Here is a 57,671-nt window from a genome sequence, read left to right on the forward strand (position 1 = left end):
GCGTTCACGGCCCGCCAATTGAGCGGTGCAGAGAACACGCTCACCCGCGCCTACCGCCGGCTATCGTCTGGGTTGCGTATCAATTCGGCTGCTGACGATGCCGCGGGGCTGGCGATTTCAGAACGCATGACCGGGCAAATACGTGGTTCGCGCCAGGCGGCCCGCAATGCCAACGACGGTATCTCGTTACTGCAGACGGCCGACGGTTCCCTCTCATCCGTCTCTGATGCGTTGCAGCGCATCCGCGAACTGTCGGTCCAGGCTGCCAACGACACCAACTCCTCCAGTGACCGCCAAGCGCTCCAGGATGAAGCCCGCCAACTAGTCCAGGAAATTTCCCGCATGGGGGAAACCGCCGAATTCAACGGCGAAAAAATTTTCTCCCAGAGCCATTCCAGTATCGGCGGCGACCCGAACAAACGGGCCGTGCTCGACGGCATGCGTATCGGCTGGCTGTCCAGTTCGGAAACGCGGATCGCCCAGTATTACGGTATCCAGGGCGGTGGCGAAAAGATGTACATCGGCGTTTCCAGCTTCACCGACGGCCCTGGCAATATCGCCGCCTTTGTCGGTCCACCGAGCCAGCCCGGCTATTTCCAAGACCTGCAGGTGGACATGGCCGATGCCACTCCGGCCAACTTGCCCAACGGCGGCACCTATCCCTTCTACACAGACCGCACGGTCATGCACGAAATGGTGCACGCGGTCATGAACAGCGCCATCACCCAGAGCGTCCCGACCTGGTTCAAGGAGGGCTCGGCCGAATTCATCCACGGTGCCGACGAACGCCTGAAGATCGACATTGCCGCCGCAGGCGGGGGCGCTGCCGGCATGGCCGCCGTCGTCGGTTCGGTCAATGGCGCAGGCTGGGCCAGCGACTCCCAGCACTACTCCGGGGCTTACGTAAAAGTGCGTTATCTGCACGACCAGCTCAAGGCGGCCGGCGCGGGCGGCATCAAGGGCTTGATGCAGTACCTGAACAAGAACCCTGGCAGCGATCTGGATACGGCACTACAGAGTCTCATCGGCAAAAACCTCGCCACCTTCGAAAGCGACTTCCAGGCCAATGGTGTGGCCTATATCCAGAATCGCATCAACCTGACCAATGCCGACACCGGCGCAGTGGGTGGCCTGGATGCTGACGGAGGCCCTGAGCAGACTGCCGATTCGATCGTGCCCTTTGGCGGCGGCAAGGGCTACGACCCCAACGATGTGCTCTCGGGCTTCAAGGAAACCTTCGAGAACCTCGGTGGCGGAGCCGGATCGCGCCAGGTGAGCTTTCAGATCGGCGCCAAGGCAGGGGAAAATCTGCAGGTCGAATTGGGCGCCGTGAATGCCTTTGCCCTGGGCATCGACGATACCGATCTGAGCACCGGGGCCGGCGCCAGCGTTTCCATCGTCCATGTCGATGAAGCCCTGGCCTACGTGAACAAACAGCGCGCCCGCATCGGCGCCCAGCTTTCCCGACTGGAAACCGCGGTTACAAACCTGCAGAGCAGCGAGCAGAACCTGATCGCCAGCCGTTCGCGCATCCAGGACACCGACTACGCCGCCGAGACCGCAGGACTGGCGCGTTCGCAGATCCTCCAGCAAGCCGCCGGCGGCCTCATCGCCCAGACCAAAGTCACCGGTCAACTCGTGCTCGGACTGCTGCGCGCCTGATCTTGCCCATGCCCCAAGCAAAAGCCCGGGAGAAGAACCCCGGGCTTTTTTCATTGGAAAAAGCAGGGAACCCTAGCAAGCCACGAATCTATCAGGGCGATCGGGGATCTCGGGGATCTCGGGGATCTCGGGGATCTCGGGGATCTCGGGGATCTCGGGGATCTCGGGGATCTCGGGGGTCGCGGGGGTCACAGGGGTCACAGGGATCGCGCCATCCATATTTCGGTTGCCAGCCCCGCCCTTCCCAGAGGCAAATATAGCGATACCCCCTACGCCTATAGGAAAAAGTACCTATCAGAATCGCCTGAACTCGCTATTCCCCTACTCAAGGCAAGGGAATAGGCTGGAGATGTTTTCACTACTGGAATGACGTCCATGAACACCCCACGTAACCTGCGCAACCCCCGCCCCCTGGGGTTGAGGGAGGCCGCCCTGGCATTCCTCGCCGTGGGCCTGGGCAGCCTGCTGGCCCCCCAGGCCATTGCTGCTCCCTCTTCCACCCCGGATGCTGAAATCCTCAAGCGCGGCGAATACGTCGCCCGCTTGGGCGATTGCGTGGCCTGCCATACCGCCCCCGGGGGCAAGCCGATGGCCGGCGGGTTGGAACTGAAGACGCCCTTCGGCGCCATCTACTCCACCAACATCACCCCGGATGCCAAAACCGGCCTCGGCAGCTACACCTTCGCCCAGTTCGATCGCGCCATGCGCAAGGGCGTCGCCGCCGACGGACACAACCTCTACCCGGCCATGCCCTACCCCTCCTACGCCAAGACCAGCGAAGAGGACATGCGGGCCCTCTATGCCTATCTGCAGCACGGCGTCCCGGCTGTAGACCAGGCCAATAAGAAGAGCGAAATGAAGTGGCCCTTCAGCATGCGCTGGGGGCTGTCGCTGTGGAACTGGGCCTTCATCGATGCCAAACCCTTCCAGCCCGATCCGCAGAAGGACGCCGTCTGGAACCGGGGCGCCTATCTGGTCCAGGGCCTGGGGCACTGCGGCTCCTGTCACACCCCTCGGGGCATCGCCTTCCAGGAGAAGGCCATGAGCGACGCTGGCAGCAAGGGCAAGCACTACCTGGTCGGCGAGACGGTCGAATCCTGGCGCGCCCTGAGCCTGCGCGGCCTGTGGACCGTGGAAGACACCACCCTCTTCCTCAAGACCGGGCAAAACCGCTTCGCCACTGCCTCCGGCAACATGGCCGACGTGATTCACCACAGCACCCAGCACGTCAAGGACGATGACCTGGTGGCCATCGCCACCTACCTCAAGTCCCTGCCCCCGGGCGAGCACGAGCTGCCGGCACCAAGCACACCCCGCACCACCGTGGCGGGCAAGGTGCCGGACAACCTGTTCACCTCCCGGGGCGGCTTGGCCTACGTGCAGTTCTGCGTCGACTGCCACCGCCAGGACGGCGGCGGCGTGAGCAAGATCTTCCCGCCCCTGGCCGGCAACCCGGCGGTGACGGCGAAGGAGCCGGCCACTCTGCTGCACATCACCCTGACCGGCTGGAAAACCGCCTCCACAGCGGCCCATCCCCGGGTGTTCACCATGCCCGGCTTCGCCCGCCTCAATGACCAGGAACTGGCGGAATTGCTCACCTTCGTCCGCGCCAGCTGGGGTAACGGCTCCTCCGCGGTAAGCGCTGCCGAAGTGAAGAAGATGCGCGCCGAGGTCGTCAAGGAAGATCCCAAGGCCATCGACAACAGCAAGTTCGAGACGCCGCGCCTGGCCGACATGCTGAGCAAGCCTAACGCCACTCAACTGGTGCGCGGCATGCGCCTGCACCTGGAAACCAAGGATCTGCTGCCGAACAACGTGGGCAATCAGCTCAACTGCACCAGTTGCCACCTGAACTCCGGCACCGTGGCCGACGGCTCCCCCTTCGTCGGTGTCTCCGCCATGTTCCCCAGCTACGCCCCCCGGGCCGGCCGCACCATCACCCTGGAGGACCGCATTAACGGCTGCTTCAAGCGTTCCATGAACGGCAAGCCCCTGCCCGTGGAATCGCCCGACATGAAGGCCATGGTCGCCTACTTCGACTGGATGAAAGGCGCCACCAAGCCGGAAGACAAGGTGCCCGGCCGCGGTGTGGGCAAGATCGACCGTTCCCTGAAGCCCGACCCCGACAATGGCAAGAAGATCTACGCCGCCCAGTGCGCCATCTGCCACGGTGAGAACGGCGAAGGGCTCAAGTCGGCCGACTGCAAGATGGTCTATCCGCCGCTGTGGGGCGACCAGTCCTTCAACATCGGCGCCGGCATGGCCCGCACCTACACCGCCGCCGCCTTCGTAAAGCGCAACATGCCGATCGGCTTCCACGCCAAGTTCCCCTTGGGCCAGGGCGGTTTGTCGGACCAGGAGGCGCTGGATGTGGCGGAGTACTTCAGCCACCAGCCCCGCCCGGACTTCCCCGAAAAGGTGAAGGACTGGCCGAAGGACAAGAAGCCGGAGGATGCACGCTACTGAGTCCGCCACACAACGGTGCCGGTACCACTCCGGCACCGGTTCTTCTTGATGTGGCAAAGCAAAAAGCCCAGGAGGAGACTCCCGGGCTTTTTCATGGCATTGCCTAACAGCGACAGCAGGTAGGCGACAAGCGTCGTCGCTAGGAGCTTAGCCCACCCACTTGCGCGCGTTGCGGAACATGCGCATCCAGGGCGCATCCTCGCCGAGACCGGCCGGCGCCCAGGACATCTGCACGGTGCGGAAGACCCGCTCCGGGTGCGGCATCATGATCGAGAAGCGGCCGTCCGCCGTGGTCACCCCGGTGATGCCGGCGGGTGAGCCGTTAGGGTTGAACGGGTAGGTCTCGGTGACCTGGCCGCGGCTGTCCACATAGCGCATGGCGGTAAGCACCTTGGCCTGGTCGTCGGCTTGCTCGAACACCGCCCGGCCTTCGCCGTGGGACACCACCACCGGGGCCACGGTGCCGGCCATACCGGCGAAGAAGATCGAGGGGGACTCGGGAATTTCCACGGTGACGAAGCGGGCCTCGAACTGCTCCACCCGGTTGCGGTGGAAGAGGGGCCAGTGCTCGGCGCCCGGGATCAGGCCCTTCAGGCCGCTCATCATCTGGCAGCCGTTGCACACGCCCAGGGCGAAGGTGTCGTCGCGGTGGAAGAAGGCGGCAAACTCGTCGCGGCAGCGCTCGTTGAACAGGATGGTCTTGGCCCAGCCCTGCCCCGCCCCCAGCACGTCGCCGTAGGAGAAGCCGCCGCAGGCCGCCAGGCCTTTGAAGTCGGCCAGATTGACGCGGCCGGCGACGATATCGCTCATGTGCACGTCCACCGCGGCAAAACCGGCACGGTCGAAGGCGGCGGCCATTTCCACCTGGCCGTTCACCCCCTGCTCGCGCAGAACGGCGATCTGGGGCCGGGCACCAGTGGCAATGTACGGGGCCGCCACGTCCTCGTTGGTATCGAAGGGCAGCTTCACGAACAGGCCGGTGTCTTCCTTGTCGAGAATACGGTCGTACTCGGACTGGGCGCATTCCGGGTTGTCGCGCAGGCTTTGCAGGCGGTAGCTGGTCTCGGACCAGGCCCGGTGCAGATCCACCCGGTTTTCCGAGAAGATCGGCTTGGCGTTGCGCACCACCCGGACCTGATCCCGGTCATTGGGGTAGCCGATCAGCATGTAGCACTTGCCCAGGCCGGCCTCACGCAGGCGGGCGGTGACCTTCTCCCGGTCGGCACGGCGGATCTGCACCACGGCGCCCAGTTCTTCGGCGAACAGGGCACGCATCTGCATTTCCATGGAGCGGCCGTCCATCAACTGAGGCTTGCGCTCGTTGCCGTCCACGTCGTGCATCAGCGGGTCGTAGGCCAGCAGGTCGGTGTTGAGCGTCACACCGCAGCGGGAGGCGAAGGCCATTTCCGCCACAGTGGCGAACAGGCCGCCGTCGCCGCGGTCATGGTAGGCCAGCAGCAGACCGTCCCGGTTGAGGGACTGGATGGTGTTGAAGAAATCCAGCAGCCGCTTCGGATCGTCCACATCCGGGGCTTCGCTGGCGGTGGCGTTGTACACCTGGGCCAGGGCCGAGCCGCCCAGGCGGTTCTTGCCGGCGGACAGGTCGAGCAGCAGCAGTTCGGTCTCGCCCTGGTCGAGCTTCAACTGGGGCGTCAGGGTGCGGCGCACGTCGTCCACCCGGGCGAACGCGGTAACGATCAGGGACAGGGGGGACACCACCTGCTTCTTCTCGCCCTGGTCGTCCCAGGCGGTGCGCATGGACAGGGAATCCTTGCCCACCGGAATCGACACGCCCACCGACTGGCACAGCTGGGAGACGGCCTGGACGGTGTCGAACAGGCGGGCGTCCTCGCCGGCCACGCCGCAGGCGGCCATCCAGTTGGCGGACAGCTTGACCCGCTTCAGCTCGCCCACATCGGCGGCGGCCAGGTTGGTCAGGGCCTCGCCGATGGCCATGCGGCCCGAGGCGGGAGCGTCGAGCACCGCCACCGGGGTGCGCTCGCCCATGGCGAAGGCTTCGCCGGTGTAGCCCTGGAAGCCCATCAGGGTAACGGCCACGTCGGCCACCGGCACCTGCCAGGGGCCGACCATCTGGTCGCGGGCAGTCAGGCCGCCCACGGTGCGGTCACCGATGGAGATGAGGAAGGTCTTGTCGGCCACCGCCGGCAGGCGCAGCACCCGGTAGGCGGCATCCTTGAGGTCGATGGCGGTGGGGTCGAAAGGCGTGACGGCGGCATCGGCGTGGGCCACGTCCCGGGTCATGCGCGGCGGCTTGCCGAGCAGCGCCTCCATGTCCATGTCCACCGGATTGTTGCCGAAGTGGCTGTCCACCACTTTCAGCTGGCCGTCCCCGGTGGCCTCGCCGACCACGGCGTAGGGGCAGCGCTCGCGCTCGCACAGGGCGGCGAAGTCATTCAGCCGCTCGGGCGGAATGGCCAGCACATAGCGTTCCTGGGATTCGTTGCTCCAGATTTCCGCCGGGCTCATGCCCGGTTCCTCGATCTGCACCTTGCGCAGCTGGAAGGTGGCGCCGACCCCGCCGGAATGGGCCAGTTCGGGGAAGGCGTTGGACAGGCCGCCGGCACCCACGTCGTGGATCGACAGGATCGGGTTGTTACCACCCATCTGCCAGCAGCGGTCGATGACCTCCTGGGCGCGGCGCTGGATTTCCGGGTTGCCGCGCTGCACCGAGGCGAAGTCCAGGTCTTCGGTGTTGGTGCCGGCGCTCATCGAGCTGGCGGCGCCGCCGCCCAGGCCGATCAGCATGCCCGGCCCGCCCAGCTGGACGAACAGGGTGCCCACCGGGAAGGTCTCGGCCTTGAACGACTGCTCGGCCTGGATGCTGCCCAGGCCGCCGGCGATCATGATCGGCTTGTGGTAACCCTTGACCTCGCCGCCCACCTTCTCTTCATAGGTGCGGAAGTAGCCGGTCAGGTTGGGGCGGCCGAATTCGTTGTTGAAGGCAGCGGCACCGATCGGGCCCTCGATCATGATGTCCAGGGCGCTGGCGATGCGGCCGGGACGGCCGTAGGTGCTGGTGGCCGCTTCCCAGGGCTGCTCGGCGCCGGGAATGTTCAGGTTGGACACGGTGAAACCGCACAGGCCGGCCTTGGGCTTGGAGCCCCGGCCGGTGGCGCCCTCGTCGCGGATTTCCCCGCCGGAGCCGGTGGCGGCGCCGGGGAAAGGGGAAATGGCGGTGGGGTGGTTGTGGGTCTCGACCTTGGTCAGGATATGGGTCGTTTCCTCGGAATAGGCGTAGGCGCCGCCTTCCCGGGGATAGAAGCGGGGAATGGTGGCCCCCTCGATGATCGAGGCGTTGTCGGCGTAAGCCATCACCGTGCCTTCCGGCGCGGCCTTGTGGGTGGCCTTGATCATGCCGAACAGGGTTTCGTCGCGCTGTTCGCCGTCGATCACCCAGGCGGCGTTGAAGATCTTGTGCCGGCAGTGTTCCGAGTTGGCCTGGGCGAACATCATCAGCTCCACGTCGGTCGGGTTGCGCCCGGCCTTGGTGAAGATGTCCAGCAGGTAATCGACCTCGTCTTCCGACAGGGCCAGGCCCAGGCTGGCGTTGGCCGCCACCAGGGCGGGCCGGCCGCCGGCCAGCACATCCACCGTGGCCAGGGGCTTGGGCGCCACGTGGGCGAACAGGGCGGCGACGTGATCGAAGCCTTCCAGCACCGATTCGGTCATGCGGTCGTGCAACAGGGCCTCGACGTGCCCGCGGGCGGCATCGTCCAGGTTGCCCCGGCTCATGACCCGGTAGGCGATGCCGCGCTCGATGCGCTTCACGCCGGCAATGCCGGTGTTGCGGGCGATGTCGGTGGCCTTGGACGACCAGGGCGAAATGGTGCCGATGCGCGGCGTGACCAGGATCAACTCCCGTTCCGGCAGCTCATCCGCCGCCACTTCGCCGAGCAACTGAGCCAGGCGCTCCCGGTCATCGTCGGCCAGGGGGCCTTCGAGCTCGACGAAATGCCAGAAGTCGGCGGTCAGGCCGGTGACGCTGGGCACGGCGGCGGCCAGGCGGTCCTTGAGGCGTTGCAGGCGGAAGGCGGAAAAGGCGGGGGCGCCCCGCAGGAGGAGAAGATCGGCCATCGGAGATGTCACAGAAAGGCGGTAGGACGTCGGCCAAGCGGCCCCGGGAGGGACCCGCCACGCGTCACAAAGGGAAAAACAGGATTATACCGGAGTCAGGCCCGACCCTTGCCCCGCTCCTGCACCTCGACCGATCACTCAGTCATCGCCCCGGGAACGCAGGGGAAAGAGCAGCACCCCGTCGGACAATGCCACCCGGTTGCGGCCGGCGAACACCGCCGCCCCCAAGGCCACCTTGGCCCGGCGCAGCAGGGCCTGGCCGTCTCGATCGGGCTTCTCGGCGTGGGCCACGCCGACACTGACGGTAAAGTGCAGATCGCCCAGATCGCTGGGCAGGCTCAGTCGGGCCGCCCCCTCGCAGATCCGGCTGGCCGGCTGGCTGGCCCCCTCCGAATCGACTCCGGGCAGCAGGGCAGCGAATTCGGCCTCGCCCAGGCGGCCGATCAAGTCGCTGTCACGGACTTCGGCAGCCATCAGGCTGGCCAGACGCATCAGCAATTGATCCGCCACGTCGTCGCCATAGGCGTCGCTCAGGCGGTTGAAGAAATCCACGTTGAGGCGGATCACGGCCAGGGGATGGCCGTAACGGCGAAAACGGACGAATTCCCGCTCGCACGCCTCGGAAAAGTTCGCCCGCCCGGCAATGCCGGTAAGCAGGTCAACGCCGCCCTGTTCGCGCATCCGCTCGGTCAATTGCCGATTTTCCCGGCTCAGGCGCAGCACCACCGCCGCCAGCAGCCCCAGGCTGACCGTCGGCAGGGTCACGGCCACGGCCAGCGCCATTCGCCCGGCCATGCCAGTCAGCAAGGTGTCCTGCACCAGCAGCACGCCCACGCCGATCATGGCCAGCAGCCACACCCCCGCAGCCGCCAGCCCCAACCGGATCAACCAGCGGGGCAACTCCAGCACCTGATCGACCAGACCGAGGAGATACGCCTGCCAGAGTCCTTGCCTCGTGCCCTGCCCGGCATCCCGGGCGCTGTTTTGCCCACCTTGGCCAAGGGTCATCGTCCCCGACCCGAGATTTTCCCGCGCCATGTCCTGCTCCCGCCGCACCATCCAAACCTCAGCCGGAACCCCGTCCACTTGGGACCACGGTCCCCTCACCGCCCGCTTCCCGTTCATGCAAAGCGGATCGTTGGGGATTGGAACAGCATGGCGCAGCAAAATTCACTTTGCCGGACACTTCCCCACAGCGGGGCCGGCCGGCGACAATACGCCCCCCGGCGGCGCCCCCGCGCCGCTCTTTTTTTATCCGGAGTTCCGGTGCAACAGATCACCCCCAGTCAACTCGATGCCCTGTCGGCCCAGGCCCAGGCCTCGCCCCGTCGCCGCGCCAACCTCAACCTCCACCCCCAGCTGGACGACCCGATCCAGCGCCTAGCCATCGCCATGGAGCCGGACACCTACGTCCGCCCCCACCGCCATCCGCACACCTGGGAACTGCTCTACCCGCTGCGCGGCCGCTTCGTGGTGCTGCATTTCGACGAGGCCGGCACGGTGACGCAGCGCACCGTCCTGGGCGAGGACGCCCTGACCCTGGAAACGCCGGCCGGCGGCTGGCACGCCGTGTTGTCCCTGGATGAAGGCGGCGTGATTTTCGAGGTCAAGCACGGCCCCTACCAGCCCATCACCGAGGCCGACTACGCCCCCTGGTCGCCCGCGGCCGACGCACCGGCCGGCGCGGTGAACGCCACCCTGGCCTGGTACGCCACGGCCCGGGTGGGGGACACCCTGCCCCGGGGCTGACCGGCCCGCCCCAGGAGCGGGGGCGCAACCGCAAAAAAAAACGGAAAGCCCCGGGCACGGGGCGGAAGGCGCCGCCCCCGGCCGGCTCACTCCGCCGGCGCCTGGCAGACCCGGTTGCGGCCCTGCTGCTTGGCGGCGTAGAGGGCCGCGTCGGCCCGGTTGATCAGGTACTGGTAGTCGGGGTGGCCGTCGAACTGGGCCACGCCAATGCTGACGGTGACGTGGAGCGCCCGGCCGTCGCTGATGAGGAATTCGCCGGAGTCGAACTTCTGCCGGATGCTCTCGGCGATTCGCTGGGTGGCATCCGCATTGACCTCCACCAGGATCACCAGGATTTCCTCGCCGCCGTAGCGGAAGACGAAATCGCCGCTGCGCACGGCATTGAGCACCAGGGCCGAGGCCTGCTGCAGCACAGCGTCGCCCGAATCGTGGCCGTAGCTGTCGTTGATGTTCTTGAAGTGGTCGATGTCGAGCAGCAACAGGGCAAAGCCCTGGCTCTCGCCGCGGTACAGGGCGATCTCCCGGCTCAGCACCGAGGGCAGGAAGCGCCGGTTGAGCAGCCGGGTCAGGGCGTCCCGGCCGTTTTCCACTTCCAGGTAGCGCTCGAACAGGGACGACAGCAGGAATTTCAGGCTGTCGAGCTCACCGTAGAACTCGCCCACCAGCGTATTCAACTGGGGTGCCGCTGGGTCGGCCACCCGCAGCTGGGGCAGCAAGGCGCTATCGACGCGCTCGACGATGTCCTGGATCTGGCCCAGTTCCTCCGAGCCCTCGAACATCATGCGTGCCTTGTGGTTGAGCCACAGGCCGAACTCGGAATGGGCCAGGTTGGGCAACACCGCCCGGCTGCTCGGCCGGTGCAGCATGAACAGTACCTCCTGCCCCCATTCAAGCAGCACCGAGCGTTGCCGCTCCCGCTCCACCGACATGTTCTGCCCCAGGGAAAACAGCCGGTAGGCCTCGTCGGCCCGGGCGCTGCGCTCCGAATTGCGCACGAAGGCCGCGCTCATCAGCTCCAGGGCCAGGTCCATCACCTGTCCCACGTAGGGCATGGCGCGCAGGTGCTGCTCCGGCGGCAGGTTCTGTTCCGCCAGCAGGCGAAAGATCGCCGCCTTCAATACGCGGGCGCCCCGGGCCACCAGGTAGATGGGCAGGCGGATACGGGCGTGGACCTCGCCGACGTGGCGCTGATGAGCCACCACGGCAGCGGCCTGGGCCTCGTCATGGAGCTCCTGGATGAAAATTTCCTCCAACCAACGGGCCATGGAGCCGCGCAGGCGCTCGTTGACGATGGTGTGGTCGAGGAAATTGGCGGCGTCGTGATCCGCCATCATGGCCCCGTAGAAATGAGCCGCCAGTTCCGGCCCATGGATCCGCACCACCGCCGCCACCGCTGCCCGGCAAGGCTCCGGCGTGGTCGCCACCAAGGCCAGCCACTCCGCCTCCGGAGCCATCGGCCGATGGGTTGCGGATGGCTGGGCGGACAAAGGGGAAGACGGCTGGGACATGGCGGACTCGGCTGGAGGAAAATAAGCAAAAGCTAATTAGTCTACCTGCCGCGACGACACGCTTCCAAACATTCGCGGTGACGCTCTCCACGGCAGGATTGCATCGCCCACCCGTGCCACGGGAATCGGCAAAGAATCGGCAAACCGGCGGAGACGCTTGAAGCCAGCCTCAGTCCCTCTGCCCATGCGCTTCCGTCGCCAGCCGGCATCCCGGCCGCCATCTCCGGCCAGCCTGGCGGATTCCCGATTGCCAGAAGGTTTCATGGCCTTTTCCCCACCGACTAGAATGCGGATCGGCCTGATCCCGGACTCCGCCACGCGAGCGACCTAAAACCATTGGCACCACCGCAACGATGAAAAGCCCGTTTGCCCTGATCGCCCTCGCCCTTTTCCTCGGCGCCTGTGCGTCCATCCCCACGCCCGCCGAGCGGCTGGCGGCCGCCGACCGCCTGGCCCAGAGCCGGGGCTGGCAGATGGCGCGCATCGCCACCGGCCCGTTCGTGCTGGCCGCCTGGCATCCTGTCCCGCTCCCCCGCAGCGAGCGGCTGACCGTCTATATCGAAGGCGACGGGTTTGCCTGGATGAGCGCATCGCGACCCTCCTACGATCCCACGCCGCGCGATCCGGTCACCCTGAAGATGGCCCTGGCCCAGCCCGGCGGCAATGTGGCCTACCTGGCCCGCCCCTGCCAGTTCACCGACGCCGAAGCCACCGGATGCGCCATGGCCTACTGGACCAACCGACGCTTTGCCGACGAGGTCGTGGCCGCCACCGACCGGGCTCTCGATGTGCTCAAACAGCAGGCCGGCGCACGCTCCCTGACCCTGGTGGGCTATTCCGGCGGCGGCGCCGTTGCCGCCCTGGTGGCCGCCCGGCGCCGCGATGTGGATCGGCTGGTGACCGTGGCCGGCAACCTGGACCACCAGACCTGGACGGCCCACCATCGCGTCACGCCGCTGACGGGGTCCCTCAACCCGGCAGACGCGGCCGATGCCCTGCAGCGGGTGCGGCAATGGCATTTCGTCGGCGCCCGGGACGAGGTTATTCCCCCGGCGATTGCCGCGGCTTATGCCCGCCGTTTCACCTCCCGGCAAGGCCTGACGGTACTCACCGAGCCCGGGTTCGATCACCATTGCTGCTGGGCCGAGGAATGGCCCCGGCTCTGGGCCCGACTGGGTTTCGACAGCCCCTGAGCCCCCAGCGCCCGCCGGAACCGGTCATGACCCCTACCGATGGGCCAGGCAAGCGCCCGAACCTCCCCGATACCCAGGCAGCCATCTGACGGGACGCCCCCATCCCGCTCGGCCACGCCCATTCCAGACCGCCCCCGCCATGCAGCTCTTCTACACCGACGTCTTCGTCCTGCCCCTGCCCGAGGGGCATCGTTTTCCCATGAGCAAGTACGCCCGGCTGCGCCAGGCGCTGCTCGATTCCGCCGTCTTTGCCCCGGACGATCTGCAGCTGCCGCCGCCGGCCAGCGATGCCGAGCTGGCCCTTGCCCATTGCCCGGACTACGTGGCCCGGGTGGCAGCCGGTGCGCTGACCCCGGCGGAAATCCGCCAGATCGGCTTTCCCTGGTCGCCCGAAATGGTCGAACGCTCGCGCCGTTCCGCCGGCGCCACCCTGGCGGCGGCCCGGGCCGCCCTGGCAGGCGGCAAGGTAGCCGCCAATCTCGCCGGCGGCACCCACCACGCCCACTACGACCGGGGCGAAGGCTTCTGCGTGTTCAACGACGCGGCGGTGACGGTGCGCACCCTGGCGGCCGAAGGCGCGGTGCGCCGGGTGGCGGTGATCGACGCCGACGTGCACCAGGGCAACGGCACCGCCACCATCCTGGCCGGCGATCCCCATGCTTTCACCTTCTCGCTCCACGGCGCGCGCAACTTCCCCTTTGAAAAAGCACACAGCGCCCTGGATATCGAACTGCCCGACGGCACCGGCGACGACGCCTACCTGGCCGCCCTGGAGCAGGGCCTGGCCGCCACCTTCGCCGCCGGCCCCTACGACCTGGTCCTCTACCTGGCCGGCGCCGATCCTTACGCGGGGGACCGCCTCGGCCGCCTGGCCGTGTCCATGGACGGCCTGGCCGCCCGGGACCGGCAGGTGCTCGACGCCTGCCGCGCCCACGGCGTGCCGGTGGCCATCGCCATGGCCGGCGGCTACGCCCGGGACATCGCCGACACGGTGGCCATCCACACCCGCACCCTGCTCACCGCTCGGGACTACGCGGCGTAAACCCGCCCTGCCAAACCCAAGGCGGGGCGGGCATCTCCAGACAGACTCCCCGGAGAGCAAGCACTGGCGCGGTGTTTCACAGGCCCATCGCCAAGAACAAGCATTGGCGCGCCTCTCCGGCCAATGGCTTGAGCATGGTCCCAAGCCACAGGCACGTTCCTCCCCCCTGCCCCCACCTTCCATCGTCAACGCCCCGGGCCATGCCGCCAGCAAGGCAAGCATCCCCAGAAAACGCCTGCCGGCTTAGAATCGGGACCATGGATACCCGCTCGCCGCGCCTGCCTGGCACCAGCCCCCTGCTCCCCGCCGCCCTCCTGCGCCGTCTCGAGGCCGCCCATGCCGCCCAGCCCCTGATGGCCCGGGCCGGCGAGGCAGCGGCCCGCTGGGCCGAACAGTTGCGCAGCGACAGCGCCCGGCCGGTGCTGGTGCTGGCCGGCCCCGGCAACAACGGCGGCGACGCCTTCGTCTGCGCCACCCGCCTGCGCGAAGCCGACATCGACGTGGTGGTGGTTTCCCGGGCCGATCCGGCCCGGCTTTCCGCCGACGCCCACGCGGCCCGCCAGGCCTTCCTGGACGGCGGCGGCGCCATCGCCGCCGACATTCCCGTGGCCACCCCCTGGGGGCTGATCGTCGATGGCCTGTTCGGCATCGGCCTGGCCCGGGACCTGGCCGCCCCTTACGCGGCCTGGACCGCCACGGCACAAGCCCAGGCACGGCGCGACCATTGCCCGATCCTGGCCCTGGACGTGCCCTCCGGGCTGGATGCCGACACCGGCCGCGCCTGGGCCGGGGCGCTGCAGGCGACCCACACCCTAACCTTCCTGGCCGACAAGCCCGGGCTGCACACCGCCGACGGTCCCGACCTGGCCGGCGCGGTGCGTATCGCCGAGCTGGGCGTGGCGGCCACGGCCTGGGCCGCTGCCGCCAGTGGCTCACCGAACCGCGCTGCCAGCACCGCTGACGACGCCCACCTCCTGCCCCCCGGCCGCCTGCTCGCCCCCGCCGATTTTGCCCCCTGGCTGAAGCCCCGCCCCAAGAACAGCCACAAGGGCCGCAACGGCGAGGCCGGCATCCTGGGCGGCGCCCCGGGCATGACCGGCGCGGCGCTGCTGGCCGGCCGGGCCGCCCTGGTGCTGGGGGCCGGGCGCACCTTCGTCGGCTGCCTCGACCCCCAGGCCCCGGCCGTGGACATCGTCCATCCCGAACTGATGCTGCGCCGGGGCGAGGCCCTGCTCGCCACCCCCTTGTCGGCCCTGGCGGTGGGCCCCGGCCTGGGCCAGGACGATGCCGCCCGGCGCGACCTGGCCACGGCCCTGGGCCTGGCCGTGCCCCTGGTGCTGGACGCCGACGCCCTCAACCTGGTCGCCCGGGAGCCCCAACTGGCCGCCCAGGTGGCGGCCCGGAACCCGGGTCGCGCCCCGACCCTGCTCACCCCCCACCCGGCCGAAGCTGCCCGGCTGCTCGCCTGCGATACCGCCGCCATCCAGGCCGACCGCATCGCCGCCGCCCGCACCCTGGCGGCCCGCTTCAACGCCCACGTGGCACTGAAGGGCTGCGGCACGGTACTGGCCCATCCGCCTGGCAGCGATGGCAACGACCCGGCAAACCCGGACGGCCTGCCCACGGCCTGGGCGATCAACCCGAGCGGCAACCCGGGCATGTCCACCGCCGGCATGGGCGACGTGCTCAGCGGCATCGTGGTGGCCCTGCTCGCCCAGGGTTGGCCTCCGGGCCCGGCCCTGGAAGCAGCGGTGCATCTGCACGGCGCCGCCGCCGATGCCCTGGTGGCCGCCGGCACCGGCCCGGTGGGGCTGACCGCCGGCGAAACCATCCCCGCCGCCCGCAGCCTGCTCAACCGCTGGGTCGGCGCCACCCTCCCGCTGGGATGACACCAGGCATCCCGCCGCCCCAGATAAACCATAAGAAACATAACGATTCCATGCCCCCGACTTCCACGCCCCTGCGCGGCATCGCCTTGATGGTCTGCGCCACCCTCTGTTTCGCCCTCCTCGACGTCACCTCGAAAAGCCTGGCCAAGACCTTCGAAGTGCCGCTGCTGGTATGGATTCGCTATGTGGTGCACTGCCTGTTCATGGTGGCGGTGCTCGGCCCGCGCATGGGCCGCAACCTGCTCGCCACCCGACGGCCGACCCGGCAGATCGTCCGGGCCGTGCTACTGGTGTGCGTCACCGGCTTCGCCATGGCCGCCTTCCGCGTCATGCCCCTGGCCGAAACCACCGCCATCATCTTCGTCACCCCGCTGCTGGTGGCGCTGCTGGCCGGCCCCTGGCTCAAGGAAAAGGTAACGCCCCTGCGCTGGGCGATCATCGCCGTGGGCTTTGCCGGGGTACTGCTGATCGCCCGGCCGGGCGACGCGATCAACGCCGAGGGCATCGGCTGGGCCTTGGCCTGCGCCGGCTGCTACGCGGTGTACCAGATCCTCACCCGCCAGCTGTCGCCCACCGAGAACACCCTGACCATGCTCTTCTACACCGCCCTGGCCGGCACGGTGACCATGACCCTGGCCCTGCCCCTGTTCTGGGGCGGCCCCACCCCAACCCTGGGCCAGGCCGGGCTGATGGTGACCATGGGGCTGTGGGGCGGCACCGGCCACCTGCTGCTGATCTCGGCCTTCCGCCATGCCCCGGCCACCACCCTGTCGCCCTTCCTCTACGTCCAGCTGCTCTGGGCCACCACCCTGGGGGCCATCGTCTTCGGCCACCTGCCCGATTCCCTGGCCTTCACCGGCATGGCCATCATCGCCGCCAGCGGCGTCGCCCTGGGCCTGGTCGAACGGAAACGGCCCCGGGCGTGAAGGCCGGCTTGCGCGCCATGACGCCCATGACAGCGTTCCCCCCCCGCCCTCGCCCAACCTTCCACCGCCTGGCCCTGGCCGGCGTCCTCGGCCTGCTCCTGGGCCTGCCGGCCGGGGCCTTCGCTGCCGCCTACACGCTCCGTCTGCAGGGCGGCGATGCAACCGCCGAGGCGGTGCTGCGGCCCCTGCTCGACAAGTACTTCGACCCGGAACTACCTGCCCAGAGTTATGACGGCGAGCGCCGCGACCTGCTGCTGCGGGAGGCGCGCCGCCGTTTGCCCGAACTGCTCGCCACCGAGGGTTATTTCTCCCCCCTGCTCCAGGCCGACGCCCCCAGCGACGATGCGCCGCCGATCCTGGTGGTCGATCCCGGCCCGCGCACCACGGTCGGCCAGGTGGTCATCGACTTTGCCGAGGCCGCCGCCCTGCCCCCCGAGCGTCAGGCCGCCCTGCGCCAGGGCTGGAAGCTGCCCGCGGGCCAGCCGTTCCGTGCCGGGGACTGGGAATCGGCCAAGTCGGCCCTGCTCACCGCCCTGCTCACCGAGGATTTTGCCGGCGCCCAGTTGCGCGACAGCCGCGCCGAAGTCGATCCGGACACGGCCACGGCACGGCTGACGGTGACCCTGGTCCCCGGGCCGCGCTACGTGCTCGGCCCGCTGCAGATCGTCGGGCTGGAGCGCTACGACGACGCCCTGATCGACCGCTACAACCGCACCGTCCGCCCGGGCCGTCCCTACCGGGAAAGCGACCTGATCGCCCTGCAGACCGCCCTGCAATCGACCCCGTACTTTTCCTCGGCCAACGTCGAACTGCTGCCGCGGGAAGGGGACAGCGGCGACGGCGAGACGGTTACCGCCCCGGTACGCCTGACGGTGCGCGAAAAGGCCGCCCACCGCATCGGCACCGGCGCCGGTTTCAGCTCCAACACCGGCGCCCGGGTCGAACTCAGCTACCGCAGCGCCGACCTGTTCTCCCGGGCCTGGGAGCTGTCTTCGGGCGTACGCCTGGAGCAGAAACGCCAGACCGGCTACGCCGACATCTTTCTGCCCCCGGACGCCAACGGCGCGCGCAACAGCGTGGGGGGCTCCTACGACGCCTCCGACATCCAGGGCATGAAGCTCACCCGCTCGGCCCTGGGGGTGGTGCGCAGCCAGCAGCGCGGCTCCATCGAGATGCGCCTGTCGGTGAACTACCAGGTGGAGCAACGGGAAATTCACGGCGAACCGACCACCCGGCTCCAGGCCCTCACCCCCAACGTCCAGTACATCTGGCGGGCGGTGGACAACCTGCTCGACCCGCGCTCCGGCATCGTCGCCCAGGCCCAGGCGGGGGGCGCGGCCAAGGGCCTGCTGGCGGACCAGAATTTCCTGCGCCTGCAAGGCCGGGCCACCACCTATTTCCCCGTCGGCCAGCGCGACGTGCTCTCCCTGCGCGGCGAGCTGGGGGCCACCCTGGCGCCGTCCCGGGACGGCATTCCCCAGGACTACCTGTTCCGCTCCGGCGGCACCGGCTCGGTGCGCGGCTACACCTACCAGAGCCTGGGGGTGAAGGAAGGCAATGCCGTGGTGGGGGGACGCTACCTGGCCGTGCTGTCGGGCGAGTACACCCACTGGATCGACAAGAGCCCCTGGGGCATCGCCGCCTTCGTCGATGCCGGCAACGCCAGCGACGATCCGGCCAAGTGGAGCAGCCTGGCGGTGGGCTACGGCCTGGGCGTGCGCTGGAAGAGCCCCGCCGGCCCCCTAGCGGTGGACCTGGCCTACGGGCAAAAAACCGGCGACGTGCAGCTGCATTTTTCCGTGGCGATCCCGTTCTGAGGCCACGGCCATTTCGCCCCTATGCACATGGTTTCCATCCCCCCATCCACGCTGCGCGCCCCGCCGCCGCTAGCCCGTTCCACCGCCTGAACTGCTGCCCGCCCTCGCTTTCGTTTCTGCCATGACCGACGCCCCCAACCCCGCTGCTGTCCCACCCCCCGCCCCGCGCCGGCGCCTGCGCCGCATGGCCCTGGCCGTCGCGGGCGCCCTGGCGGGCCTGGGGGCCGGCGGCGCCTGGCTGGTGGGCAGCGAATCGGGCCTGCAGGCCACCCTCGCCCTGGCCCGGGGCCTGAGCGGCGGCGCCCTCCTGGCCGAAGGCGCCCGGGGCCGGCTGTGGGACGAGCTGTCCATCGCCCGGCTGGCCATCGACACCGGACCGGCGGGGCCACGCATCGTGGTGACGGATGCCGGCCTACGCTGGAATCCGGCGGCCCTGGTGCATGGCCGGCTCGACATCGCCCGGCTCGCGGCCGCCCAGGTCGAGGTGGCGACCCGGCCCAGCGACGAGCCCCTGACGCCCCCCACCGACCTGCGCCTGCCCCTGGCGGCCCACATCGGCGAACTGCGCATCGAGCAACTGGTACTGCGCAGCCTGGAGGCGCCCGCCAACGCCACCAACGCCACCAGCCCCAAGACTCCCGCGCCGCCTGCAACGTCCGCCACCGCCGACCCGGTCGCGGATGCTGAGCCCGGCGCCCCCGGCCCGGAAACCCTGCGCCTCTCGGCCCTGGCCGCCCGGCTCGACAGCGACGGCCGCCACCACCGCCTGATCGGGCTGGCCGCCACCTGGGAGATGGTCCGCCTGAGCGGCGAGGCCACCTTGGACGGGGGAGCCCTCGACAGCCCCGACGCCCTGCGCCTCCAAGCCCGGGCCACGGGTAGCGCCGACGGCCGCGCATTCCAGGTCGACGCCCAGGCCGTCGGCCCCCTGGCCGCCCTGAATGTCACCGCCCGCGCCCAGGCCAGCCCCGCCGGGGAAGGCCAGAGCGCTGGTGCCACGCCACCGGCGCCGACTACCGCCAACAACCCTCAGTCTGCCCAGGCCGCCCCCCCCTCCACCACCGCCGGCCGCACTACCCGCCCCGGCAAGGGCAGCGCCCCTCCGCCCCTGCACGGCACCCTCACCGCCACCCTGGCGCCCTTCGCCCCCTGGCCCGTCCCCGCGGCCCAGGCCCAGGTCAGCGGCCTGGACCCGGCCGCCTGGGCAGCCGCGGCGCCCCAGGCCAGCCTCGACCTGGACCTGCGCATCCATCAGGAGCACGGTGCTCCCCGAGCCACCCTCACCGCCCGCAACGCCCGGCCCGGCCCCCTCGACCAGGGACGTCTGCCCCTGGCCGGCCTGACCCTGGAGGTCCGCCCCGCCGCCAGCGCTCCGGCCCAGCCTGTGCCAGGCGATGCCCCCGGCCAAACGGAACGGCCTAGCGCACCGCCCAGCACGCCGACGCGCCACACCCAGCCGGGCGCTGCCCCGGCCCTGCCGCCCTTGCAACTGGCCCTCATGGCCACCCTGGCGGCGGACGGCCGCAACGCTGCCGGCCGCCTCCAGGGCCAGGGCTCTCTGCGCGACGGCCGTCTTGCCGCCACCCTGGCTCTGGCCGGGGTGGATGCCCACGCCTTGCATCGCCAGGTCCAGCCCAGCGCCATCGACGGCACCCTGACGCTGAGCGCCGACACCACCCGGCAGCGCCTCCAGGCCGCCCTGGAAAACCGCATCGCCCCGCGCATGCGCCTCGCCGCCGACCTGACCCGGGAAGGCCCGCGCCTGACCCTGCACCAGGCCCGCCTGAGCGAGGCCGGCCCAGGCGGCACCAGCGCTACCGGCGCCATCCTGGAGGCCAGTGGCCACCTGGCCCTGGGCAACACCACCGCCTTCCAGCTCGACGGCACGGCCCGCAACCTGGACCTGGCCCGCTTCATCAAGGCCCCCCCCACCCGCCTGTCCGCCACCCTCAAGGCCAGCGGCCAACTGGGCAGCGGCCCCGGATTGCCGCGCCTGGACCTGGCCTACCGCCTCACCGACAGCCGCATCAACGGCCAGCCTGCCTCCGGCGACGGCCGCCTGGCGATCGCCGGCCAGCGCCTGGCCGACGCCGACCTGCGCCTGGCCGTGGGTGACAACACTCTCCAGGCAACGGGCCGTTTTGGCGCCCCAGCCGACCGGCTGCGCTTCACCCTGGCCGCGCCGCGCCTCGATCCGGTCGCCGGCGCCTTCGGCCTGAGCGGCAGCCTCGACGCCCAGGGCGAACTGGCCGGCACCCTGGCCGACCCGGGCGGCCGCATTGCCCTGGCCACGCCCCGCCTGGGCCTGCCCGGCGGACTGACGGTGAGCGGCCTCGACGCCCGTCTCGCCCTGGGCAGCGGCGCCGACGGGGAAGCCAGCGCCCGCGTCCTGCTCAAGCGCCTCGGCCAGGGCGGCGGACGGGACCCGGCAGCAGGCGCCCTGGTGCGCGACGCCGACCTCCAGGTGGCCGGCAGCAAACGCCGCCAGGACTGGACCTTTCACAGCACACTGCCCGGAGATCAAGGACTGGCGCGGACCTTGGCCCTATCCCTGAGCGGCGGCCTGGTCGCTCCGGACAAGCAGGCGCCCGCCGGCCCGCGCTGGATCGGCCGCCTCACCGCCCTTGATCTGGGGGGCGACCTGCCCGTGCGTCTGAGTGCCCCCGCCAGCCTGGACCTGGCGCCAACCCGGATCGCCATCGCCGACGCCCGCTTCCAGGGCGGCGCCCCCTCCGCCGCCAGCAATGCCCGTAACCCCACCACGGCCGGCAGCGCTGCCGGAGTCCCCTGGCGCCTCCTCCTCAACCGCCTGGAATGGCAGGCCGCCGCCCCCACCCAGGGCCGGGCCGCCCCCGCGCTGCGCCTCTCCAGCAGCGGCGAATTGCACGATCTGCCGGCCCGTCTGCTGCTGCCCACGGCGGCCCGGGCCTCGACCTTGACCCTGGGCGGACGCTGGTCCCTGGACCTGGGCGAGAGCGCCAACGGCCAGCTGGAGCTGGGCCGGGAACAGGGCGACCTGCTCCTCGGCGAGGGCGGCGGCACGCCCCAACCCCTGGGCCTCTCCGCCCTGGCTTTGCGCGGCCGGCTCGACCAGGGCCGGCTCTCCCTCGCCCTGGACGGCCGGGGCGCCCGCCTCGGCAACCTGACCGGCCAGCTCACGGCCCAGCTGCTGCGCGCCGCGCCGGTGACGAACAACCCGGGCACTTCGGACGCCCCACCGACCCTGCTCGGCTGGACCCTGGCCCGCCAGGCGCCCCTCGCCGGCGAAGCCCGCCTCGACGTGCCCGACCTGGCCTGGCTCGGCCCCCTGGCCTATCCGGGCCTGGCCACCGGCGGCACACTCGCCGCCCGGGTGCAACTCGCCGGCAACGCCGCTGCGCCCCAACTCAACGGCGAAGCCCGGGGGGAGAAGCTGGCCGTGCGCCTGGCCGACCTGGGGCTCAACCTGGGCAACGGCACCCTGGACACCCGCCTGGCCGATGGCCACCTGCGCCTGGCCCGCCTGCATTTCGATTCCCTCCCCGGCGAAACACCCCGGGACGTGCGCCTCAAGGAATTGTTCGACACCCGCCCCGGGGCGGTGGATGTGAGCGGCGACCTGGACCTCAAGGCCGGCACCTCGTCCCTCGACTGGTCCCTGGAGCGCTTTACCCCGCTGCAACGGCGCAACCGCTGGTTGATGGCCTCGGGCCGGGGTCAGGTGCGCATCGCCGAGCAAAAGCTGGAGGTCGGCGGCGAGATCAAGGCCGACGGCGCCTTTCTCGGCCTGCCCGACCTGGGGGCGCCGAGCCTGCCCGACGACGTGGTGATCAAGGGCCAGGCAGCACCACCGGAAGCCCGTCTGCGCATCACCCGCCTCGACCTGGGCCTCAACCTGGGCCCCCGCTTCTTCTTCAAGGGCGCCGGGCTGGAAAGCCGGCTCGCCGGGGAACTGCGCCTCACCACCCGGGACGACGGCACCCTGCGCGCCAACGGCACCATCCGCACCGCCGACGGCATCTTCGACGCCTACGGCACCCGGCTGGCCATCGAGCGCGGCATCGTCAGCTTCCAGGGGCCGCCGGCCCGGCCCAGCCTCAACATCCGCGCCCTGCGCCGGGGCCTGCCGGTGGAAGCCGGGGTGGACGTGACCGGCACGGTGGACCGGCCGGTGGTCAAGCTGGTGTCCGTGCCCGAGGTACCGGAGGCTGAGAAGCTTTCCTGGATGGTGCTGGGCAAGGGGCCGGGCGAAGCCGGCGGCGCCGATCCGTCGTTGCTGCTGTCCGCCGCCTCGGCCCTGTTCGGTAGCGAGGACAGCACCACCAAGCGCCTCCAGGAAACCTTCGGCATCGACGAAATCTCCTTCCGCTCCGGCGCCCTGGACGGCAGCGGCGGCCCCACCGCCACCAGCCGGGTGGCTGGCGGCCAGGGCTTTTCCGGCGGCGCGGCCAGCGCCAGCGGCAACCAGGTGCTGACCGTGGGCAAGCGCATTTCGGCCAACGCCACCCTGGCCTACGAGCAGTCGGTCTCCACCGTGGCCGCCCAGGCCGGCAGCGTCATCCGCCTCACCGTGGACCTGACCCGGCGCCTCTCGGTGGTGGCCCGGGCCGGCACCGATAACGCCCTGGACCTGCTCTACACCTTCAGCTTCGGTCGCAGCAGCAAGGCCCAGGCCCGTCAGGATGCCCGCGCCGCCCGGGAGGCCGGGGCCGATCAGGACAATCTGTCCACGCCTGCCAATCCGGGCAACGGCAGAGGTGCCAGCACCAAGCCAGCGTCCACGCCTAGCGCCCCCTGAAAACACCGAACCCACCGAACACGCTGGAAAAACACTTCATGCACTACTTGTACCTGGCCCTGGCCATCGTCAGCGAGGTCATCGCCACCTCCCTGATGCCCCTCACCCAGGGCTTCACCCGCCTCTGGCCGTCCCTGGCGGTGGCCGTGGGCTACGGAGTGGCCTTCTACTGCCTGTCCCTGACCCTCAAAATCCTGCCCATCGGCGTGATCTACGCCATCTGGTCCGGCGCCGGCATCGCCCTGATCGCCGTGGTCGGCACCGTGTTCTTCAAGCAGTCCCTGGACACCCCGGCCCTGATCGGCATCGGCCTGATCGTCGCCGGGGTGCTGGTACTCAACCTGTTTTCCAAGACCCTGCCGCACTGAGGTCACCCCACCCGGTCGGGGCGCGCATTCACAGCGTGGTGCCCGCACCGGGCCACAGCCCTGCGCCCTTCCTAGCGCAAACGCTCCGCCACAGCGGGGTCCAGAGAGCGCAGGAAAGCATCCACCCGGGCCGTGTAGTCCCCCGGCGTGCCCAACTCCTCGTTGATCTGCTTGTGGCTCTTGGCCTGCTCCGCCACCTCGGCCCGCACCCCGAGGGTCTGGGCGTGGCGGGCGAAGTCGTGGGCCTGGGCGCAGGGCTGATCCGGGCGGGTGCTGGAGCAGACCAGCAGCAGGGGGGGCGCGCCGGCGGCCAGGGCAGTGATCGGCGAGGTGGCCTGCCAGTAGGCCGGGTCGGTGCCGAACGCCGGGTCGTAGAAGCGGTAATGGCGCGCGGTCATGATCCGTTCCACGTCGAGGACGGCGCTGTCCAGGGCCACGGTGCCGAGCCAGGGTTTGGCCCCGAAGCGTGCCGCCCGCTGCGGCGCGGCGCCGAGCAGGGCCGCCAGGTGAGCGCCGGCGGAGTGGCCCATCAGCACCACCTTGGCCGGATCGCCGCCCCAGCCGGCGGCCTGGGCCTGCACCGCCGCCAGGGCCCGGGCCACGTCCTCGGCCTGGGTGCGGGGGTCAGCCTGGGGCAGCAGGCGGTAATTGACCGAGACGAAGATGAAGCCCCTCGGCACCCAGTGGGCCACCTTGTTCTCCACCACGCCCCGGGCGCCCTTGTCGCCGAGCCGCCAGGCGCCGCCATGGACCATCACCAGCACCGGCGCGCCTTCGCCCCGGGCGGGACGATAGACGTCGAAGCGCTGGCGCGGGTCGGCGCCGTAGGCCACGTCGGCGAGGCGGTGCACGCCCGCCGGCAGGGTGGCCTGCCCGGTTCCGGCACCGCCCTCTTCCACCTCCAGGGCTTCCCGAGGGGCCGCCGTGTCGCCGGCGTCCCGGCGTTCCATGGCGGCCGCCCGGCGGGCTTCGAGCCGGTCGCGCAGGGGGCCGGCAGCACTGGGCAGGGCCGACAAGGCCAGGGCCGCCCCCAGCAGGGCGGAGACAAGCGGCAGGGCATCGCGGGGTGCGGGGCGCGCCTCCGGACGACGCAACACCTTCGACAAGGCGTGGATCGACGGCATGGCAATCCTTAGGTCATAGGATGACGGGATAGTGCCGAGGGCGCCGCGCCCTGACAAGCCACGGATGGGTTGCCAAAAAAAAAAACGCCCCTGAACGGGGCGCAAGGGGGTAACCGGGTGTAACCGGATAGCGGGGCAACGCACTCACCGGACGGGTAGGCAGCCGGGCAGCCGGGATTAGGCGGGATCGGACGGCGTCGCGACGTAGCGCCTAGCGTTGGCACTTTGCGTGCCGCCATCCGGCACCCCGGCCAAGCCGGCCCGGGTGGCGCAGCCCTGGGCGGGACACCCGCCCTCAGGCCGCCGCCCGGGCCTGGGCCCCTTCCTCCGTCCAGCGGGCCAGCAGTTCGGCGCGACGGGCCTCGTAGGCGGCCATGGCAGCGGCCTTGACCGGGCCGAAGCCGCGCACCTCGTCGGCCAGGCTTGCCAGTTCCACCGCCAGGCCGTGGCGCGCCGGGGTCAGGCCGGCGGCCAGGGCCGTGACCATGGCGGCGTAGTCCTCGGCCAGGCGCCGCTCGGCCCGGCGCTCGGCGCTGTAGCCGAAGGGGTCGAAGGCGGTGCCGCGCAGACGGCGCAGGCGGGCCAGCCAGCCCATGGCGGTGAGCATCCAGGGGCCGAACTTGTGCTTGCGGGGCCGGCCGGTGGCTGGATCGTGGCGGGCGAAGAGCGGCGGGGCGAGCCACAGGGACACCTTGTCGGCCTGGGCGAACTGGCACGTCAGGGCGGCCTTGAAGGCCGGATCGGCGTAGAGCCGGGCCACTTCGTACTCATCCTTGTAGGCCATCAGCCGGTAGGCGCCCTGGGCCACGGCCCGGGTCAGCGCCTCCTGGCCGGGGGCGTGGCGCGCCTCGGCGGCCCGCACCCGGGCCACCAGGGCCTGGTAGCGGGCGGCATAGGCGGCGTCCTGGTAGGCAGCCAGATCCTCGGTGCGGCGGGCGATCAGGGCGTCCAGATCGACGGGCAGCGGATCGGCCGAACCCGCGCCTTCCGCGATGCGCGCCAGCCATTCGGGGGCGGCGGCGGCGATGCGCCCCCAGGCGAAGGCCCGCTTGTTGAGGGCCACGGCGGCGCCGTTGCGCTCGATGGCGCCCTCGATGGCCGCCCGGCTGAGGGGCACCAGGCCCCGCTGCCAGGCGTAGCCGAGCATCAGGGTATGGGCGGTGACCGTGTCGCCGAACAGGCGCTGGGCCAGGGTGCCGGCGTTCACCGTGTGGAAGCGGGCCGGGTCGCAACGGCGGCGCACCCGCTCGGCCATCAGGTCGATGGGCAGGCGGGCGTCGCGCTGGGCCACCACGTCGGCGGTGGGGGTACCGTCCAGGTTGAGCACTGCCCCGGTACGCCCGGCGCTCAGGCGCTCAAGCGAATCGGCGGCGGCGGACACCACCAGGTCGGCCCCGAGCAGCAGGTCGGCGGCGGCCGGGCCGATGCGGGCAGCGTGGATGTCCCGGGGCGCCGGGGCGATGCGCACCTGGCTGACCACGGCGCCGTTCTTTTGCGCCAGGCCGGTGAAGTCGAGCACCGAGGCGCCGCGCCCGTCGAGGAAGGCCGCCGCGCCGAGCATGGCGCCCATGGTCAGCACGCCGGAACCGCCGATGCCGGTGACGTAGATGTTGAACGGCTCATCGGCGCCCAGGGCAGGCACGCCGGGCTCGCCCAGACCGGCCAACGCCTGGGCCTCGATGGCCTGGAGGCGGGCGTCGTCGGGCTTGCGCAGGGCCACGCCCTCGATCTCGACGAAGCTCGGGCAAAAGCCCTTGGTGCAGGAGAAATCCTTGTTGCAGGCGCTCTGGTTGATCTGGCGCTTGCGCCCGAAAGCGGTTTCCAGGGGTTCCACGGCGATGCAGTTGGACTGCACCGAGCAGTCGCCGCAGCCCTCGCACACCCGGGGGTTGATGAACAGGCGGCGGTCCGGGTCGGGGAAGTCGCCGCGCTTGCGCCGGCGGCGCTTTTCCGCGGCGCAGGTCTGCTCGTAGACGATGGCGCTCACCCCGGCCACCTGGCGCAGCTCCCGCTGCACCGCGTCGAGGGATTCGCGGCCGTGGACGCTGACGCCCGGGGCCAGGTCGGCGCGGCCGGTCCAGCGGGCCGGGTCGTCGGACACCAGGGCGATGCGCCCCACCCCCTCGGCGTGGAGTTGGCGGGTGATGCGCGCCGGGTCGATGCCCCCCTCGGCGGGCTGGCCGCCGGTCATGGCCACCGCGTCGTTGTAGAGGATCTTGTAGGTGATGTTGGTGCCGGCCGCCACGGCGGCGCGGATCGCCAGCAGGCCCGAGTGCTGGTAGGTGCCGTCCCCCAGGTTCTGGAAGATGTGGCCGGTGGCCGAGAAGGGCGCGGCGCCGATCCACTGGGCGCCCTCCCCGCCCATCTGGCTGAAGGTGCGGGTCTTGAGTTCGGGCTGGGACAGGGCCATCACGTGGCAGCCGATGCCGCCGCCGGCAATGGACCCGTCCGGCGTCTTGGTCGAGGTGTTGTGCGGGCAGCCGGAGCAGAAGTACGGGCGGCGGGCCGGCACCGGGGCCAACACCGCATCCTGGGCCACCTGCTGCAAGGGCACCACCGCACCGATCAGGGACGGAGGCGCCACCCGGGCCTCCCAAGCGGCCAGGCGCTCGGCCAGCAGCGGCCCCAGGCCGGCCAGGGCCGCGGCGCGGCGCGCCAGGGCCCGGGCCACCTGCAGCGGGGTGAATTCGGACACCTCGGCGAGCAGGGCCGCGCCCCGGTCGTCCTGCTTGCCGGTGACCCGGGGCCGGCGACCGTCGGGCTGGTGGTAGAGGGCCTCCTTGATCTGGGCCTCGACGATGGCGCGCTTTTCCTCGATCACCAGCAGCTCTTCGTGCCCCTCGGCGAAGGCCAGCAGGCCGGCGGTTTCCAGGGGCCAGCTCATGGCCACCTTGTAGACCGAGACGCCCAGGGCGGCCAGGTCGGCGGGGGTGAGGCCCAGGTCGGCCACCGCCTGCATCAGGTCCTGATGGGCCTTGCCGACGGTGACGATGCCCAGGCGGCGCGCCGGGGCGGCCACCACGGTCCGGTCCAGGCCGTTGGCCCGGGCCCAGGCCCGGGCGGCGGGCAGGCGCTCTTCGATCAGGCGGCGCTCCAGCTCGGCGCGCTGGGCCGGCCAGGCCAGGGCCGGGTCCCAGTTGAGGCCGTGGGCGGGCACGGCGAAATCGGTCGGCGTGACGAACGCCGGCAGCGGGCCCAGATCCACGGTAGCGGCGGTCTCGATCACCTCGGCGATGGTCTTCAACCCCACCCACAGGCCGCAGTAGCGCGACAGGGCGATGCCGGCCAGGCCCAGGGAAATCACCTCGGCCACGCTGGCCGGCTGCAGCACCGGGATCGACGCCGACTGGAAGATGCCGTCGGTCTGGTGCGGGTACATGGACGACTGGGCCGCGTGGTCGTCGCCGGAAATGGCCAGCACGCCGCCCAGTGGCGAGGTACCGAGCATGTTGGCGGTGCGGAACACGTCGCCGGTGCGGTCCACCCCGGGGCCCTTGCCGTACCACAGGCCGAATACCCCATCGACGGTGGTGGGGCCGTAGGCCCGGTGCATCTGGGCGCCCCACAGGGCGGTGGCGGCCAGGTCCTCGTTGAGGCCGGGCTGAAAGGTGATGTCGTGGGCGGCGAGCTGGCGCGAGGCCTTCCACAGCTGCTGGTCGTAGGCCCCCAGGGGCGAGCCCCGGTAGCCCGAGATCAGCCCTGCCGTGTTCAGCCCCCGGGCCCGGTCGAGCTGGCGTTGCAGCATGGGTAGGCGCACCAGGGCCTGGATGCCGGTGAGGAACTGGCGTTCAGAGCCGGCGGGGGCGTCCAGGGTGGCGGGAGCACTGCCCGGGATGTGGGAAGGGTTGGGGGTGCGGAAGGGCTGGTCGTTCGCGCTCACGGGGTGTCTCCACGACTGTCAGTGTTGTTGTGGAGAGGAATTATGGTTTTCCCCCGTTAGCATTTGCGACCAAAACAGACTTCATCAAACACAAGTTTTAGGCTGTTTGAACTACCATATTCGTATCACTAGTTATTTTTGCCCAAACCGGCACCAAACACCGCCATGAACGACCTCGACCGCACCGACCTCAAGATCCTCCGCGAACTGGCCCAGGACGGCCGGCTGGGCTGGCGCGAGTTGGCCGAGCGCATCAACTTGACCCTCACCCCCACCCTGCGCCGGGTGCGCCGACTGGAGGAGGAAGGCTACATCCAGGGCTACGCCGCCCGCCTGGACGAAGGCCGCCTGGCCGGACGCATGATCGCCTTCGTCTCGGTGACCCTGGCCAGCCAGGCCGAGGACGTGATCAGCCGCTTCGAGGAACAGATCGCCCTGGCCCCCGAGGTGATGAGCTGCTTTCTCATGACCGGCGACGCCGACTACAGCCTGCGGGTGGTGGTGCGCGACCTGGACGACTACCACCAGTTCCTCACCCGCACCCTGACCCGCATCCCCGGCGTGGCCCACATCAAGTCGAGCTTCGCCCTCAAGTCGATCCTGCAACGCAACGCGCCGCCGCTCTAGGCGGGGGCGCATCACGACAATCACTACGATCACTACGGTCGGCGTGGTCCGGCGGCGGTCAACAATGAAAAAGGGGGCACACGGCCCCCTGGCGATCCCGGCAATAGAGACGCAAGCACACCCCTCCGGCAACCGAGTACGCCGGCCCTGCCGAAGCTTGTCCGGCCGCTATCGGGTGCGCTGCCGGCGTCCGTTCCCTTTCGATCTATTCGAGCCGGAAGCCGATCTTCACCCGCACCTGGAAGTGCCCCACCTTGCCGTCCTGGATGTGGCCGCGGGTTTCCACCACCTCGAACCAGTCCAGGTGGCGCAGGGTTTTCGCCGCCTCGGCGATGGCGTTGCGGATGGCTTCGTCGCTGCTGTTGGGGGACGAGCCGACGATTTCGAGGATCTTGTAGGTATGGGCGGTCATGGCGGGTGCTCCTCCGGCGGATGAAAGGGGTCGCCGGCGCTGCCTTCGGGCCCGTACCGCTGCCCCTGGGCCGCCCGCGACCCTTTCAGCATAGGCGCCGCCCGGGGGCATGCAACCCGGGCCGAGGCGCGGGATATTCCAGCCGCCCTACGGTGCGGCCGAGGCCGAATTCCTCCCGATTACGCCGTTTTTTGCCCGGAAGCGCCCTGCTCCGCCAGACGCGGCCCAGGGCAGGCATTGCCTTGCCGGCACCCCACGACCAGGCGCCACGACAAGAGCCTGCAACGACGCCTTATGCCTTAAGGGGCTCTGCCCCTTACGAGGCTTTGTGCCCCCGGCCCACCGCCGCCGCCCGTTTGCTGGCGGCCCAGCCGAGCAGCGACAAGAGCAGCAACCCGCCGCCGATGAGCAGGATGCCGGTCACTTCCAGAACCTTGAACTCCTCGCCCAGGGTGAGCCGGGACGACAGGATCGCCACCACCGGGGTGCCCAGCACCGAGAGGCTGGCCTCCCAGGCCGGCACCCGGTCCAGGATGTAGCTCCACAGCCACCAGCACATGCCGGTGCTGACCACCGAAATGAAGGCGAGCAGGCCGATGAAATGGGGCGCCCATTCCGTGGGCCGTTCCGGCACCAGGGTGGCCAGGATGAGCAGGGGGATCGCCCCCAGAGCCATCTGCCAGGCGGTGAGGGTGAACAGATCCACCGGCACCCGGGAGCGCAGGCGCTTGATCAGGATCGACCCGGTGGCCCAGCACAGGGCCGCCATCACGCCGAGGAACTTGCTGAACAGACTGGTGTGCATATCCCAGGGCTCGATGATCAGGATCAGCCCGGTGAGGGTGGACGCCGCCGCCAGCCACTGGCCGCCGCGTACCCGCTCGCCCAGAATCAGCCAGGCCATCAGCAGGGTCCAGATCGGCATGGTGAAGATCAGCACCGCCGTCTTGCCTGGCCCGCCCTCCACCAGCGCCCAGGTCTGAAAGACCATGAAGCCGGCCACCTGGGTCAAGGCGATGGCGATGGTGGCCCGGGGCGCCTGGAGCTTCATCGGCTTGCCCAGCAGCTTGAGCACCACGAACAGGGCGATGGCCCCACCGACGCAGCGCTCGGCGGCAAAGGCGAAGGGCGGCGCATAGGCCAGGCTCTGCTTGGAGAGCACCCAGGTGTAGCCCCAGATCAGGGACAGGGTCGCCAGGGCCAGGGTGGGCAGCCAGCGGCGCAGGAAGGAAGGCAAGGTCATGACATTTCATCCGGAAGGCGCGGCGGGGGTAAAAGCCGCGCCACGCCCGCCCGCCGCGCCGCCCCGGGTAGGGCCGCCGCAACGGAGCGGGCAACACAGAAAAACCACCGGGGGACGACGCCCGGTGCGCTACTCACTACGGAGTGATGCAGACCCCAGGGCGCGGGGCGCACGCCCCGGCGGTGGAAAAAACCAGCGTGGTAAAGCCAATGCGGGAAAGCGTTGCGGGTGGCCGTCAGGCGGGATCGGAACCGCAGCCCCTCCGAACGGCCGGCATCAGCCCCGTTTTCCACGGGATTGCCCTCCCCTCCAGCCCCCCTCCAGCCCCCCTCTGCCACCTCCCAATCGCAACGGACAGGGGCGAGGGAAAGAACCGGTTACAGCAAAGAAGGGAAGGACGGCAAACGCCGGACGCCGCGCCTAGAGCAGTTCCAGCACCCGCTCCGGCGGTCGGCCGATCACGGCGCAGCCGTTATGCACGAAGATGGGCCGCTCGATCAGGCGCGGGTGGGCCGCCAGAGCGGCGATCAACTGTTGCCGGGACAGGGACGGATCGGCCAGGTTCAACTCGGCGTACTCGGCCTCGCCGGTGCGCATCAGGCCACGGGGATCGGCCAGGCCCAGTTGGCTGAGCAGGGCCTCGATCTCGGCGGCGCTGGGCGGGGTGTCCAGGTAGGCCACCACCTGAAGCGCGATGCCCTTCTCCTGGAGCAATTCCAGGGCGCCCCGGGACTTGGAGCAGCGGGGGTTGTGGTAGAGAACCGAGGAAGCGGAAGGTGCGGAGGTAGTCATGGGCCGGGAGTATACCTCTGGCTCTCCCCGGCGCCGGGCCCGTTCCGTCCAAGGCCAACAACGCCTCGGCTCGCCGGAACGCCAGGGCCGATGCTCGCCGAATAGCCTGCTGGCGGCGGCCATGCCATCGTCAACCGCGATGGCAGTTTTCAACCCCCTCTAACCTCCGCGCCAGTCCTAGCGTTTGGCAGGGGTCAAAACCAGGCATCGCGGTTGACGATGGCTGCGATGGCTGGATGGATCGCGGTTGCCAGACTAGAACGGTAGGAGGATTCGCAGCGGGCGGTCCACGCAGACCGATGGAGAGCGCAATGGGCAATGCACAGGCGGCGCCAGAAACGAAAGGGGTCACGGTGGAACTGCTGGCCACAGTGGATCTGGGCCCCGAGATCGAAGGCATGGCCGGGTGGCAGCTGCGGATGCGCCGGGTGAGCATCGCGCCCGGGGGCGTGTTCGGGCCGGTGCACAACCATAAGGACAGGCCGGGCACCGTCTTCATCCTGCACGGGACGATCACCGACCACCGGAATGGCATCGCCACGGACTACGGCCCGGGAGTGGGTTGGCCCGAGGACCGCAACACCACCCACTGGCTGGAGAACCGGGGCACGGTCGCGGCGGTGGAGATTTCGGTCGATCTCATCCGGCAGGCGTGAGCCCAGGCCCGGGGCCGGGCTGGGCCGAGCGCGGTCAGGCCCGGCCCGGCGCGGGGCATCACCGCAAACGCCACACCGGCCGCCCCGCCCTGCCCCAGTTCGCCCGCCGTAATGCTCGTGGCCGTTTTTCGTCCCACCCCGCCGGGGCAGAAGCGTCAGCGCGCTGTCGCCTCCATCCCCTGACCGAACGCAGGCAACGCCACAGGGCGACGGCCTTCCTCTCGACACCCCACCATGCCAAACCCCGCGCCAGGCGCGGGGTTTGCGGCAATGTCCGGAAAAGCCAAGGGGAAAACGCTTGGAGAAACCAACACGCTTCCTGACCGGTTCAGCGCCCGCCAGTATCAGCCACTACCAGCCAGGCCCCACTGCTACCGACTGCGGGCCGGGCAGCCCGCCCAGGCCGATCAGTACCCCACGGTAAAACGGCGGCGGGCGTGGGCCGGGGTTTCCACCTCGTCGAGCATGGCCACGGCGTAGTCCTCCACCGAAATCTCGCTCTTGCCCTCGGCATTGGTCAGCAACTGGTCGGTGCCCAGGCGGAACTTGCCGGTGCGCTGGCCCGGGGCGATCAGGGCCGCGGGGCTGAGCATGGTCCAGTTGAGGTCCGGCTCCTGGCGCAGCAGCTTGAGCACTTCCCGGGCGCCTTCGGCGGTGCCCTTCCACTGGGCGGGGAATTCCGGCGTATCGAGCAGTTGCAGACCCGGCGCCACGTCCAGGCTGCCGGCGCCGCCGACGATGAGGAAGCGGGGCACGCCGGCCTGCTTGACCGCGGCGACGATGGATTTAACGCCGGCCACGTAATAGCCATACACATCGCTCTGGGCATGGCCGCTGAAGGCGCTGATGACCACCTGGTGGCCGGCCAGCAGGCCCGCCAAGGCGGCGGTGTCGTTCACATCCGCCTTAACGGCGGTGAGGTTGGCCTGGGGCGCCAGCTTTTCCGGGTGGCCCACCAGGGCCGTGACCTGATGGCCCCGGGCCAGGGCCTCGTTGAGCAGGTTGGAACCGATGAAGCCGGTGGCGCCGATGAGTGCGATTTTCATGGAAGTCTCTCCGTAAGGGTGGTCCGCGCCCCGGTGCGCAGGCGCCGGAGCAAAAACGTCATGGCGGCATGATGGACCGATTCATTGGCGCGATAAATCCTATAATCAACGAATCATTGTTATCAAAAACTTGACGATGCAACGAGAACTCCACGGCAACCTGGACCGCCTGCTGGTCTTTGCCGCCGTCGCCGAAACCGGCGGCTTCACCGCCGCCGCCGACCAGCTCGGCATCACCAAGGCCAACGTCAGCCTGCAAGTGAGCCGCCTCGAAGACCAGCTCGGCACCGCCCTGTTCACCCGCACCACCCGCCGGGTGCGCCTCACCGACGCCGGCCAGGCCCTCTACGAGCGCACCGCCCCGGCCCTGGACACCCTGGGCAACGCCTTTCATGGCGCCGGCAGCAGCGAGGGTGGCCTGAGCGGCACCCTGCGCCTCACCGCCCCGGTGGGCCACGCCACCCAATCGGTAGCCCCGGCCCTGGCCGAATTCGCCGCCCGCCACCCCGGTCTACAGTTCGAGCTGTATACCGGCGACCGGGTTCTCAATCTGGTGGAAGAAGGCATCGACCTGGCGATCCGCCTCGGCGAACTGCGGGACTCGTCCCTGCGCGCCATCCGCCTCGGCGGCTTCGACCAGATCGCCGTCGCCGCCCCCGACTACCTGGCCCGCAAGGGCACGCCGCAAACCCCGGACGACCTGGCCGACCACGACTGGATCGGCTTCACCCTGCTGCGCGCACCGCTGACCTGGACCTTCACCCGCCCCGGCAGCGCCCCCCGCACCGTGCGCATGAGAGCCCGCATCCGCGTCGACTCCAGCGCCGCCCTCCTCGCCCTCCTGCAACGGGGCGCCGGCATCTCGGTCCTCGACCAATTCAGCACCGCCGACGCCCTACGCGACGGCCGCCTGGTGCGGGCCCTGCCGGACTGGTCACTGCCAGCGGGCGGCGTGTACGCCGTGCTCCCGCCGGGGCCCCATGTGCCCGCGTATGTGCGGGCGTTTGTGGAGTTTTATCGGGGGTTTGTGGGGAATAAGGTGTAAGTGGCGGCTCGTCGGCCTAACCGGCCGTTGGCCGATTTCCCGGGTTCAGTCAGCAATGTGGCTGTAACCAGCCGTTCAGCTGAGATCAGTGCTGAAGGTCCGCTTTCCCAGTCAGCGAATGCGTACTCCCGATCCTAAACGGACCTCCGTCGCTCTAGCGCAACAACGGGCGTGTAAGAATTTTTGTGTAAACGGTCATTTGGCAGGAAACTGCCGCGCCCCAAGGAGCGATGATGGCCGTAGCAAAGAAAGCAGTACCCAAGGAGTTGCTGGACAGCCTGCTGGCTGAATATCGGAAACCGGAAGACCTGATTGGCGAGAACGGCTTGCTCAAGCAACTCACCAAGTTGCTGGTTGAGAAGGCGTTGGAAGCCGAGATGGCCGACCACCTCGGCCACGGCAAGAATAAGCCGGTATGGAACTCATAGCGAGTGATGGTGATTCAAGGCGGCACAGGCTTTGCGGACGGTGTCTGCGAGAACGCCCTGCAGGGGGTGCGGAGCTGCGATTTCCGGAAGAAGCATATTCACCTGGTAACCGATGGCAACGGTAAGCGGCCGCACTACTAGGTCCGGTCCGCTGAGTTCCAGTGCGGTGAACGGGTTTACGATGGCAACGCCCAGGCCCTGACGCACCATGGCGCAGATGGCCACTGCGCTCGTGGTTTCAAGCAGGGTTGCGCGATGTACTTTAGCGTCCTCGAACATCGTATCAATGGCGGTTCGATACGGGTCGCCAACCGCGAGACTGATGAAGCGCTCGCCTGTAAAGTCGCGTGGTTGCAGTCGCGCCTTGCGGCACAGGCTGTGATCACGTGGCAAAACCGCCACTTCATTGACTTTCAGTAAGGGCTGCAAGGCAACTCCAGCAGGTGCCTCTTGGGTTTCACTCAGTCCCAGGTCAAAACGCTGTTCACTCATGGCTTGCTCCAGCCAGGGCGACTCTAAGGGATGCACGCTGACTCCTAGTTCAGGATGTGCATGTAAGAGATATACCAGTGCGCGGGGTACCAAGGCATGGGCCAATGCCGGCAAACACGCAATGCGCAAGCGACCTGTCGCTTGCGTGCGCAATTCGCTGGCGCGCGCTGCGATCTGTTCCAAGCCTATAAACGAGCGTTCTACTTCTTGCATCAGCGCAAGTGCCCGCACGGTAGGTCGTAATCGGCCCCGCACCCGGTCAAAAAGGTTAAACCCCAGTAACTGCTCCAGACGACCCAGCTCGCGACTCAAAGTGGGCTGGCTTGACGCGCACGCGTCAGCTGCACGCCCCAGGTTGCCGTGCAGCATGATGGCGCGAAACATTGTCAGCTGGCGATGAGTTAAATTCATATCAATATTGAATAGCCACAGAACAAGAGTAGCATTGATTGAATTGACTATGAAGGGGATCATCCACCCATGAACCCTTTTACTCCCGCTACCATCGCTCCTTTGGCCCAGCAGTTCGGTACCCCGCTGTGGATCTATGATGCCGACACCATTACGCGCCAGATTGCCGCTCTGCGGTTGTTTGACGTAGTGCGTTTCGCTCAGAAAGCCAACTCCAATACACACATCCTTCGCCTCATGAAGCGACAGGGCGCAGTGGTGGACTCGGTGTCTTTGGGTGAAATCGAACGCGCGTTGGCTGGTGGTTTTACGCCGGGCTTGCACAACGGGCACGCAGACATCGTGTTCACGGCCGATCTGCTGGACCGCGCTACGCTTGCGCGCGTGGTGGAACTCAATATTCCCGTGAACTGCGGCTCCATGGACATGCTGGACCAATTGGGTGCGGTCAACTCAGGGCACCCGGTGTGGCTACGCATCAACCCAGGTTTCGGGCATGGCCATTCCAAGAAAACAAATACCGGTGGCGAGCATAGCAAGCATGGCATCTGGCATAGCGACCTAGTACGCGCCTGCGAAAAGATCAAGTCCAACGGCCTGGCCTTGCAGGGCCTGCACATGCACATCGGCTCGGGCGTGGACTACGCGCACTTGCAGGAAGTGTGCGGTGCCATGCTGAAGCTGGTAGAGGTAGTGAATGCGCAGGGTTTGGACCTGCACGCCATCTCCGCGGGCGGCGGTCTGTCCGTTCCCTACCAGGCCGGTGAACCCACGATTGATACGGCGCACTACTTTTCATTATGGGATGCAGCGCGCCATGCCGTGGAACGGCTGCTGGAGCACCCAGTGAAACTGGAAATAGAACCGGGCCGCTATTTAATGGCCGAGTCCGGCGTGCTGGTCACCGAGGTACGCGCCACGAAGCAACAGGGCGCCAACCATTTTGTGATGGTGGACGCCGGCTTCAGTGATCTGGCTCGCCCGGCCCTATACGGCGCCTACCACGGCATGGAGTTGATCCACTCTGATGGCACAGCGGTTAATGGCCTGCAGTTTGACACGGTGGTTGCCGGACCTCTGTGCGAGTCGGGAGATGTGTTTACGCAGGGAGACGGTGGCGTGGTGTTGCACCGCTCCTTGCCGCAGGCGCAGGTGGGAGATCTGCTGGTGTTGCACGACACCGGTGCGTATGGCGCCTCCATGTCATCGAACTACAACGCGCGCCCGCTGATTGCCGAAGTGCTGATGGAAAATGGTGAGCCCCGGCTTATTCGACGAAGGCAGACGGTGGCTGAGCTGCTCGCGCTGGAGGCGGTGTAAGGCAGCACACAAGATTTTAATTGTTCAATTGAATTGGCCCGAGTTTCGTAGAAACTGCGCTGTCAGCTCTGTGCACTACTACAGACGTTCGTGCGTGAGGGACTGAACGGCTGCAATGGCCGAATAACAGCCAGTGAGCACACTCCTACAAAGCAAAACGCCGGGTCACCCCGGCGTTTTGCTTTTCTAGCGTCCACACCTTCTATACGCCCCTCAAGCCCCCTTCTCCCCTCCCCCCACCTTGCCCACCGGCGCCACGGGCGGCGCGTATTCCGGGACCTTGTTCTTAACGGCCGGCTGGGCCATCAGGTAGGCGTAGATGGCGCGCAGGTCCTTGTCCGGCAGGGTGCCGATCGACTGCCAGGGCATGGGCGGGAGGATGGGGCGGGTGGCGCCCAGGTGCTTGCCGGTGCGCAGGGCCTTGATGAAGTCGGCCTCGCGCCAGGTGCCGATGCCGGTGGCCCGGTCCGGGGTGAGGTTGCTGGCGTAGGTGGTGCCCCAGGGACCGACGAAGGCGGTCATGGTGGCGGAGCCGCCCCAGTTCCAGGCGTTGTCGAGCTTGGGCGGAGGCGGCAGCTTGAGGTCTTCCGGGTGGCCGGAAAGGCCCCGGGCGTGGTCCTTTTCCGGCCCATTGGGGCCCATCTTGAAGGGGGTGTGGCAGTCGGCGCAGCCGCCGTAGGCGACGAGCTGGGCGCCGCGCTTGACCTGGGCGCTGCCGTTCTCGGCAAAGGCCGGGGCGTGGGCCAGGCTGGCGGCCAGGGCGGCGGCGAGCAGACGGGGGATGGCGCGTTGGGGGTTCATGATGCAGGACTCCTTGTTATGGGGCGTACAGGGTGATTCGGCCGCCCGGCGGGGACGGCAGCCAAGGCTGTGAGGGATCCAAGGCGGGCGGGGTTGGGGATCGAACGGGAGCAAACGCGGGCTGGTGCGGCCTCACCCACGGCACAGGGTCGCCGCGGCGGCGGCGATGGCCTCGGGCTGGGGCACCGTGGCCTGCTCCAGGGGAAAGCTGGCGGCCACCGGGGCATCTGGCCCGCCGAGGCGGACGATGGGGGCCTTGAGCCGCTCGAAGGCGTGTTCGGCCACCATAGCGGCGATCTCGGCGCCCACGCCGCACAGGCGGTTGGCCTCGTGCACCACCACCAGCCGGCCGGTACGGCTCACCGAGGCGAGGATGGCCGCGTTGTCCAGGGGCTTGAGGCTGCGCAGGTCGATGACCTCGGCGGCGATACCTTGGGCGGCCAGGGCGTCGGCGGCCTGGAGGCAGTGGCCCACGGTCTTGCCGTAGGAAACCAGGGTGACGTCGCGCCCGTCGCGCAGGGTGGCGGCCTGGCCCAGGGGCACCAGGTGGTCGCCCTCGGGCACCTCGCCGGGCTGGTAGAGCAGGCCGATGTCGAGAAAGCACAGCACCGGGTTGTCGTCGCGGATGGCGGCCTTGAGCAGGCCCTTGGCGTCGGCCGGGGTGGCGGGCATGACGACCTTGAGGCCGGGGCTGTGGACGAACCAGGCTTCCAGGTTGTGGTTGTGCTGGGCACCGACGCCCCAGCCGCTGCCGGTCATGACCAGGGTGACGAGGGGGAACTGGAACTGGCCGCCGGACATGTAGCGCAGCTTGCCGGCGCTGTTGACCAGCTCGTCCATGGCGTAGCAGAGGAAGGGGGCGAAGAGCAGGTCGATCACCGGGCGCAGGCCGGTGCCGGCGGCGCCCACGGCGGTGCCGGCGATGATGCCTTCGGCCAGAGGGGTGTTGCGCACGCGGCGGGGGCCGAATTCTTCCACCAGCTCGCGGCGCTTGGTGGCGATGCCTTCGCCGAAGGCGAGCACCCGGTCGTCCCGGCGCATTTCCTCGGCCAGGGCGGCGCCGACGGCATCGTATAAGGTCAGGGTGGGCATGGCGCGTCCTCAAGCGTAGACGCCCCGGGCCAGTTCGGCCGCGGTGGGAATGGGGGGGAACGGAGAGGCCTCGGCAAAGCGCCGGGCGGTGTCGATGCGGCTGGCCACCTTGTCCTCGATGGTGGCGGCCTCGGCGGCGGTCAGGCGGCCGGCGGCGATGAGCCGCTCGCGGCAGGTGGCGATGGGGTCCCGGGCGCGCCAGTACTCGCGCTCCGCCGCATCGACGTAGGCCTGGTCGTCGGGCTCCAGGTGGCCCCGGGTACGGTAGGTCCAGGTTTCCAGCAGGTAGGGCTGGCCGCTCTGGCGCACCTGAGCGGCGGCGTGGCGGGCCGCTTCCAGCACGGCGTCCACGTCGTTGCCATCCACCGTGACGGCGGGGATGCCGTAGGCGGCGGCCCAGTCCGACACCCGCTCCCGGCTCATGGCCTCGCGGCGGTGCACGTAGGCCTGCCACTGGTTGTTCTCGCACACGTAGAGCACCGGCAGATGCCACAGGGCGGCGAGGTTGAGGGATTCGTGAAAGCTGCCTTCGCAGGCCGCCCCGTCGCCGAAGAAGCAGGCGACGATGCCGGGGCGGCCGAGCATGGTCTGGGACAGGGCCACGCCCGTGGCCATGGACAGCTCGGCGCCGACGATGGTGGAGGTGAGCACCACACCCAGTTCCCGGGCCGAGATGTGCAGGGAGCCGCTGCGCCCCTGGCAGTAGCCGTCGCGGCGGCCCATGACCTCGGCCAGCAGGCGGCCCGGGTCGGCGCCCCGGGCGAGCAGGTGGCCGGCGCTGCGGTGGTTGGTGAGGATCAGGTCGTCGGCGCCGAGGGCGTTGACCACGCCGACGGCGGCGGCCTCCTGGCCGACCGAGGTGCAGGTGCCGGGGATGGAGCCGGCGGCGCTGCCGGTGACGATGGCGTCTTCGTAGGCGCGGATCAGCAGCATCTGCTCGAAGAGCTGGCGCGGATCGGGCGCGGGCGCATGGGGGGAATTGAGGGACATGACCGCTTCCGTCGGTGAATGGAGAAGCGAGTCTAGGCCGCCCAAAACCCCGGACAAGGGGGCAAAACGGGGGTTACGAAACTTTTAAGAATGGCTGAATGAAGTTTTAAGAAAGGGGGCCGCCGTGGGGGCCGGTGGCGCCTTTTGAGGGGGGTAGAGGGGGAATTTCACGGGGCTTTGGCTTTGGCTTTGGCTTTGGCTTTGGCTTTGGCTTTGGCTTTGGCTTTGGCTTTGGCGGTGGCGGTGGCGGTGGCGGTGGCCAGTGTGGTGGTAACGGGCCTACTCTCCCCCGCCTGTTTGCTGCGTTATCCGCTAGAGGCGACCAGGGTCGCCATCAGTCGGCCCCGCAGCTGGCGCTCCCTCTTACCGCCCCAGCCCTCACCGCCGCCAAATCAGCCTTCGGCAAGCTCCAGGGGCCGGGTCACGGTGAGGCAAAAGCGCCCCCGGCCGGTCTTGGCCAGCCGGATGCCGGCGTCGCGCTCGTCGAGGCGGCGCTGCAACAGCACCAGGCGCGCCTCCAGGTTGTCGCTCACCCCGGGCAGGCGGATGCGCGGATCGACGCGCAGCCCCTTGTTGGTGAAGCTGGTGCGCTGCCGGGCCACGAAGTCGCTCAGCAGCACCCACAGGATGGCGCCGGCCACGCCCTTGATGAGGTAGTCGTCGTCGAGAAAGACGCTGTCGTTGGCGGCGAAGTGGCGCACCCGCAGGGGCGGCCCCGCCAGGGCCGGGGCGCCGGCCTCGGCGGCGGGCGCGGGTTCGTCATCGGGCTGCTCCTCGGCCTGCTGGTGATGCAGGATGGCCAGCCCCAGGTGGGCGGCGAAGGCCACCAGGGCGTCCTCGTCGTCGTAGCCGAAGTGCAGGTCGGCCACGCTCTCGACGTAGAGCACGCCGAGCAGGCGCCCCAGGGCGACGATGGGCACCGCCATCTGGCTGGCCGCTTCGGGCAGCCCGGGCAGGGGGATGGCCGTTTCCAGGGCGTCGCTGGGACCGTCGGCGGCGATGCGCTCGCGCACGGTGCGGCCGTAGGCGTATTCGCTGTTCATGAAGCCGATACGGATCGGCGTGCGTTCCCGGGCGCAGATGCCGATCACCCCTTCGCCCAGGGGGATCTCGGAGCCCACCCCGGAGTGGGGGTAGCCCCGGCTGGCCAGGGTGTAGAGGCGGCTGCGCGCCTCGTCGTGCATCAGCAGCATGGCGTGGTCGATGCCGAATTCGGCCCCCAGGCAGTCGAGGGCTGTGTCCAGCAGGCATTCCAGGGTGGCGCAGCCGGCCAGCCGCTGCACGGCGCGACGCAGGGCGATCAGGTGGTTCACCGGCGGCGGCGGCGGCGCCAAGACCGGCCCCGGCAGCTGCTGGATGGCGAGGATGCGGTAGATGTCGGCCCCCAGGAGCTGAAAAACCCCGGACATGCCGGTGTGGGCGGCGATGCCCGCCAGCTTGGCCTTCATCTGCTCGAACAGGGGGCCGGCGGTCTCGGTGCGCAGGTACTGGAGGGTGAGGCGGTACTGGGCTCCGGTGAGGTGGCTGGTGACCAGCAAGCGGATGGCCGAGCCGGCCAGCACGTTCTGCCGGGTGCGGTTGAAGAACTGGTAGGAGAGCGCCAGGTGCGCGTTGTCGATGAACTGGGCCTGGGTGAGAAAGGCCAGGTTGGGCATGCCCGCCGGGTCGCAGGTGGCGATCTGGCCGGGGATGATGCCTTCCAGGCACTCGCGGATGGCGTCGATGCGCAGACTCATCGGGCCGCTCCCAGGGCTTCGCCGGCCTTCGGCCCGGGGGTCTGGGAAAAGGCCGCGCTGGGGGTATAGATCACCGTCGCCAGATCCTCGGGAACTAGGGAAAACACCGTCCGCACCACCGCCTCGGGCAGGCCGAGGGGCACCACCTCGGCGATGAAGTCGGCCACGTGGGCTTCGACCACGGCCAGATCGGCGGGATCGAAGGGCGTGACCCGGGCATCGATGCCCTTCAACTGCAGCGTGCGGTTGGTGCTGGGCAGGCTGAACACATTGGCCACCCGCCCGGTGCAGCGGATGGCGTCGAGCAATTCCGCTGCCTGGGAGGGCTTGATGAACACGGCGATCTGGCGCCCCCCATCGATAATCTTGCAGCCCAAACACCGGCTCATGACCGGCATGCCCCCGGGAGAGCAGGAGGCCAGGCTGATACTGACGCCAGATTGCAGGAAGGCGATGCTGTCGTTATCGAGCATGGATAGGCTGGTGTGAGAGTGTGCGATGGAAAGCAGGGATCAAGACAGCTGGGTTGCCGACCAAGTTGCATTCAGTCCATCATCATAAAATCAAAAATGGAGCAACTTACACATTGTTTTGCTTGCCGGTGGCCGCAAGCGGAAGAACGGTGGCATCACTCTCCTATCAAAGCCATCCACCTAAACTTAGCTACCTCCAAGGGTATGACCTCGAGAACCGGTCAGCCCAAACAGGAGCGGGTTCATCCTGCTCCGGGTCGCCAGTAAGCTCAGTATCACCGCCCCTGTACAACACCTGTTCGGTGCTCTTCTGCCGATGGACCAATCACCACCGCCCCTTCGCAGCACGATTTCATCAAGCAGCTGAAAAAATCTAAAAAACCTTGAAGTAAAACCAAAAAAACAAGGAGCTTTAATGAAAAAACAAAATTCAGAAAAACTAACATTGCTATTAATTTCAATAGCATTGACATCAAACTGCCAGGCAAACGGTGGAATAAAAACCTTTCCCAAAGATTACAAAACCGTCGAAGGCAGCGTCATTCAAATCAAAAACATGCCAGCCGTCAAAAACCAAGGCGCCCTTGGAATTTGCTATGCTTTTTCAGCGGCAACGCTTATTGACGAAGCAAACTGCTACATAAAAAAAACACCTGACTGCTCCTCCTTGAGCGACTCAAAAAAAGTTTCACCCTTGGATATTTCACGATTTAACCAAAAGCTTCCAGAAACCAAAGACTATACGGACAGATTCAATTACGAAGGCATAAAAGAAGGAGGAAGTGCAGCGCTAACCATATACAACGCCATAAGCACAAACTCCTTTGTTTCCGAAAAATGCAGCCCGTACAATCAGCTACAACCTCCACCACATCAAAAAAAACTTGCCGAAATAATAAAAACTGGACTAAAAAACATCAAGACCATAAAGCATCTTTACGAAGAAAACCAAACCATACATAAAATATGCCAACCATGCGCCGAGGCCTTAGCAGAAAAACATGCCTTTACAATAAGCGAAACAATAGCCCCACCCACATCTCTCGAAGAAATAAAAAAATCCTTCAGAGAAGCAACTTACGAAAAATTCATTGACAAGCTACTCATTCCGGAAATTTGCTGGGACTTCAAAAACCAAATCACACTCTCTGGGCAATGGAAAGTTGAGACACACCCAACTGAAAAAAGCCAAAAAAACTACACAGAAACAATAAAAAAAATAAAGGAAGTACTCAAGTCCGAACGCCCCCTTAGCATTGAATTTTGCGCAGAACACCCACTAACATCAAAAACCCCAGAAGAGTGCTCAGAAAAAGGCCACAGCGTAGTAATAAAAGGGTATAAAAAAATATGCTCGCCAAAAAACGAATGCCACGACTCAATACAAGTACACAACTCCTGGGGTGAAGCTTGGCAAATTGAAAACAACGACGGATGGGTAATTGCCAAAGAGTTACTGGAAAGAACTTTTTACGAAAAACACTCTATAGTCTGGCTAACACCAGAATAAAAACCCCAAACAGCACCTAAAAAACATCTCAAGAAATCGCCTTGCCTTCCACATCGTCACTGAGTTTCTATAAAAAAACCAAAGCAAAAATACTTAGGTCATTAAAAAAGCAAAACGCCGGGTTCAAGACCCGGCGTTTTGCTTGGCATGTGGGGTGTCCCACAGTAAGACTCAGCGCCCTGCCCTACCCCTGCAACTCCCCCCGCCCGCGGAACTCCTCCAGGGCCTCCGGATTGGCCAACGCCTCCACGTTCTTCACCGCTTCGCCGTGCACCACGTTGCGCACCGCCAGTTCCACGATCTTGCCGCTCTTGGTGCGCGGGATGTCCTGGACCTGCACCACCCGGGCCGGCACGTGGCGTGGGGTGGTGTTCTTGCGGATCTGGTCCTTGATGCGCTGGATCAGGGCGTCGTCCAGGGTGGTGCCTTCCTTGAGGCGCACGAACAGCACGACGCGCACGTCGCCCGAGCCTTTCGGCCAGTCCTGGCCGATCACCAGGGCTTCGAGCACTTCGGGCAGCTGTTCGACCTGGCGGTAGATTTCGGCGGTGCCGATGCGCACGCCGCCGGGGTTGAGGGTGGCGTCCGAGCGGCCGTAGATGATGAGGCCGCCGTGAGCGGTGATCTCGGCGAAGTCGCCGTGGCACCAGGTGTTGGGGAAGCGTTCGAAGTAGGCGGCCCGGTACTTGGCGCCGTCGGCATCGTTCCAGAAGCCGACGGGCATGGCCGGGAAGGGCTTGAGGCAGACGAGTTCGCCCTTTTGCTCCCGGATCGGGGCGCCGGTGTCGTCGAGGACGTCCACCGCCATGCCGAGGCCCCGGCACTGAATTTCGCCGCGCCACACCGGGCCGATGGGGTTGCCGAGGACGAAGCAGGAGAGGATGTCGGTGCCGCCGGAGATGGAGGCGAGCTGGAGGTCTTCCTTGACGTCCCGGTACACGTAGTCGAAGCCTTCGGCCACCAGGGGGCTGCCGGTGGACATCATGGCTTTGAGGGCATCGAGCGTGTGGGTCTGCCGGGGCTTCAAGCCGGCCTTGGCGATGGCATCGATGAACTTGGCCGAGGTGCCGAAGTGGGTCATGGCCTCGGCTTCGGCGTAGTCGAACAGGAGGGTGCCGGCTACGCCGTCCTTGCCCGGGGCGAAGGGGCTGCCGTCGAAGAGCAGCAGGGTGGCGCCGGAGGCGAGGCCCGAGACCAGCCAGTTCCACATCATCCAGCCGCAAGTGGTGAAGTAGAACACCCGGTCATTGGGCTGCACGTCGTTGTGCAGCTGGTGCTCTTTGAGGTGCTGGACCAGGGCGCCGCCGTGGCAGTGGACGATGCACTTGGGCACGCCGGTGGTGCCTGAGGAGAACATGATGAAGAGCGGGTGATCGAAGCCGACCCGGTGGTAGGTGGGGGCTTCAATCCCCAGGTGGGGAGCGGTGAAGTCGGCCAGGGGGGCGCCGTTGGCGATGGCGGCCACGTCCCCGGCCCCGAGGGCCGGGTTGAGGTAGGGCACGACCACGGTTTTCACCACGGTGGGCAGTTTGGCGGCCACCTCGGCGTTCTTGGCCAGGCAGTCCACGGCCTTGCCGTTGTACCAGTAGCCGTCGACGCAGACGAAGACCTTGGGTTCGATCTGGCCGAAGCGGTCGAGGACGCCCTGGACGCCGAAGTCCGGGGAGGCGGAGGACCAGATGGCGCCGAGGGCCGTGGTGGCGAGCATGGCCACCAGGGTTTCGGGCAGGTTGGGCAGGAAGCCGGCGACCCGGTCGCCGGGGCCGACGCCGGCGGCGATCAGGCCGGCCTGGAAGGCGGCGACCTGGCGCACCAGCTCCATCCGGCTGACCCGGCGCTTGACCTGGGATTCGCCCCAGAAGACGAGGGCGTCATCGGCGTTGGCGGGCAGGCCGGCGAAGTTGAGCAGATTCTCGGCGTAATTGAGCTTGGCCGTGGGGAACCAGCGGGCCCCGGGCATGCGCTCGCCGTTTTCCAGCACCGGACCGGTGCCCTTGTCGCCCACCACGCCGAGTTCATCCCACACCAGGTCCCAGAAGGCGGCGGGGTCGTCCACCGACCATTGCCACAGGGCATCGTAGTCGGTCAGGGGCCGGCCGGCCCGGGTGCTGGCCGGGGTGAGGAAGCGGTGCAGCAGGGTCCCCGCCATGCGGGCGGGGGTGGGGGTCCACAGGGGGGCGGTGGGGGCGGAAAGGGTGTCATCCCGGGTCATGTCGTGTCTCCAACGTTCTTATGGTGTGCTGCCACGGCCGGCGGAAACGACGGGGTGCAAAACGACGGGGACGGCGGCCGGCGCGCCGCCCCGGGCTCTCAGTAGCTCAATGGCTCAACGGTTCACGGGTTCAAACGCCCGAACGCGGGAACGCTCAGGCCGCGAGCAGGGTGCGCAGTTCATCGGGGATGGGGGCGGATTTGCCGGTGGCGGTGTCCATCCACACCACTTTGGATTCGCCGGTGGCGTAGAGCGTTTCGTCGCCCTTGATGCGCAACTCGTACCAGGTCATGACGCTGGAGCGGCCCGGGTCGCCGGCGTAGAGCTTGACCTCCACGGTGCCCGGGTAGGTGAGCGGTGCGAGGAAGGTGCAGTTGGCAGTGATCACCACCGGGGCGGCGCCCATGGGCAGGACCTTGTAGCCCAGGGCTTCGAGCCATTCGACCCGGGCCTGTTCCATGTAGCGGAAGTAGATGGTGTTGTTGACGTGCTGGTAGGCGTCCATGTCCCCCCAGCGGATGGGGATCTCGGTGGTGAGGACGAGTTTCTTCAAAGTCTCCATAATGGCGTGTTTTCCTTTGGTTGGGCTGCCCCCTTGGTCTTGGGAGCGAAATGTTTATAATGGCCGACCATACGATAGCGTATTGAATCAAAACCCACAATCGGCGGGGCTTGAGCGGCGTTTCGGGGGGATTTCGGGCGAGAGTCCGGAGCGCACCTGCCGCTAAGAACAACACCGCACAGGACACCACGGAAAGGACAACAGGTATGGAACGGGAATCGATGGAATTCGACGTCGTGATCGTGGGGGGCGGCCCGGCAGGTCTGGGCGCTGCGATCCGGCTCAAGCAACTGGCAAACGAAAAGGGCCAGGACGTTTCCGTCTGCCTGATTGAAAAGGGTGCCGAGGTCGGCGCCCACATCCTTTCCGGCGCCGTCATGGACCCCCGGGCCCTGACCGAGCTGATCCCGGACTGGAAGGAACAGGGCGCGCCCCTGAACGCCCCGGTCTCGGAAGACCGCTTCTACATCCTGTCGGAAACCGGCGCCACCAAGGTGCCCAATTCCCTGCTGCCCGGCTGTTTCCACAACGAAGGCAACTACGTCATCTCCCTGGCCAACGTGTGCCGCTGGCTGGGCCAGCAGGCCGAGGCCCTAGGCGTGGAAATCTACCCGGGCTTTGCCGGCGCCGAGGTGGTGTACAACGCCGACGGGTCGGTGAAGGGTGTGGCCACCGGCGACATGGGCATCCTCAAGGATGGCTCCCACGGCCCGGCCTACCAGCCCGGCATGGAACTGCACGGCAAATACGTGCTGTTCGCCGAAGGCTGCCGCGGCCAGCTGGGCAAGGAACTGGAAGCCAAGTTCAACCTGCGCGACGGCGTCGAGCCCCAGCAGTACGGCATCGGCATCAAGGAGTTGTGGGAGATCAAGCCCGAGAACCACCAGCCCGGCCTGGTGGTGCATACCGGCGGCTGGCCCATGGACAACGCCACCTACGGCGGCGGCTTCCTCTACCACCTGGAAAACAACCAGGTGGCCGTCGGCTACGTGGTCGGCCTGGGCTACGAGAACCCGTTCCTGTCGCCCTTCGAGGAATTCCAGCGCTTCAAGACCCACCCCACCATCCGCGGCTTCTTCGACGGCGCCAAGCGGGTGGCCTACGGCGCCCGCGCCATTGCCGCCGGCGGCCTGCAATCCCTGCCCAAGCTGGTGTTCCCGGGCGGCGCCCTGATCGGCTGCGACGCCGGCTTCCTCAACGGCTCGCGCATCAAGGGTTCCCACTGCGCCATCAAGTCCGGCGCCCTGGCTGCCGAAGCCGCCTTCGACGCCCTGGCCGCCGGCCGCAGCAGCGATGAGCTGGCCGCCTACCCGGAAGCCTTCAAGAACTCCTGGCTGTACGAGGAGCTGTACCGCGCCCGCAACTTCAAGCCGGCCATGAGCAAGGGCCTGTGGACCGGCGCCCTGCTGTTCGGCATCGACCAGAAGCTGTTCGGCGGCAAGGCGCCCTGGACCCTGCACCACAGCGGCCCGGACCACGCCAAGCTGAAGAAGGCCGCCGAGTGCCAGCCGATCGCCTACCCCAAGCCCGACGGCGTGCTGACCTTCGACCGCCTGTCCTCGGTGTTCCTCTCCAACACCAACCACGAGGAAGACCAGCCCTGCCACCTGCGCCTGGCCAACCCCGCGGTAGCCATCGAGGTCAACCTGGCCCTCTACGACGCCCCCGAGCAGCGCTACTGCCCGGCCGGGGTGTACGAGATCGTGCGCGAGGCCGACGGCTCCAACCCGCGCTTGCAGATCAACGCCCAGAACTGCGTGCACTGCAAGACCTGCGACATCAAGGACCCGACCCAGAACATCACCTGGGTCGCCCCCCAGGGCGGCGAAGGGCCGGTCTATCCCAACATGTAAGTTTGTGGGGCCGCGACAGTCCGAGTCACCGGAGCCACCGGAGTCACCGGACTGTCACAAACCTGCAATACAATCGCCGTCCTCTCGAGGACGGCTTTTTTATGAAGATTTTTCCGGCACATCTTTCGCGGCGGCGCCCGATCCGCTTGATTCTCGCCGCCCCCGCCCTGCTGCTCGGCCTGGCCGCCCTGCATGCTGGCCCGTCCTTCGCCGAGGGTGCGCCGGTAGTCCAGCCGACGCCGGAAAGCGGTAGCGCCACCATGCCCGAGGCCTGGAACGCCTATTTCCAGACCACCTACATCTGGCAGAAGAAGCGCCATTTCTCGGCCCCCTACTCCGGCCCCCACAGCCTGCGCACCGACGGGGAAAAGAGCTACTCGTTCACCGCCACCGCCTTTCTCGGCCTGCGCCTGTGGCCGGGCGCCGAGGTCTACTACAACCCGGAAGTCTCCCAGGGCGTGCCGCTTTCCGAATTGCTCGGCCTGGGCGGCATGACCAACGGCGAAATGGCACGCACCGCCGGGCCGACCCTGACCGGCTACAACGCCCGGGCTTTCCTGCGCCAGACCATCAACCTCGGTGGCGAAACCGCCGGGGTGGCCTCGAGCGCCAACCAGCTGGCCGGCAACGTCACCGCCCGGCGCCTGGTGGTCACCGCCGGCAAGGTGGCGGTCGGCGACATCTTCGACGAGAACCGCTACGCCCACGACTCGCGCAGCGACTTCATGAACTGGTCGATCATCGCTCACGGCGCCTACGACTTCGCCGCCGACGCCCGGGGCTACACGGTGGGGTTTGCCGCCGAGTACTTCGACCCGGCCGGCTGGGCCTTGCGCGCCGGGCGCTTCGCCATGCCCCGGGAATCGAACGGCCTGCCCCTGGACCACAGCCTGATCACCCAGCACGGCGATCAGGTGGAGCTGGAGATCAACCACGAGCTGCTCGGCCGCACCGGCACCGTCAAGTTTCTCGCCTTCCGCAACAAGGCCAACATGGGCAGCTTCCGCGACGCCCTGAACCTGGCCGCCGGCAGCGGCAACGCCCCGGACCTGGCCCAGACCCGGGAAGCGCGCATCAAGACCGGCTTCGGCATCAACATCGAGCAGCCGATCAGCGACGACGCCGGGGTGTTCTTCCGCGGCAGCCGGGCCGACGGCAAGTCGGAAACCTACGCCTTCACCGAGATCGACAATTCCATCTCCGGCGGCGTGGTGCTCCAGGGCAACCGCTGGGGCCGGGCCGACGACCGCATCGGCGTGGCCCTGGCGCGCAACGGGCTGTCCCGCGACCGGCGCGACTACCTGGCCGCCGGCGGCCTGGGCTTCTTCCTCGGCGACGGGCGCCTCAACTATCGGCCCGAGCAGATCCTGGAAACCTTCTACGCCGCCCAGCTGTGCAAGGGCTTCGCCGTCAGCCTCAACTACCAGCACATCCGCAACCCGGCCTACAACGCCGACCGGGGCCCGGTGAACGTGGCGGCGATCCGCCTCCACGCGGAATACTGAGGAATACCGAGCCCCGAGGACCGGGCGCCCCGCGCGGGAAAACGCACGCATAGGGGGCGCAGAAAGCGGCGTTCCGTGAAATCACCCTCGCCAAACCCCGCGCCAGTCCTTGCGTTCCAGGCATGCCTTGCCGAGATTGGCTACTGGCGCGGCGTTTCACGGGTACCCCGTGGAGAATGGCGTCCCACCTAGGGTTTCAGCCATCACGACCGCACAAAACGGGGAAATAGCCAGATAGCCGGATCGCTGCCGCAGGCCGGCACCCGCCCCACGGGGCGGCCTGCCCATCGCTGCCCATCGCTGCCCATCGCTGCCCAAATCGGCGCCCAAGACAGAGCGAAGTAGCGGAGTGGCGCCAAACCCGGCGGCGCAAGCCCCGTCAGTCGTCATCCGTCGCAGCCGCCGGAGGGCGGACGCAACGGGGCGGCCCACCTTCCCGGCGCCCCGACAAACCTCAATGCCGCGTCTGTGCCGCCTCTTCCCGGGCGCGCTTGGCCTCGTCGAGCAGGTAGCGCTGGTAGTCCTCCAGGTCGCCGTCGAAGGGCCCGACGCCGCCCCGGGAGACCAGCCAGAATTCGTCGCACACGGCGCGCAGCAGGGCCCGGTCGTGGCTGACCAGCATCACCGTGCCTTCGAACTCGTTGAGGGCGACGCCGAGGGCTTCCCGGGTGGCCAGGTCCAGGTGGTTGGTCGGTTCGTCGAGGAGCAGCAGGTTGGGCCGCTGCCACACCAGCATGCACAGCACCAGGCGGGCCTTTTCGCCGCCGCTCATGGTGCCCACGGCCTGCTTGACCATGTCGCCGCTGAAATTGAAGGTGCCAAGGAAGTTGCGCAGTTCCTGCTCGCGCCCGGCCACCGGGCCACGGCCGGCGGCGATGGCTTCCTTGGCGAGGCGGGTCATGTGCTCCAGGGGCGTGTCTTGCGGCCGCAGCACGTCCAGTTCCTGCTGGGCGAAGTAGCCGATGTTGAGGCCCTTGCCCTCGGTGACCTCGCCGCTGATCGGTTGCAGGGCCCGGGCGATGGTCTTCACCAGCGTCGATTTGCCCTGGCCGTTGGCGCCGAGGATGCCGATGCGCTGGCCGGCGTGCACCGAGCGGTTAATGCCGCGCACGATCACCGTCGGCGGCGTGCCGGCCGGGGCGTCGTCCGGCGGCGGGTAGCCGATTGTGGTGTCGATCATCGACAGCATGGGGTTGGGCAGGTTGTCCGGCTCCTGGAATTCGAAGGTGAATTCGGCGTCGGCCAGCACCGGGGCGATCTTCTCCATGCGCTCCAGGGCCTTGACCCGGCTCTGGGCCTGCTTGGCCTTGCTGGCCTTGGCCTTGAAGCGATTGATGAAGGATTGCAGATGGGCGATCTTGTCCGCCTGGCGGGCCATGGCGGCCTGCTGCAGCACCATCTGCTCGGCGCGCATGTCCTCGAACTTGCTGTAGTTGCCGCCGTAGCGCACCAGCTTGGCGTTGTCGATGTGCAGGGTGACCTGGGTGATGGCGTCGAGGAATTCCCGGTCGTGGCTGATCATGATCAGGGTGCCCGGGTAGCGCTTCAGCCAGGCTTCCAGCCAGACCAGGGCGTCCAGGTCCAGGTGGTTGGTCGGTTCGTCGAGCAGCAGGATGTCCGACGGGCACATCAGGGCCCGGGCCAGTTGCAGGCGCATCCGCCAGCCGCCGGAAAAGCTGTCCACCGGGTTGTTCAGCTCCGAGACCTTGAAGCCCAGGCCGAGGATGAGGGACTGGGCGCGGGATTCGGCGTCGTTCTCGCCGGCGTCGTAGAGGGCCATGTAGGCCTCGGCCATGCGCATGCCATCCTCGCTGGCCTCGGCGGCCTGGACCTCGTTGCGGGCGGCGAGCAGGGTGGTGTCGCCGTCGATGACGAAGTCGGTGGCGCCCTGGTCGGTTTCCGGCATGTCCTGGGCCACCTGGGCCATGCGCCACTGGCGCGGGATGGCGTAGTCGCCGCCGTCCTCGTGCAGGGTGCCGTTGAGCAGGGCGAACAGGGTCGATTTGCCGGCGCCGTTGCGCCCGACCAGGCCGACCTTCTCGCCCGGGTTGAGGACGACGGAGGCCTTGTCCAGCACCACTTTGGAGCCGCGGCGCAGGGTGACGTTCTTGAGGGTGATCATGAGCGGAACATTCGGGAAGGCCGAGCATGATAGCCACCTTGGCCCGCCCAGTCCCGCGCGGCGTCGATAAACACGCTTTTTTGCCGCCGCAGCGTTTGATTGCACGGCCCCGGCAGGCCAGGCTGGACAGGTGCGAACGCTGGCCCGCGCGCCCTTGCCGGTCACTCCCCAAGGCCGCGTTCACCGCCCTGTTCAGGAGGCCCCCACTAACCACGGCCGCTGGCACCGCTTTCCGGGCAAACATGCGGCCCGGGCCACATGCCACGACCGAACCCCGCGCCAGTCCTTGATCTCCAGGCATACCCCGTGAAGATCGGCCACTGGCGCGGCGTTCCATGGGCACCCCGTGGAGAATGGCGCCCCGCCTTGCGATTAGGGCGATGCCCTTGCGGATTCCCAGTTGCAAATTCTGGGCCGCAGCTAGGTGCGTGCCGCGTGCCGCCTCCCGCTCCTCGTCTGCCGGCGGAGTCGCACAGCCCCCCGCCAGCCCCGTGACCGCGCCCTACCCTTCGTCCGGAATCTCCGGCTCCACCAGCTGGGCGAGCTGCTGCAAGGATTCCTGCCAGCCCAGGTAGCACATCTCGGCGGGAATCACGGCCGGCACGCCGGCCTGCTCGATCGTCACCTCGGTGCCGCAGAGCACCGCCCGCAGATCGACGGTCACCGTCATCTCCCCGGGCAGGTTGGGATCGTCGAAGTGGTCGGTGTAGCGCACCCGGGTGGGGGGCGTCAGCTCCACATAGCGGCCGGCGAAGGAATGGCGCTTGCCGCTGCCAAAATTGGTGAACGACATGCGGTAGCCGCCGCCGACCCGGGCATCCATGTCGTGCACCTGGCCGGTGAAACCGTGGGGCGGCAGCCACTTGGCCATGGCGTCGGGATCGAGAAAGGCCCGATAGATGCGCTCGGGTGGGGCGCGCAGCACCCGGTGCAGGCGGATGGTGCTGGTGGCGTTGCTGGCATTGCTGGGGGTAGGCATGGGCGTTTCTCCGTCGAGGAAGCGCGGGATGCGCCGCCAGGTGGGGTAAGAACCTTGGACGCGGCGCACGGACCTGCCGTTCGAAGTAAACGGGAACCCGCCAGATCAGGGTAGACGTCCCCATCCGATGAGGGAATACGGCGTGGCAGCAGCCCCCCCACACCCGGTTCACGCGGCCCACCCGGATCCTGCGGAGCCCTGTCGCCTGTTGCCCAGCCGATTGCTCCACCCGCTGCCCCGCCCAGCGGCACGAACGCAGGCAGACGCCATCAGTCGGAAAAACCGCCTTCCAGGCCTGCGGGCCCCCAGCGCAGCAGGGCCAGGGCCGGATTGGCCAGATCGGTGGCGCGCAGCGGACGGAACGTGCACACCGCCGGCAGGGGCACGGCGCAGGCAGCCGCGATGTCCTCCACTCCGCCCTCCACTCCCCCACCCTCCCGGCCCTTGCCTGCCGATGCCGCACCCTCAGCACCGGACAGGGCCTCCAGGCGCAGCCACAGGCTATTGGGCTCGGGCAACTCGTCCACCCGCCCCCACAGCACCCCGGCGGCAGGTGCCCCGGCGCAGGCCAAGGCCAGGCTCTGCAGCGGATCGGCGCTGGCGACGAAGCTGCCGTCGCCCTGCCAGCCCAGGGCGCGGGCCAGGGCGGCGAGCAGCTGGCTGGGCAGGGTCTGCATGAAGGTGAAGGGCAGCACCCAACCCTCGGCAAACTGGTCGAGGCCGGCGCCGATGGCGGCGGCGCTGCCGCGCACGCTGCTGACCCGCAGCCGGGCAGCGGGCGGCAGCGGGGCATACAACTGGGCACACAGTAGGGCGGACGGGCTGCTGGGCGTGCCGATAGGCGGATTGGCGGTCGAATCGGCCGACCCGACGCCCCCCCGGGCCGCCACATCGGCCATGCAGTCGAGGGCGCCGTAGAGGGCCAGTTCGGTCCACGTTCCGAGGCGGCGCGGGCGCTGGCCCAGGCGGGCCACCAGGCGCGCGTGCCAGTCTTCCGGCAGGCCGCAGCTGCGGCCGGTGATCTGCCATAGCCGGTGGCGCGGTGCGGGGGGATGAGCGCTCATTGCGCCGCCTCCTTGTCGCCCCGCTCGTCCCGCTCGTCCTGCTCGTCCAATTGATCCAGCACCAGGGCGGCGTGACCGCCGCCAAAGCCGAGGATCAGGGCCAGCACGTGGCGCGGCGGCGTGGCCGGGGGCGTGGCGCCGTCGGCCAGGGCGACGCCCCGGGCGGCTAGTTCGGGGTCGATGGGCCAGTCCCGGGGCGGCCGCACGCCCGCTTCCAGGCAGGCCGTGAGCAACGCCAGCTCGGCGGCGCCGGAGGCGCCCAGGGTGTGGCCCAGGGCGGCCTTGAGGGACACCAGGGGCGGCAGGGGGGCAAAGCGCTCGGTCAGCACGGCGGCCTCCACCGCGTCGTTGCCCGGGCTGCCGGCCGCCTGAACCTTGATCAGGCCGATGTCGGCGGCCTTACGGCCAGCCTCGGCCAGGGCCGTGTCGATGGCGCGCTCGATGGCCGGAGCCACGGCGCCGGCCGGATCGCTGCCATCCACCACCCCGGCCAGGCCGGAAACCGCCCAGCGGGTGGCGGCCGTGGCATGGCGGGTCAGGTACAGGGCGGCCACCGCCTCCCCCAGCACCAGGCCGTTGCGCGCGGCGCCGAAGGGCCGCGCCCCATCCGGCGAGAGCAACTGCATGGCGGCAAAGCCGGCCAGGGTGAAACGGTTGGGCAGTTCGACCCCGAGCACCAGGGCCGACGCCCAGGGGCCATTGACGAGCAGGTCCCGGGCGGCGGCCAAAGCGTTCATCGCAGAGGTGCACGCCGTGGCCACGGCAAACACCGGCCCCCGCCAGTCGAGCCAGGCGGCGATGCGCTGGGCGAATTCGTGGCAATCAGTGTCCGGTCGCGCGGCCAGGCCCTCCACGGCACCGACGTTGCTCGACGACGAGGCGACGAACAGGGGGCCGTCGCGGCCCTGGGGGCCGGCCTCGGCCACGGCCTGGCGCACCAGGCGGCGGGCCCGGGCGTACCAGGCGGCATCGCCGTCCCGGACATCGGCCGGGTCGGCCGGATCGGTGCAATCGGCAGGACGGGTGGAATCGACCGGAAAATCGGCCGAAAAATCGATCGGATCGTCAGGAATGGCCCGGTAGGGCCAGACCTGGGCATCGCTCCCCTCCCCCAGTGCGATGTGCGCCGTGGCGCCCGGGCGGCCGGCGGCCAGGGTCGCCAGGGCTTCGGCCAGGTTAGCGCCCAGGGACGACACCAGCCCGCGCCCGGCGATGTACAGGGGCGCCGGAGCCATGCTCGCAGGGGCGGCGGACAGGGCAGAGGTGGCGGAAGCCGGCATATCCCGCTGTCCCTCAGGCCAGGCTGGGCTCGGCGGCGGCAAGGCGTTCGGCGAGGTGCTCGGCCAGGGTGGCGAGGCAGGCCAGGGCGCGGCGGGTTTCCTTGCTGTCGGCCATACGCACGCCGTAGCGGCGCTGGATCGCCATGGAAATCTGCAGAGCATCGAGGGAATCCAGCTGGAGGCGGGATTCGGGGCCGAACAGGATTTCGTCCGGGGCGATGCCGCCAGCCGGCTCGGCCTTGTCGGCGGCATCGAGCACCAGGGTTTTCAGTTCAGGGATCAAGGCAGCAGTCATGACACGGTTTTCCGGCTGAAGAGAAAGCGCGCGGCCAGCAGCATGGCCGCGGCAAAAAGGGCCAGACGGCCGGTCTGGGGCAGCACCTGGACCAGGCCGCCGCCGCGCACCAGCGCTTCCACCAGCCCGTCCAGGGCCCAGTTCATGGGGGACAGGGCGGCCACCCGCTGCATCGCCGCGGGCATGATGAAGGTGGGCACCATGATGCCGCCCACCGCTGCCATGAGGATATTGATGACCGGGCCGATGGCGTTGGCCTGGGCATGGCTGCGCACCAGGCAGGCGACGCACAGGGCCAGGCCCACCGCCGCCGCGCTCACCGCCGCCAGGATGGTGGTCAGGGCGGCGATGCTGACCCCGGCCAGGGACAGGCCATCGCCCCCCAGCAGTGGCATCAGCCAGACGCCCACGGCCAGCATCAGCAGGGCCTGGACGGCATTCACGGCGAAATAGGGAATAGCCTTGGCCGCCACCTGGATGCCATCCGGCACCCCCAGGGCGGACAGGCGCAGCAGGGTGCCGTCGGCCCGCTCCTGCACCAGCAGGTTGGCCATGGCCGCCACTACGAAGAACATGCCGAAGATCAGCCAGGCCGGGACGCTGTGCTGCACCGCGGTGAGGCGCCCGCTCCTGCCGGCCTCGCCCGCTGCGCCGCCACGCTCGGTGGCGATGAAGCGGTCGATCTCCGCCGCCCCGGCCGGGGCCAGGCCCATGAAGCGCTCCATCAGGAACTGGGCGCGCACCTCCCCCACCAGGGCCGCCACCTGGGCGGCGGTGACGCGCTGCACGCCTCCGTCCAGGCCGGGCTCGGTGACCAGGCGCAGGGGCGGCGCCGCCGGCGCCTGGGGGGCGGCCACGGTGGCGGAAAAATCGTCCTCCACGACCAACACATACTTCAGCCGGTTGCCCGCCAGGGCGGCGCGCCAGTTCTCGGGCAGGGGCCGGGGCTGACCATGGCGTTCGGCCCAGCGGTCGACGAACACCGTGGCGGCAGCGCCCCGGTCGGCCTGGACGATGGCGTAGCCCAGGGTATCGGCGGGGGGGTTGTAGGCGTTCTTGAGGGCCAGGGACATGACCACGATGAACAGCAGGGGCATCAGGAACAGGGCCCCCAGGCCGTGCAGGTCGCGGCTCAGGGCGAGGAATTCCTTGCGGATCAGGGCGGCGAGCATGGTCAGTCGCGCAGGGTGCGCTGGGTCAGGGTGAGGAACAGCTGTTCCAGGGAGCACTCGCCATAGCGAGCCTGGCGCACCTCACCCCCGGCGGCAGCCACGGCGGCCAGGGCCAGGCCGGGATCGGCGCCCGCGACCAGATCGACGATGACCCGTCCGCCCTCTTCCCGCACCGTACCGAACGGCGCCAGGGCAGCGGCCAGGGTCGGGGTCGTCAGACCGGCGGCCTCGACGCGCAACTGGCGGGCGCCCTCGGCGCGCAGGTCGGCCAGGGGGGCGTCGCGCAGCACCTGGCCGTGGTCGAGGATGGCCACCCGGTCGGCGATGGCCTCGATCTCGTCCATGTAGTGGGAGGTGTAGATGATCGCCGCGCCGCCGTCGGCGAGGCGGCGCACGGCGTCGAGCAGGAAGGCCCGGGACTGGGGGTCCACGCCGACGGTGGGCTCGTCGAGAACGATCAGTTCCGGCTCGGGCAGCAGGGCAATGGCCAGGTTGAGGCGGCGCTTGAGCCCGCCAGAGAGGCGCGCGCCGCGCTGGCCGGCAAAGCGCTCCAGTTGGGCGAAGGCCAGGCAGGCGGCAACCCGTTCCCGCGCCCGGGCACCGCTCAAGCGGGCGGCGCCGGCGAAGCAGGCCAGGTTCTCGGCCACGGTCAGGGCGGGAAAGAAGGCGTATTCCTGGGGCGCCACGGCGATGCGGGTGGGAGCCTGGCGGCGCACCTCGGTCAGGGGCACGCCGTCGATGGCGATCGCGCCCTGCTGGATCGGCAACTGGCCGGACAGGTGGGAGATCAAAGTGGTCTTGCCCGCGCCGTTGGGGCCGAGCAGGCCCAGCACCGCGCCCCGCCCGGCGGCCAGGGACACCCCGGCCAGGGCCGGCGCGGAGGCGCCGGGATAACGGTAAGCCAGGTCGCAGACTTCCAGCATGGACGGCATGGGGAGGATCGCCCCGGCGCTCAGAGGGCGCCGCGCAGGTCGCGGAAGAAGGCGGCTTCCCGTTCCGCCTGTTCGCGCAGCAGGACAGCCAGGGCAGCCGGATCGAACACCTCGCGCCCCTTGAG

At 68.5% G+C, this 57,671-nt stretch carries 43 protein-coding genes and 1 pseudogene (2 of these 44 cut by a window edge); 18 read left to right on the forward strand and 26 right to left on the reverse strand.

From position 1 onward, the window contains the following. A protein-coding gene (locus OTERR_RS09045; protein ID WP_223115912.1) for a flagellinolysin crosses the window boundary here: on the forward strand, positions 1 to 1,662 show its 3' portion. It extends 84 nt beyond the left edge of the window; only the last 1,662 of its 1,746 coding nucleotides appear in the window; its start codon lies beyond the left edge, outside the window; its stop codon occupies positions 1,660 to 1,662. A 72-nt stretch (positions 1,663 to 1,734) separates the two neighbouring features. On the opposite strand, the gene OTERR_RS16580 is transcribed toward OTERR_RS09045, so the two are convergent. Then, positions 1,735 to 1,863 (reverse strand): hypothetical protein, encoded by a 129-nt coding sequence (locus OTERR_RS16580; protein ID WP_281290327.1) that lies wholly within the window; start codon positions 1,861 to 1,863, stop codon positions 1,735 to 1,737. A gap of 174 nt (positions 1,864 to 2,037) precedes the next feature. Here OTERR_RS16580 and OTERR_RS09050 point away from each other — a divergent pair, with 174 nt between their 5' ends. Continuing rightward, positions 2,038 to 4,128 carry a c-type cytochrome gene (locus OTERR_RS09050; RefSeq protein WP_223115913.1) on the forward strand — a complete coding sequence of 697 codons (2,091 nt, stop codon included), beginning with the start codon at positions 2,038 to 2,040 and terminating at the stop codon, positions 4,126 to 4,128. Between the two features lie 147 nt (positions 4,129 to 4,275). Here OTERR_RS09050 and purL read toward each other — a convergent pair whose 3' ends face one another. Beyond that, positions 4,276 to 8,223, reverse strand: a complete 3,948-nt coding sequence (purL, locus tag OTERR_RS09055) for a phosphoribosylformylglycinamidine synthase (RefSeq protein ID WP_054620765.1) — start codon at positions 8,221 to 8,223, stop codon at positions 4,276 to 4,278. A gap of 138 nt (positions 8,224 to 8,361) precedes the next feature. Next, on the reverse strand, positions 8,362 to 9,231 hold the full coding sequence (locus tag OTERR_RS09060) for a GGDEF domain-containing protein (RefSeq protein ID WP_187775207.1): 870 nt from the start codon (positions 9,229 to 9,231) through the stop codon (positions 8,362 to 8,364). 258 nt (positions 9,232 to 9,489) lie between these two features. Here OTERR_RS09060 and OTERR_RS09065 point away from each other — a divergent pair, with 258 nt between their 5' ends. Then, positions 9,490 to 9,972, forward strand: a complete 483-nt coding sequence (locus OTERR_RS09065; protein WP_149425550.1) for a WbuC family cupin fold metalloprotein — start codon at positions 9,490 to 9,492, stop codon at positions 9,970 to 9,972. A gap of 86 nt (positions 9,973 to 10,058) precedes the next feature. On the opposite strand, the gene OTERR_RS09070 is transcribed toward OTERR_RS09065, so the two are convergent. Continuing rightward, positions 10,059 to 11,480 carry a diguanylate cyclase gene (locus OTERR_RS09070; RefSeq protein WP_149425551.1) on the reverse strand — a complete coding sequence of 474 codons (1,422 nt, stop codon included), beginning with the start codon at positions 11,478 to 11,480 and terminating at the stop codon, positions 10,059 to 10,061. Between the two features lie 353 nt (positions 11,481 to 11,833). Here OTERR_RS09070 and OTERR_RS09075 point away from each other — a divergent pair, with 353 nt between their 5' ends. The 7 genes from OTERR_RS09075 (at position 11,834) to OTERR_RS09105 (ending at position 23,492) form a co-directional block, all read left to right on the forward strand. Continuing rightward, on the forward strand, positions 11,834 to 12,673 hold the full coding sequence (locus tag OTERR_RS09075) for an alpha/beta hydrolase (protein WP_149425552.1): 840 nt from the start codon (positions 11,834 to 11,836) through the stop codon (positions 12,671 to 12,673). Between the two features lie 139 nt (positions 12,674 to 12,812). Further along, on the forward strand, positions 12,813 to 13,715 hold the full coding sequence (locus tag OTERR_RS09080; RefSeq protein WP_149425553.1) for a histone deacetylase family protein: 903 nt from the start codon (positions 12,813 to 12,815) through the stop codon (positions 13,713 to 13,715). 257 nt (positions 13,716 to 13,972) lie between these two features. Continuing rightward, positions 13,973 to 15,604, forward strand: a complete 1,632-nt coding sequence (locus tag OTERR_RS09085) for an NAD(P)H-hydrate dehydratase (protein WP_149425554.1) — start codon at positions 13,973 to 13,975, stop codon at positions 15,602 to 15,604. A 50-nt stretch (positions 15,605 to 15,654) separates the two neighbouring features. After that, complete coding sequence (locus OTERR_RS09090) at positions 15,655 to 16,530, forward strand: DMT family transporter (protein ID WP_149425555.1); 876 nt, start codon at positions 15,655 to 15,657, stop codon at positions 16,528 to 16,530. Between the two features lie 26 nt (positions 16,531 to 16,556). After that, the gene (locus OTERR_RS09095; RefSeq protein WP_149426495.1) at positions 16,557 to 18,347 is read left to right on the forward strand and encodes an autotransporter assembly complex protein TamA; all 1,791 of its coding nucleotides are present in this window, start codon (positions 16,557 to 16,559) and stop codon (positions 18,345 to 18,347) included. 121 nt (positions 18,348 to 18,468) lie between these two features. Beyond that, on the forward strand, positions 18,469 to 23,124 hold the full coding sequence (locus OTERR_RS09100; RefSeq protein ID WP_149425556.1) for a translocation/assembly module TamB domain-containing protein: 4,656 nt from the start codon (positions 18,469 to 18,471) through the stop codon (positions 23,122 to 23,124). A gap of 38 nt (positions 23,125 to 23,162) precedes the next feature. After that, positions 23,163 to 23,492: a DMT family transporter gene (locus OTERR_RS09105; RefSeq protein ID WP_149425557.1), complete on the forward strand. Its 330-nt coding sequence runs from the start codon at positions 23,163 to 23,165 to the stop codon at positions 23,490 to 23,492. Positions 23,493 to 23,563: 71 nt separating this feature from the next. Here OTERR_RS09105 and OTERR_RS09110 read toward each other — a convergent pair whose 3' ends face one another. Both OTERR_RS09110 and OTERR_RS09115 read right to left on the reverse strand, forming a co-directional pair. After that, complete coding sequence (locus OTERR_RS09110; protein ID WP_149425558.1) at positions 23,564 to 24,616, reverse strand: alpha/beta hydrolase; 1,053 nt, start codon at positions 24,614 to 24,616, stop codon at positions 23,564 to 23,566. A 295-nt stretch (positions 24,617 to 24,911) separates the two neighbouring features. Then, a complete protein-coding gene (locus OTERR_RS09115) occupies positions 24,912 to 28,496 on the reverse strand; it encodes an indolepyruvate ferredoxin oxidoreductase family protein (RefSeq protein ID WP_223115915.1) in 3,585 nt (1,194 codons plus the stop codon). A 165-nt stretch (positions 28,497 to 28,661) separates the two neighbouring features. Between OTERR_RS09115 and OTERR_RS09120 the strand changes: the two genes are divergently transcribed. Then, on the forward strand, positions 28,662 to 29,123 hold the full coding sequence (locus OTERR_RS09120; RefSeq protein ID WP_054620753.1) for an Lrp/AsnC family transcriptional regulator: 462 nt from the start codon (positions 28,662 to 28,664) through the stop codon (positions 29,121 to 29,123). A 205-nt stretch (positions 29,124 to 29,328) separates the two neighbouring features. Here the strand turns inward: OTERR_RS09120 and OTERR_RS09125 are convergent, their stop codons facing one another. The 3 genes from OTERR_RS09125 to arsC all read right to left on the reverse strand — a co-directional run bounded on the left by OTERR_RS09125 (position 29,329) and on the right by arsC (position 31,570). Further along, positions 29,329 to 29,535 carry a dodecin gene (locus tag OTERR_RS09125; protein ID WP_149425559.1) on the reverse strand — a complete coding sequence of 69 codons (207 nt, stop codon included), beginning with the start codon at positions 29,533 to 29,535 and terminating at the stop codon, positions 29,329 to 29,331. Between the two features lie 316 nt (positions 29,536 to 29,851). Beyond that, the gene (locus OTERR_RS09130) at positions 29,852 to 30,778 is read right to left on the reverse strand and encodes a DMT family transporter (RefSeq protein ID WP_149425560.1); all 927 of its coding nucleotides are present in this window, start codon (positions 30,776 to 30,778) and stop codon (positions 29,852 to 29,854) included. Positions 30,779 to 31,198: 420 nt separating this feature from the next. Further along, complete coding sequence (gene arsC, locus OTERR_RS09135) at positions 31,199 to 31,570, reverse strand: arsenate reductase (glutaredoxin) (RefSeq protein ID WP_149425561.1); 372 nt, start codon at positions 31,568 to 31,570, stop codon at positions 31,199 to 31,201. A 311-nt stretch (positions 31,571 to 31,881) separates the two neighbouring features. Between arsC and OTERR_RS09140 the strand changes: the two genes are divergently transcribed. After that, positions 31,882 to 32,226: a cupin domain-containing protein gene (locus OTERR_RS09140; protein WP_149425562.1), complete on the forward strand. Its 345-nt coding sequence runs from the start codon at positions 31,882 to 31,884 to the stop codon at positions 32,224 to 32,226. Between the two features lie 407 nt (positions 32,227 to 32,633). Here OTERR_RS09140 and OTERR_RS09145 read toward each other — a convergent pair whose 3' ends face one another. Continuing rightward, positions 32,634 to 33,272: an NAD(P)-dependent oxidoreductase gene (locus OTERR_RS09145; protein ID WP_149425563.1), complete on the reverse strand. Its 639-nt coding sequence runs from the start codon at positions 33,270 to 33,272 to the stop codon at positions 32,634 to 32,636. Positions 33,273 to 33,408: 136 nt separating this feature from the next. Here OTERR_RS09145 and OTERR_RS09150 point away from each other — a divergent pair, with 136 nt between their 5' ends. Further along, complete coding sequence (locus tag OTERR_RS09150) at positions 33,409 to 34,317, forward strand: LysR family transcriptional regulator (protein WP_149425564.1); 909 nt, start codon at positions 33,409 to 33,411, stop codon at positions 34,315 to 34,317. Positions 34,318 to 34,550: 233 nt separating this feature from the next. Continuing rightward, positions 34,551 to 34,742, forward strand: a pseudogene (locus OTERR_RS09155) (IS256 family transposase); the annotation flags it as partial. Here the strand turns inward: OTERR_RS09155 and OTERR_RS09160 are convergent. Beyond that, positions 34,740 to 35,711: a LysR family transcriptional regulator gene (locus tag OTERR_RS09160; protein ID WP_246154093.1), complete on the reverse strand. Its 972-nt coding sequence runs from the start codon at positions 35,709 to 35,711 to the stop codon at positions 34,740 to 34,742. The pseudogene OTERR_RS09155 and the gene OTERR_RS09160 overlap by 3 nt on opposite strands. Before the next feature lie 6 nt (positions 35,712 to 35,717). On the opposite strand from OTERR_RS09160, the gene lysA reads away from it, so the two are divergent. Then, positions 35,718 to 36,968 carry a diaminopimelate decarboxylase gene (lysA, locus tag OTERR_RS09165; protein WP_149425565.1) on the forward strand — a complete coding sequence of 417 codons (1,251 nt, stop codon included), beginning with the start codon at positions 35,718 to 35,720 and terminating at the stop codon, positions 36,966 to 36,968. A 213-nt stretch (positions 36,969 to 37,181) separates the two neighbouring features. Here the strand turns inward: lysA and OTERR_RS09170 are convergent, their stop codons facing one another. From OTERR_RS09170 to OTERR_RS09190, 5 genes are all read right to left on the reverse strand, one after another. After that, the gene (locus OTERR_RS09170) at positions 37,182 to 37,769 is read right to left on the reverse strand and encodes a c-type cytochrome (protein ID WP_149425566.1); all 588 of its coding nucleotides are present in this window, start codon (positions 37,767 to 37,769) and stop codon (positions 37,182 to 37,184) included. A gap of 132 nt (positions 37,770 to 37,901) precedes the next feature. Then, positions 37,902 to 38,861: an alpha-ketoacid dehydrogenase subunit beta gene (locus OTERR_RS09175; RefSeq protein ID WP_149425567.1), complete on the reverse strand. Its 960-nt coding sequence runs from the start codon at positions 38,859 to 38,861 to the stop codon at positions 37,902 to 37,904. Positions 38,862 to 38,870: 9 nt separating this feature from the next. Next, positions 38,871 to 39,851 carry a thiamine pyrophosphate-dependent dehydrogenase E1 component subunit alpha gene (locus OTERR_RS09180; RefSeq protein WP_149425568.1) on the reverse strand — a complete coding sequence of 327 codons (981 nt, stop codon included), beginning with the start codon at positions 39,849 to 39,851 and terminating at the stop codon, positions 38,871 to 38,873. Positions 39,852 to 40,243: 392 nt separating this feature from the next. Further along, complete coding sequence (locus OTERR_RS09185) at positions 40,244 to 41,587, reverse strand: GAF domain-containing protein (protein ID WP_149425569.1); 1,344 nt, start codon at positions 41,585 to 41,587, stop codon at positions 40,244 to 40,246. Continuing rightward, positions 41,584 to 42,060 carry a hypothetical protein gene (locus OTERR_RS09190; protein WP_149425570.1) on the reverse strand — a complete coding sequence of 159 codons (477 nt, stop codon included), beginning with the start codon at positions 42,058 to 42,060 and terminating at the stop codon, positions 41,584 to 41,586. The genes OTERR_RS09185 and OTERR_RS09190 overlap by 4 nt, the downstream gene beginning before the upstream one ends. A 415-nt stretch (positions 42,061 to 42,475) precedes the next feature. Between OTERR_RS09190 and OTERR_RS09195 the strand changes: the two genes are divergently transcribed. Continuing rightward, positions 42,476 to 43,570: a C1 family peptidase gene (locus tag OTERR_RS09195; RefSeq protein WP_149425571.1), complete on the forward strand. Its 1,095-nt coding sequence runs from the start codon at positions 42,476 to 42,478 to the stop codon at positions 43,568 to 43,570. A gap of 184 nt (positions 43,571 to 43,754) precedes the next feature. Here the strand turns inward: OTERR_RS09195 and OTERR_RS09200 are convergent, their stop codons facing one another. Beyond that, positions 43,755 to 45,782, reverse strand: a complete 2,028-nt coding sequence (locus OTERR_RS09200; protein ID WP_149425572.1) for an acetoacetate--CoA ligase — start codon at positions 45,780 to 45,782, stop codon at positions 43,755 to 43,757. Positions 45,783 to 45,936: 154 nt separating this feature from the next. Then, a complete protein-coding gene (locus OTERR_RS09205) occupies positions 45,937 to 46,344 on the reverse strand; it encodes an acyl-CoA thioesterase (protein WP_054621726.1) in 408 nt (135 codons plus the stop codon). 206 nt (positions 46,345 to 46,550) lie between these two features. Between OTERR_RS09205 and OTERR_RS09210 the strand changes: the two genes are divergently transcribed. Both OTERR_RS09210 and OTERR_RS09215 read left to right on the forward strand, forming a co-directional pair. Continuing rightward, complete coding sequence (locus tag OTERR_RS09210) at positions 46,551 to 48,197, forward strand: electron transfer flavoprotein-ubiquinone oxidoreductase (RefSeq protein ID WP_054621727.1); 1,647 nt, start codon at positions 46,551 to 46,553, stop codon at positions 48,195 to 48,197. A 101-nt stretch (positions 48,198 to 48,298) separates the two neighbouring features. Beyond that, positions 48,299 to 49,702 carry a carbohydrate porin gene (locus OTERR_RS09215; protein ID WP_149425573.1) on the forward strand — a complete coding sequence of 468 codons (1,404 nt, stop codon included), beginning with the start codon at positions 48,299 to 48,301 and terminating at the stop codon, positions 49,700 to 49,702. A 454-nt stretch (positions 49,703 to 50,156) separates the two neighbouring features. Here OTERR_RS09215 and OTERR_RS09220 read toward each other — a convergent pair whose 3' ends face one another. From OTERR_RS09220 to darH, 8 genes are all read right to left on the reverse strand, one after another. Further along, on the reverse strand, positions 50,157 to 51,824 hold the full coding sequence (locus OTERR_RS09220; RefSeq protein ID WP_149425574.1) for an ABC-F family ATP-binding cassette domain-containing protein: 1,668 nt from the start codon (positions 51,822 to 51,824) through the stop codon (positions 50,157 to 50,159). A 502-nt stretch (positions 51,825 to 52,326) separates the two neighbouring features. Further along, positions 52,327 to 52,803: an SRPBCC family protein gene (locus OTERR_RS09225; protein WP_054621729.1), complete on the reverse strand. Its 477-nt coding sequence runs from the start codon at positions 52,801 to 52,803 to the stop codon at positions 52,327 to 52,329. 269 nt (positions 52,804 to 53,072) lie between these two features. Further along, positions 53,073 to 53,867, reverse strand: a complete 795-nt coding sequence (locus tag OTERR_RS16025) for a hypothetical protein (RefSeq protein ID WP_054621730.1) — start codon at positions 53,865 to 53,867, stop codon at positions 53,073 to 53,075. Continuing rightward, positions 53,864 to 55,147, reverse strand: a complete 1,284-nt coding sequence (locus OTERR_RS09235) for a beta-ketoacyl synthase N-terminal-like domain-containing protein (RefSeq protein WP_223115916.1) — start codon at positions 55,145 to 55,147, stop codon at positions 53,864 to 53,866. Before OTERR_RS09235 ends, OTERR_RS16025 begins: the two co-directional genes overlap by 4 nt. Before the next feature lie 13 nt (positions 55,148 to 55,160). After that, positions 55,161 to 55,442 (reverse strand): acyl carrier protein, encoded by a 282-nt coding sequence (locus tag OTERR_RS09240; protein ID WP_054621732.1) that lies wholly within the window; start codon positions 55,440 to 55,442, stop codon positions 55,161 to 55,163. Continuing rightward, complete coding sequence (locus tag OTERR_RS09245; RefSeq protein WP_149425575.1) at positions 55,439 to 56,614, reverse strand: ABC transporter permease; 1,176 nt, start codon at positions 56,612 to 56,614, stop codon at positions 55,439 to 55,441. The genes OTERR_RS09240 and OTERR_RS09245 overlap by 4 nt, the downstream gene beginning before the upstream one ends. A 2-nt stretch (positions 56,615 to 56,616) precedes the next feature. Continuing rightward, positions 56,617 to 57,546 (reverse strand): ABC transporter ATP-binding protein, encoded by a 930-nt coding sequence (locus OTERR_RS09250; RefSeq protein WP_246154095.1) that lies wholly within the window; start codon positions 57,544 to 57,546, stop codon positions 56,617 to 56,619. A 20-nt stretch (positions 57,547 to 57,566) separates the two neighbouring features. Beyond that, positions 57,567 to 57,671: the 3' end of a BtrH-related acyltransferase DarH gene (gene darH, locus OTERR_RS09255; RefSeq protein WP_149425576.1), read on the reverse strand. It continues 909 nt past the right edge of the window; only the last 105 of its 1,014 coding nucleotides appear in the window; the start codon falls outside the window, past its right edge; it ends in the stop codon at positions 57,567 to 57,569.

The organism is Oryzomicrobium terrae (assembly GCF_008274805.1).
GTDB classification, from domain to species: domain Bacteria; phylum Pseudomonadota; class Gammaproteobacteria; order Burkholderiales; family Rhodocyclaceae; genus Oryzomicrobium; species Oryzomicrobium terrae.

Coding starts and splice junctions, on each gene's coding strand:
- OTERR_RS09240 (WP_054621732.1), bottom strand. CDS start 55,442: ATGACTGCTGCCTTGATCCCTGAACTGAAAACCCTGGTGCTCGATGCC.
- OTERR_RS09245 (WP_149425575.1), bottom strand. CDS start 56,614: ATGCTCGCCGCCCTGATCCGCAAGGAATTCCTCGCCCTGAGCCGCGAC.
- OTERR_RS09105 (WP_149425557.1), top strand. CDS start 23,163: ATGCACTACTTGTACCTGGCCCTGGCCATCGTCAGCGAGGTCATCGCC.
- OTERR_RS09080 (WP_149425553.1), top strand. CDS start 12,813: ATGCAGCTCTTCTACACCGACGTCTTCGTCCTGCCCCTGCCCGAGGGG.
- OTERR_RS09050 (WP_223115913.1), top strand. CDS start 2,038: ATGAACACCCCACGTAACCTGCGCAACCCCCGCCCCCTGGGGTTGAGG.
- OTERR_RS09125 (WP_149425559.1), bottom strand. CDS start 29,535: ATGACCGCCCATACCTACAAGATCCTCGAAATCGTCGGCTCGTCCCCC.
- OTERR_RS09145 (WP_149425563.1), bottom strand. CDS start 33,272: ATGAAAATCGCACTCATCGGCGCCACCGGCTTCATCGGTTCCAACCTG.
- OTERR_RS09250 (WP_246154095.1), bottom strand. CDS start 57,546: ATGCCGTCCATGCTGGAAGTCTGCGACCTGGCTTACCGTTATCCCGGC.
- OTERR_RS09170 (WP_149425566.1), bottom strand. CDS start 37,769: ATGAACCCCCAACGCGCCATCCCCCGTCTGCTCGCCGCCGCCCTGGCC.
- OTERR_RS09210 (WP_054621727.1), top strand. CDS start 46,551: ATGGAACGGGAATCGATGGAATTCGACGTCGTGATCGTGGGGGGCGGC.
- OTERR_RS09215 (WP_149425573.1), top strand. CDS start 48,299: ATGAAGATTTTTCCGGCACATCTTTCGCGGCGGCGCCCGATCCGCTTG.
- OTERR_RS09225 (WP_054621729.1), bottom strand. CDS start 52,803: ATGCCTACCCCCAGCAATGCCAGCAACGCCACCAGCACCATCCGCCTG.
- OTERR_RS09070 (WP_149425551.1), bottom strand. CDS start 11,480: ATGTCCCAGCCGTCTTCCCCTTTGTCCGCCCAGCCATCCGCAACCCAT.
- OTERR_RS09110 (WP_149425558.1), bottom strand. CDS start 24,616: ATGCCGTCGATCCACGCCTTGTCGAAGGTGTTGCGTCGTCCGGAGGCG.
- OTERR_RS09060 (WP_187775207.1), bottom strand. CDS start 9,231: ATGACCCTTGGCCAAGGTGGGCAAAACAGCGCCCGGGATGCCGGGCAG.
- OTERR_RS09160 (WP_246154093.1), bottom strand. CDS start 35,711: ATGATCCCCTTCATAGTCAATTCAATCAATGCTACTCTTGTTCTGTGG.
- OTERR_RS09195 (WP_149425571.1), top strand. CDS start 42,476: ATGAAAAAACAAAATTCAGAAAAACTAACATTGCTATTAATTTCAATA.
- lysA (WP_149425565.1), top strand. CDS start 35,718: ATGAACCCTTTTACTCCCGCTACCATCGCTCCTTTGGCCCAGCAGTTC.
- OTERR_RS16025 (WP_054621730.1), bottom strand. CDS start 53,867: ATGAGCGCTCATCCCCCCGCACCGCGCCACCGGCTATGGCAGATCACC.
- OTERR_RS09075 (WP_149425552.1), top strand. CDS start 11,834: ATGAAAAGCCCGTTTGCCCTGATCGCCCTCGCCCTTTTCCTCGGCGCC.
- OTERR_RS09140 (WP_149425562.1), top strand. CDS start 31,882: ATGGGCAATGCACAGGCGGCGCCAGAAACGAAAGGGGTCACGGTGGAA.
- OTERR_RS09175 (WP_149425567.1), bottom strand. CDS start 38,861: ATGCCCACCCTGACCTTATACGATGCCGTCGGCGCCGCCCTGGCCGAG.
- OTERR_RS09190 (WP_149425570.1), bottom strand. CDS start 42,060: ATGCTCGATAACGACAGCATCGCCTTCCTGCAATCTGGCGTCAGTATC.
- OTERR_RS09085 (WP_149425554.1), top strand. CDS start 13,973: ATGGATACCCGCTCGCCGCGCCTGCCTGGCACCAGCCCCCTGCTCCCC.
- purL (WP_054620765.1), bottom strand. CDS start 8,223: ATGGCCGATCTTCTCCTCCTGCGGGGCGCCCCCGCCTTTTCCGCCTTC.
- OTERR_RS09200 (WP_149425572.1), bottom strand. CDS start 45,782: ATGACCCGGGATGACACCCTTTCCGCCCCCACCGCCCCCCTGTGGACC.
- arsC (WP_149425561.1), bottom strand. CDS start 31,570: ATGACTACCTCCGCACCTTCCGCTTCCTCGGTTCTCTACCACAACCCC.
- OTERR_RS09185 (WP_149425569.1), bottom strand. CDS start 41,587: ATGAGTCTGCGCATCGACGCCATCCGCGAGTGCCTGGAAGGCATCATC.
- OTERR_RS09235 (WP_223115916.1), bottom strand. CDS start 55,147: ATGCCGGCTTCCGCCACCTCTGCCCTGTCCGCCGCCCCTGCGAGCATG.
- OTERR_RS09095 (WP_149426495.1), top strand. CDS start 16,557: ATGACAGCGTTCCCCCCCCGCCCTCGCCCAACCTTCCACCGCCTGGCC.
- OTERR_RS09205 (WP_054621726.1), bottom strand. CDS start 46,344: ATGGAGACTTTGAAGAAACTCGTCCTCACCACCGAGATCCCCATCCGC.
- OTERR_RS09150 (WP_149425564.1), top strand. CDS start 33,409: ATGCAACGAGAACTCCACGGCAACCTGGACCGCCTGCTGGTCTTTGCC.
- OTERR_RS09120 (WP_054620753.1), top strand. CDS start 28,662: ATGAACGACCTCGACCGCACCGACCTCAAGATCCTCCGCGAACTGGCC.
- OTERR_RS09100 (WP_149425556.1), top strand. CDS start 18,469: ATGACCGACGCCCCCAACCCCGCTGCTGTCCCACCCCCCGCCCCGCGC.
- OTERR_RS09130 (WP_149425560.1), bottom strand. CDS start 30,778: ATGACCTTGCCTTCCTTCCTGCGCCGCTGGCTGCCCACCCTGGCCCTG.
- OTERR_RS09180 (WP_149425568.1), bottom strand. CDS start 39,851: ATGTCCCTCAATTCCCCCCATGCGCCCGCGCCCGATCCGCGCCAGCTC.
- OTERR_RS09220 (WP_149425574.1), bottom strand. CDS start 51,824: ATGATCACCCTCAAGAACGTCACCCTGCGCCGCGGCTCCAAAGTGGTG.
- OTERR_RS09090 (WP_149425555.1), top strand. CDS start 15,655: ATGCCCCCGACTTCCACGCCCCTGCGCGGCATCGCCTTGATGGTCTGC.